Here is a 56,991-nt window from a genome sequence, read left to right as displayed (position 1 = left end):
AACTAAGTATAGCCCATCCCAGCATAAATCGCAACCGTAGGATAGTGGCAGTCCAATCTAACGTGACGCTGTCACTTTGACATGATACCGCGGCATGTTGAACTGTACAGCTTTCTGAGCCTTTGCTTCAAGCGCCTGAATTTGCTTATTCGTAAGTTTCGAGTCCGCTGTTATGTGTACATTGAGGTTCTCTCCATTAAAGGAAACCCGGCTGTCTTTAATACCACCGATTGGCTGCAGTACTTGGCCTATAAACTTCCTGTCCGAATCATAATTGAGGAAAGTAAGATTATTAGGCAGGTTAGGATTGCTGTTGGAGTAGCCCATATATCCATCATGGCCATAAGTCTCAACCTTCTGGTTATTTGAGCGATGACCATTGTTTACGCCATCAGCAGCACAGCCCGATAAGCTTACAACTATTAAAGCAGGTACTGCGAAGCCCATAAACAATACTCGCAGCTTGCGTCTTAGCATTCTTTTGGTAAGCAATCAAAAAACCTCCCTTTAACCATAGGATGGCTAAGGGAGGTTTTCTTATTCTGCCAAATTAAGCCGAGGCAGATAATATTACATGCCGTATTTCTTTTTGAAACGATCGACGCGACCGCCTGCATCCAAGAACTTTTGCTTACCCGTGAAGAATGGGTGGCACACGGAACAAACCTCTACGCGAAGATTCGATTTGATCGAACCAGTCTCGAATGAGTTACCGCAAGCGCAAGTGATGTTGGATACGTGGTATGTCGGATGAATACCTTGTTTCATCTCGTTCACCTCTTTCTGCCCTGAACCACATGCGGATCCAGAGTTAAAATCTCACATCTCGGATTATAGCACGACCATATCACTCATGCAATGCCGATGTTTTCCCAGCTACTTGCGCATGGCCGCAGGAGGGAGATGTGTATAGGAGCCAATCACTACATCTGGCAGCTCCTCACGGAATATTTCGAGCATTTGTTTCATACCGTAGATCTCGCCTTTTGCAGGTGGGATCAAGTTCAAATAGCTCTCCGGGTCAATGTTCAGATTACGCATTTGGATCAGCTTTAAGCCTGTCCGCTTCGCAAATCCGATCATCGCCTCAATCTCTTCCTCACGGTCCGTGACACCAGGGAATATGAGATAGTTAATGGAAGTGTATACACCTTTATCAGTTGCATACTTTAACGATTTCTCCACATTAGCTAAAGTGTAAGCACGCGGCTTGTAGTAGGCGTTATAATGCTCGTCAAGTGCACTAATTGTGCTGACCCGCATAAGATCAAGTCCTGCGTCTACGATCGCGCGCATGAAATCAGTCAGACCTGCATTTGTATTGATATTGATGTAGCCGAGCTTCGTCTGACTTCTGACGATCTTCATCGCTTCCACAATAATTTTGGCTTGCGTAGAAGGCTCGCCTTCGCAGCCTTGGCCAAAGCTGATAATGGATTCCGGCGTTTTCAGATGCTCCAGCATAATCTCCACGATCTCATTCACCGTAGGCTTAAAGTTCATACGCGTCTGCGGTGCAACAAAACCACTGTCGTCCGGCTGCTCGGAAATACAGCCGAAACATCCAGCATTACAGGAATAGGAGACAGGAACGCCACCCTCCCAACGCTGCAGGAACGTATTCGACGAAGTTAAGCATTCATAACCAAGCGCGCAGTTAGACAAATGCTTGTACAAACGATTCTCCGGATATTTCGAAGTTAATCGCTCCACCTGTCTGCGAACTTCACCACGGTCGCAGTTCAGCGGATCCCACTTGTACGGATCATCGCTTTGCTCCGCGGCTACATAAAATTCGCCGTCTTTCCAAACGACTGAAGTATAGCCGAATAACGGAAACTTCTCGTTCTTATCCGTCTTCACGTAGCCTGGCAGAGCCAGCCGGGTAAACCCTTGCGGCAGTAAAGCACCAACCGCCTGATAATTGCCGGAGAGCATCTTCATCTCACCTGTGTCAGGCTCAATAAAGACCGGCCGCGTATGCGGCAGTCCTACCAGGGTAGCCCCCCGCGGCAACGGAATCAGCTCTTCCTCCATCAGTTCGACGATCATATCGCCACTGCGCCCAAGCGCAATATAGTCAGGATGATCAAACACATTGCCTTGCTCATCCGCATATACGAGATTCATCTTGATGTCCTCCTTCCAGCAGCGCTAAGAGCCGTGCGTTGTGCGCGGCGCTGGCCGCCTTCCAGTTGTTGCGCTGCTTTTGATTCCCGTACCTGTTCCCGCGCTTGTCCTCGACTGCTGAGGTTTCGGCGTTGACTTTTCCTCTATTGTATCAAGCGACATCAAGAACTCACTGTTGGTCTTAGAGTCAGCAAGCTTCTTCAGGAACCCGTCAACAAAGTCAGGTGTATCGGTCATATTACGGCGCACAACCCATAATTTATCCAGTTCTTCTTTCGTTAAAAGCATCTCTTCACGTCTTGTACCCGATCTGCGGATATCAAGCGCAGGGAAAATACGACGTTCTGCAAGCTTCCGGTCAAGATGCAGCTCCATATTGCCGGTACCTTTAAATTCTTCATAAATGATATCATCCATACGCGAGCCTGTTTCGATCAAGGCCGTCGCGAGGATTGTCAAGCTGCCGCCCTCTTCCACATTGCGGGCTGCACCAAAGAAACGCTTCGGACGATGGAAAGCTGCAGGATCAATACCGCCGCTAAGCGTACGGCCAGATGGAGGAACAACAAGGTTATATGCACGTGCAAGTCGTGTAATACTGTCGAGCAATATAACAACATCTTTCTTATGTTCCACTAAACGCAGTGCTCTCTCAAGAACAAGCTCGGCCACTTTGATATGATTTTCAGGCACTTCATCAAACGTAGAGGCAATAACTTCGCCCTTCACAGAACGCTGCATATCCGTTACTTCCTCTGGACGTTCATCAATAAGCAATACAAACAACTCGATATCCGGATGATTAGTCGAAATACTGTTCGCAATTTCTTTAAGCAGCAGGGTTTTGCCCGCTTTCGGCGGCGCTACAATTAGTCCACGTTGGCCAAGACCAACAGGTGCAAGCAAATCCATAATTCGTGTAGAAAGTTTGGAAGATGCCGTCTCCAGCACGAGTTTTTTCTGTGGATAAAGAGGGGTCAGAGCGGGAAAATGAAGTCTTTCGGCCGCTTGTACAGGATCTGTGCCATTTACTGCATTTACCTGAAGCAGGCCAAAGTATTTCTCCGAATCTTTCGGCAGCCGGCATTTGCCAGATACAAGATCTCCGGTACGTAAATCAAACTTTCGAATCTGCGAAGCAGAGATATAAATATCTTCTTTGCTAGGCAAATAGTTGATCGGCCGAAGGAAGCCAAAGCCTTCTGGTAAGGTTTCAAGTACACCCTGCATAAACATGAGGCCGCTTTTTTCCGCTTGTGCACGTAATATTGCAAAAATCAATTCCTTCTTCTTCAGCTGGCCATAGTACGGAATTTGATACTGCTTTGCTAATTTGTATAATTCGGTCAGCTTCAATTCTTCGAGATCAGCGATCTGAAGATCTGTCATATTCTCACCACTTTGTATTCAGTTTTAGCTATCATTATATACCCGAAATGGCGCCTTCTATTCGTCTTGATCCATAGAAGGCGCATAAATACTGGAATTAAGCTTCCTCTGTCTCACGCCAAACATCTGCACCTAAACGGCGCAGGTTATCAACAAGATTGTCGTAACCGCGGTCAATGTATTCTACACCGGTGATTTCTGTAATGCCTTCCTTCACAGTAAGGCCAGCAATAACGAGCGCGGCGCCAGCCCGCAGATCAGCAGCTTTCACTTTTGCAGCAAACAACTCTCCGCCTTCGATAATAGCTGAACGCCCTTCAACACGAATATCCGCGCCCATCCGGTTCAGCTCAGGTACATGCTTGAAACGGTTGCTGTATACATAGTCACTCAGGATACTTACGCCTTTTGCCTGCGTCAGAAGCGTCGTCATCGGCGATTGTAAATCCGTTGCAAAGCCCGGGTATACAAGTGCCTTCACATCAATAGCTGAATATTCTGGAGCGCCAATAATTCTGATCGATTCATCCATCTCATGAACCGTTACGCCCATCTCTTCCAGCTTTGCTGTCATGGCTTCCATGTGCTTCGGAATCACGTTATCGATAGTTACGTCACCACGTGTTGCAGCAGCGGCAATCATGTACGTACCCGCTTGAATGCGGTCAGGAATAATGGAATGACGGCAGCCATGCATGCTATCGACCCCTTCAATACGGATCGTTTCCGTGCCAGCCCCTTTGATGCGAGCTCCCATTGAATTAAGAAGTGTTGCTACATCTATAATTTCAGGCTCTTTTGCCGCGTTTTCGATAATTGTAGAGCCTTTGGCCCGCGAGGCCGCAAGCATAATATTAATAGTTGCCCCAACACTAACAACGTCAAGATAAATCTTCGCTCCGCGCAGCTCTTTTGCGTGAATACGCATGGAGCCGTGCTCATTTGTTACGGTTGCTCCTAGTGCCTCAAAGCCTTTGATATGCTGATCAATTGGTCTTGGCTCGAAGTTACAGCCGCCTGGTAATCCAATAATCGCTTCCCCAAAACGCCCCAGCATGGCGCCCATCAAATAATAAGAGGCCCGAAGGAGCTTCACTTTACCGTTAGGCATCGGCTTTGACTCAAGGCGGGAAGGATCAATTCTCATAATATCGCCTTGCCAGCTTACTACTGCGCCCAGGTCCTCCAGGATTTCACTATATACGACAACATCGCTTAAATGGGGCAAATTATCCAATACCACTTCTGATTCTGCCAATATAGCAGCCGGAACCAGAGCGACGGCACTGTTCTTTGCTCCGCTTATTTGGACGGTGCCCCGCAGTGGACGTCCACCACGTATCATCAATTTCTCCATCAAATGTAGTCCTCCCGTGACTAGGAAGAAACATAGGAAAACCGCCTAGCGTGCGAGGTTTATACTAACACACTCGCCGTGATGAAGCGGTTCGTCATCCTATGCTCCTATTTAGTACGCTTCGTAAAGTACAGAAGCGAATTTGTATTGATTACAAAGCTATTATCAGGTCTATTAGACTTTATATTCTGAGCTATTATACCATAACGGGACAGGGAATGGTATTTCCCTTACAGAAGCAGGGATACCACGTGAAGGTCTTCCATATGGGCAGAAAAAAAGGGTCCCTTAGGACCCTACCGCAAAGCGGTTGTTGGAATTGCCGCCGTGAAGCTGCATATTAACCGCGATTCGCATTTCATCGATATCAAACGGTTTCGTGAAATGCATCACAGCACCCAGATCAGTTGCTTCCTTGATCATATCGAGCTCGCCGTATGCGGTCATCATAATGACTTTAATTTCACGATTAATAGCTTTCACATGCTTTAAAATTTCAAGTCCGTCCATCCCCGGAATCTTCATGTCGAGCAGAACGAGGTCAGGATTCTCAGCTTTCACAATTTCCAGTGCCAGCCTACCGTTTGAAGCTTGGAAAGTATTGTAGCCTTCACTGCTGAATACTTCCATTAGAAGCACTCGGATGCCATTCTGATCATCAACGATCAATAGCTTCTTCTTCTCCAAGATATTACCTCCCGCGACTCGAGCGACAACTGGTCAACTCTTCCATAATCGTTAATATATTCGCGCGGAGAGGCACATTATCCTGCTTTTCCAATAAAAAAATTGAAACATTCCTTATTAGAACGGGTGTTCTTATTGTCCGGAGTACTTCAAAGCAGCACGCACAAATCCGCGGAAGAGCGGTTGTGGACGATTCGGACGGGATGTGAATTCCGGATGGAATTGAACAGCAAGGAACCATGGGTGCTCAGGCAGCTCCACCATTTCGACCAAACGGCCGTCAGGGGAAGTACCAGAAATGCGAAGTCCTGCCGATTCAATACGCTCACGATATTCATTGTTAAACTCATACCGGTGACGATGACGTTCGTATACCAGTTCATCATTATATTCTACAGAAGCAAGTGAACCTGGCTTCAATTTACAAGGATAGAGGCCAAGACGCATCGTTCCGCCCATATCTTCAATATCTTTTTGATCAGGAAGCAGGTCAATAACTGCATATGGCGTTGAAGGATTGATCTCTGCACTGTTTGCGTTGTACAAGCCTGCTACATTACGTGCGTATTCGATAACAGCAACCTGCATACCAAGGCAAATACCGAAGAATGGAATTTGTTGTTCACGTGCATAACGAATTGCAGTCACTTTACCTTCAATACCACGATCACCAAAGCCGCCCGGTACAAGAATACCATGTACGCCATTAAGAGCTTCTCCGACATTCTCGTCGTCGATCTCTTCCGCGTTTACCCAACGAAGCTTCACTTCGGAATCTGCGTCGATACCAGCATGTCCAAGAGCCTCTACAATGGAAAGGTATGCATCATGCAGAGCAACGTATTTGCCGACAATGGCGATTTCAGTCGTTTTATGCAGCGACTTCACGCGCTCGACCATTTCTTCCCACTGCGTCATATCCGGTTGGTTCGTCGTCAGCTTGAGGTGGTTAACGACAATATCATCGAGACCTTGCTCACGAAGCATAAGAGGTACTTCATACAATGTCGATGCATCGAGACATTCGACAACGGCATTAGCGTCGATGTCGCAGAACAGACCGATTTTGCGCTTCAGATCTTCCGACAGCGCATGTTCAGTACGGCATACGATAACGTTCGGTTGAATACCAATGCTGCGTAGTTCTTTTACACTATGCTGTGTCGGCTTTGTTTTCACTTCGCCCGCTGCTTTGATGTATGGAATCAGTGTTACGTGAATGTACATCACGTTATCACGTCCAATATCACTCTTAATCTGACGGATAGCTTCAAGGAAAGGCAAGCTTTCGATATCGCCTACTGTTCCGCCGATTTCAGTAATAACAACGTCCGAGCCAGCTTCTTTACCAGCGCGGTATACGCGCTCTTTGATCTCGTTCGTAATATGCGGGATAACCTGCACCGTTCCGCCCAAGTATTCACCGCGGCGTTCTTTGGAAATAACGTTCGAGTAAATTTTACCCGTTGTTACGCTGCTGTACTTCGTCAGGTTAATATCGATAAACCGTTCATAATGCCCAAGGTCAAGGTCTGTCTCCGCGCCGTCATCCGTTACGAATACTTCACCATGCTGGTACGGGCTCATCGTTCCCGGGTCAACGTTAATATAGGGATCGAATTTCTGGATCGTTACTTTAAGACCTCTGTTCTTAAGCAGACGACCGAGTGATGCAGCCGTTATCCCTTTGCCGAGCGAAGAAACGACACCACCGGTTACAAAAATATATTTTGTCACTTTGCTAATACCCTCCAAGCTCCTATGGTTATGTTTAGGTTTTCCCATTTGTACAATAAACATGGATTAGCAGGCACTGTACCCCTCTATCCAGTTTATGGATTCCTAAATCTGGTTACTGAAATTTACTTCTACAAACAAAAAAAGTGACACCCGTCTTCACGGGGCACTTTTCATTTGGCATATTATTAAACGTTAGCTAACCGCAAGAGAGCGGCGAAAGCTATATTCCGCTTAGGCATTCATCCTTCAAAAAATGAAAGGTAACCCATTGCTGCTTGTGCGGTACGTTAACCGAATCTTAAAGCCCATGCAATAGTTTACTCTGCCCGTCTATCGACTGTCAAGCGTAAAGAAGACCCAGCTTAAGACGATTATTTCTCTTCTTCTTCGTCTTCGTCGTCTTCAAAATCTTCGTCATCAGCATCCTCACCGTCAAGTTCAGCGTCAGCGTCGATTTCTTCATCAACCGCGTCTTCCTCAATCTCTTCGTCTTCGATGCTAACCTCTTCATCAACTTCTTCTTCTGTCTCAGCTTCGCCGAATTCACGATCTTCATCAAATACATCGTAATCTTCTTCGTCACCTGCGTACGTTTCTTCTTCTTCGTCCGCGAACAGATCATCATCATCATCTTCGTCATTAATGATACGAGGACGCTTAGCGTTTGTGATCGGATCCTCATTTTTCTCAACGGGGTACCAGCGTTTCAATCCCCACATATTGCTTCCTACGCAAGCGAACCTGCCGTCAATATTAATCTCCGTATATACTTGAGCGATTACTTGGTTAACTCCGTCCGCAGACAGTTTGCGAACCTTCGCAATTTCCATCATCAGGTCACGGTAGTAATATGGCGTATTGGCCGATTTCAACAATTCAAACGCCAAGTCGACCATAGGCATTTCTTTAATCCGCTCAGGATCGAGCTTCAATGTAATATTGCCGCTGCTCATATGGACACATCCCTTCTTGCTATCTTCACTTTCATAATCTTAACCATTATCAAAGTATAGTAAAACCTATTTTATTCAAAAAAGCAAGCCGTCCCTCGGCTGTATGAAGTCCCCGTATCCTGCCTCGAAACAGAAAAAAGCGAAGGGCTGTCCCTTCGCTTTGACTGTATCCATCCGGACAGCGCATGAGTAATGCGGACCGGAGCGATAAGAGTCCCTAAGAACTCTTACTTCATCCTATGTTTGCCATTCGATTTTGACACGGCTCAAAGCCTAATTATCTGAAAAAAGGCAAGTTGCTCATGCGGCCGAACTCCTTGTTTCATACAATAGTTCAGCATCGTCCGTCGGGAGGGGACGCGTAATTGGACATCACCGCTTTTCTCCATTGGTTGAAGGACACGATGGCTTGCACGGGCCAAACGACAAAAAATCGGATTATCCGATTTCAACAGCAAGGGGATTATCGACGCTTTCTGCAAGAGTGGTCTGAAGCATCGACAACTGCCCCTGAGCTCAAATCGGTTAAGCAAATGCGTATCATTCGTGCAATTTCTTGTCAGCTCCCTGTCGAAGCAACATTATCTGGTTTCTCCGGCGGCGTATGGATTGAGAACGACCGCCGTATTACTGTTCACACAGCAGTCAAAACCATTCCTTTGGAAAAAGGCATACCCTGGGGCGTCCAGCAAATTAAAGCTCCACTAGCATGGAGCACAACGACAGGACATCGCATTAAAATCGGCGTCATCGATACCGGCGTAGACTTCAGTCATCCCGATCTTCGACAGTCGCTATCACGCGGCATTAACCTGCTCAACCGCAGCATGCTGCCTCATGATGATAATGGACACGGCACACATATCGCCGGAACCATCGCTGCAGCCAACCAAGTACAGGGCATGATCGGCATTGCTCCTCGAGCACAAATCCTCCCTGTTAAAGCATTCGACCATAACGGAAGCGCCTTTGTCTCCGACATTATTCTTGGCATCGATTGGTGCGTGCGCAACCGGGTCCATATTATTAATATGAGTTTTGGCATGAAAACACGCAGTAAAGCTCTCCTTAACGCAATAAACAACGCTTATAATGCTGGCGTTATTGTCGTTGCCTCCTCAGGTAATGATGGCAAAAGACGCTCGGTCGATTATCCAGCGAGATATCCGCAGACGATATCCGTCGGGGCTACAAATAGGCTTCGGCGCATTGCCCCGTTCAGCAACAGGGGAACGTTCATCGATATTTACGCGCCTGGCGATAAAATTTTCTCTGCCTGGCTTCGCGGCAAATATCACGAAATGAGCGGAACTTCGATGGCTACCTCGCATGTCAGTGGAGCCATTGCTTTGCTGCTCGCATATAGGCCGGGATTAACTCCCGCAGAGATTAAGGCGATCCTGAAGAAGTCGTACCTGCCGCTTCGAAGTACAAAGGCTCCCAAGTATACGGGGGAGCTTGATGTGATGAAGATGTTGGGGGCGGCGGACCGATGATGCTTGTGCGATGAGTATGTTGGCGCTTGGCTTGGCTCAGCTGGGGCATGTATCTCCTTCCGACTGCTGTTGTGTACACTTTGCCTTGAACAATTCTCATAGGTAGCAAAGTGTACACAAAGGCAGACGCTCCGCTTCTCCAGGAGATACATTGCCTTTGCCTTGCCTAACCATTCTCCTCTCTCATCGATCCTTTTGGGAGAAAAAGAAAGAAACCGTTCCTCGGCGAGGGGGTATCCCCCTTTCCCTTGGAACGGTTTCTCTTTGTTTGCAGCGGCAGGCTTATTGCTACGCTGTATTGCTCTTGTGCTTGCAGGATAGTGGGGTTGTAATAGCCGTTCTTATGCCTTACCAGAGCTGCTATACTGCAGAAAATGCAATATAACCGGCTAAGTGAAGCTAAAAGGACCGATTATACTGCATTAAATACATCATAGGCAGACCAGGCAGTAATAGAGAAGCACGTAGCCACATAAATGCGGTCAGCAAACTAAGCGGTCATAATTGGCGATTCGGCAATGCCCGAGCCGCCGTGTGAGCGGAACGATTACATACGCTCTGGAGCCGATACGCCGATAAGGCGGAGCGTATTGGCGATAACTGTGCGCACAGCGCCGAGCAAGGCGATACGCGCTTGTGTTTGAGCCGCGTCTTCAGTGATGACGCGCTCTGCTTTGTAGTAGCTGTGGAACTGCGAAGCTAGTTCATACACATAGCGTACAAGGCGATGCGGCGCGTATTGAGCCGCAGCTTCCGACACTTCCTGCGGCAGCTCGCCGAGTTTGCGCATCAGGTCGAATTCAGCTTCGGAGTTCAGCTTGCTGAAGTCGATGTCGCTAATAGGCAAGAGAGCAATGCTTTGCTCATCCGCCTGACGGAAGATACTGCAAATACGTGCATGCGCATATTGTACATAGAAGACCGGATTCTCGTTGGAAGTCGAGATCGCAAGGTCCATATCGAAATCAAGATGTGAGTCCATGCTGCGCATCGTGAAGAAGTAACGAATCGCGTCAACGCCTACTTCGTCCATCAGATCCTGCATCGTAACGGCTTTGCCGGTACGTTTGGACATTTTCACTTTCTCACCGTCTTGGAACAGACTTACCATTTGCGCAATCAGCACAACCAGCTTGTCTGGGTCATTGCCGAGGGCAGCCATAGCAGCTTTCACACGAGGGATGTAACCATGGTGGTCAGCGCCCCAGATGTTGATCATCCGGTCATAGCCGCGGCTGAATTTGTCGCGGTGGTATGCGATGTCCGGCGTCAAATACGTGTACGAGCCGTCATTTTTCACAAGGACGCGGTTCTTGTCGTCGCCATAAGGCATTGTTGCAAGCCATGTCGCGCCTTCTTCTTCATACACTTGGCCTTTCTCCTTCAGCGTGTCGAGCGCCTGTTCAACCTGACCGCTTTCATACAGCGATGTCTCGCTGTACCAAATATCGAAACCAACGCGGAAACGGCCGAGGTCACGCTTGATTTTATCTAATTCTTTCTCCAGACCAAATTGGCGGAAGAAGGCGAAGCGCTCTTCATCGGAAAGCGAAAGCAGACGGTCACCCTCCTGCTCCGCAAGCAGCTTACCGAAGCCTACGATATCTTCGCCGTGATAGCCGTCTTCCGGCATCTCAGCTTCTTGACCCAGTGCTTGACGGTAACGTGCTTCAATCGAGCGAGCCAAGTTGTTCACTTGGTTGCCGGCGTCATTGATATAGTACTCGCGAGTCACTTCATAACCTGAAAAATCCAGCACGTTGCAAAGGGCATCACCAACTGCTGCACCACGCGCATGACCAAGATGAAGGCTGCCTGTCGGATTCGCGCTGACGAATTCGACTTCTACACGTTGACCTGCCCCTTCCTTCGTACGGCCATAATTATCTCCTGCAGCTGTAATTTCACCGATAACGGAATATAAATAGCTTTTGTCCATGCGGAAGTTAATAAAACCAGGTCCTGCAATCTCAGCGGATTGGATCCCGAACTTCTCACCGTTCAGGTTCGCGATAATCGTCTCTGCGATTTGACGAGGGTTTTTCTTCGCCAGCTTAGTCAGCTGCATTGCTGCGTTAGTCGCCAGATCGCCATGCGCTTTGTCTTTAGGAACTTCCAGCACGAATGCCGGCAGCTCCTCGCGTGCAGCCAGGCCACCTGCTACTGCTGCATCAGCAATCGCTTCCTTCACCTTCTCATACATCTGTTCCAACACGTTCGTACTCATTGCTCCTACTCCTCCTGTATATGGAGCCGATTATGGAACCGGCCCGACAAATGTTCATTCATCCATAGTTCATATTGCCATTCAATCGTAAAAGGCGGCACTGCTGATGGCTGCTCCAAGCCATCATCACCCTTCACCGCAACAAACGCTGTAGCCGTCTCCATCTGAAACGAAGTATACGGGGAGCGGTAATAGCCGCTTCGTCTGACTTCTCCCGGGACGAACAACTGATCCGACTCCACAACGCCGCGGCGTGTGATCGACAGCTCGTCCGTGCGGAAGCGCACCAGCGTCCGAATAGGATCAGCGCTGCCTTCCACCGGTTCTTCGTAACGGATATACACCGATCTTTCCTTACGGAACCATTCCCCTTTGTACGTTTGTACGACGGACTCTCCGTCCTGGGTACTTGTCAGCGTGATCTTAACTGCCATTCTATCTTGCATAACAAAAACTCCTATATCTCCAGTCTTCTCGTATGTTACTACTATATACAGGAAGGCCCGTAATTTCAACGATTGTAAGCTATTCCGATAAATCCAGGTAAGGGAGAATGGCATGCCATGCCTCGATCCGGTCCTCTAGGTTTCGCATCTTTTGCGTGGGAATCGGACTAGTAGAAGGCATTTTCAGAAGGGTAATATCCCGAAACGCCGGATGATCGCGGAAATATTTGCGGAATGTATCATAGGCCTTGCTTCCATTAAATGCAAAACACTTCAGACCCGGGTACTTCGCCAGCAAGGCAGGCAGATCATTCGGCTGCTCGTTCTTAATGTTCACATCAAGGCTCCCTGGCCGCTCACAAGATTCAATTACATCAAACACCGCCATTTGATGCTCCTGCAGAAAAGCGAGACGCCTCTCGTAATTCTCATCCGGCGCTCCGGCACCAAAAATTCCGTATACCATCCCCCAGAAGTAATTACGCGGGTGACCGTAAAACTGCTGATGCTCCAGTGACTTTACACTTGGGGCAGTCCCCAGCACCAATACACGGGCACGCTCGTCAATTACCGGCGGAAAAGAATAAATGCGCTCTGCTTCTTCCACTCGAATCCTCTCCTTAACCACAAAAATTACGTACTACGTATTCTACACCAGCCGCGCCGGAAATAAAAAAGACGCCTCACATCACCTCGGCTTTACAGAAAGCTTCGGTGACACAAAGACGCCTCTTCCATCGGCAATTCGCATCTGCGAGTATGCCGCTTATTTTATTACTTCACGAGGTCTTCTACAAATTTAGGCAGAACAAATGCCGCTTTGTGAAGGCGTGGTGTGTAGTATTTTGTTTCGATCTCAGTAATCGAAGCTTCATCCACTTGAAGCGGATCATACTTCTTGCTGCCCATTGTGAATGTCCAAAGACCACTTGGGTAAGTCGGGATGTTAGCGCCGTATACGCGAACGATCGGGAATACTTCCTTCACGTCTTTGTTAACGCTTTGAATCAGGTCAGCCTTGAACCAAGGGTTGTCGGTTTGAGCGACGAAGATACCGTCTTCTTTCAACGACTCGTAGATACCTTGGTAGAAGCCGCGTGTGAACAGGTTCGCCGCAGGGCCAACAGGTTCAGTCGAGTCAACCATAATAACGTCATACGTATTTTTATGATCATGAATATGCATGAAGCCGTCGTTCACTTGAACTTCAACACGAGGGTTGTCCAATTCGCCTGCAATCGTCGGCAGGTACTTCTTGGAATATTCGATAACCTTGCCGTCAATATCAACGAGCACAGCTTTTTTCACTTTTGGATGCTTCATAATTTCACGGATAACGCCGCCGTCTCCGCCGCCTACTACAAGCACATGCTCCGGATTCGGATGCGTGAAGAGTACCGGATGGGCTACCATTTCGTGATACACGAACTCATCCTTAACTGTAGTCATGACCATACCGTCGAGAACCAGCATTGTGCCGAACTCTTCCGTTTCGATCATATCGAGCTTTTGAAAATCAGTTTGTTCGTCTACATAAGTCTTAGTAATCTTCGCTGTAATGCCGAAGTTTTCGGTTTGTTTTTCTGTATACCACAATTCCATATCGATAAATCCCTTCTTTCCGTCAATGGTTCTCCATGTATTATAGTAGTTCGGAGCGAAAAATCAACCTTTTCTAGCTTCCTCACATGAATATCGTTCCCCACCTTTTTCCATACTAAGGAAAAGGTCGTTCTTGCGAAGGGAGCACCATCATGAAAAAACAGCAGATCAGGCCGGGCAAGCCGCGCCGCAAATATGCTTTTCCTATTATAACCGAACGTTTTCTTCCTCATGTTATGAGGTTCAAAAAAAGCTTACGATGGACCGCCGCCATTGCTGCCATACTGGTGCTAGGTGCTGTGTCCATGTTTCTTTATTTGCGCTTCCAGTCGCTGCCGGTAACGTCAATCAGTCAGACCTCCCGCATGCTCGACCTGCAGGGACAGGTGATTGATACGTTCCATACAGGCGAGAACCGCAGCTCAGTACCACTTAATGAAATCTCACCTTATCTTGTGGATGCGACACTGGCGATTGAAGATCACCGTTTCTATGAACATAATGGGTTCGATATGAAAGGCATGGCCCGTGCCGTATTGGTCAACGTGGAGACCATGTCCGCCAAACAAGGTGCCAGTACATTAACCCAGCAGCTCGCTCGCAACCTGTATCTCACCCATGAGAAAACATGGCAACGTAAGCTGAAGGAGGCTATGTATACCGTTCAGCTCGAGATGAATTACTCGAAGGACGAGATTCTCAGTCTCTACCTTAATCAGATCTATTACGGGCATGGCGCCTATGGCATTGAAGCGGCCGCACAGCTGTACTTCCATAAACATGCTTCCGAATTAACGCTAGCCGAAAGTGCTATGCTTGCAGGCATCCCGAAGGGGCCAAAATATTACTCCCCTTTTATGGATATGAAAAATGCAAAAGACCGCCAGCTGACCATATTAAGCGCAATGACGGAAGCCGGCGATATTACACCGGATGAGGCCGACGCCGCCTACAAGGAAGTATTAACATTCCAGCCACTGGGCTCCGGGGAGCAGGCGGGCTTTGCCCCCTATTTCCGCGATTATATTCGCTACATTGCCGTTGATAAGCTTGGTATTAATGAACAGCTATTAAATGAAGGCGGAGTAACGATCTATACAACACTTGATCCTACTGCGCAGCGTGCTGCGGAGGACGCGGTCAAGAATGGGCTTGCCGGAAGTGAAGAGCAGCAGGCGGCACTTGTTTCAATTGATCCCCGCAACGGGTACATTAAAGCGATGGTCGGCGGCCGGGATTATAAAACAAATCAGTTCAATCGAGCGCTCGCCGAAACCAGGCAGCCGGGCTCTTCCTTTAAGCCAGTCCTATATTTGACAGCTCTGCACAGCGGATTTATGACGCCGGTCACCCGGTTCAAGAGCGAACCAACCTCCTTCTCTTATGATGAAGGACGCAAAACCTATGAGCCGCGCAATTACAATGACAAGTATTTCAACGATTTCATTGATATGCGTACAGCTATAGCAAGCTCGGATAATATCTATGCTGTAAACACCATTATGACAGTGGGCGCCGACCGCGTGATTGAAACGGCCAGGAAGCTTGGTATCACAAGTCCAATGAATCCGGTTCCTTCCTTGGCTCTTGGTACTTTCCCAGTCAGTCCACTCCAGATGGCCTCCGCATTTGCGGTCATTGCTAATAATGGCGTCCGAATCGAGCCTGTTGCGATCTTACGCATCACAGACCGAAACGGACATATTATATATGAAGCGGAGCGGCAAGAAGAGCAAGTCATCAATCCATCCGAAGCCTACGTGATGACCAGTCTGATGGAGAGTGTGTTCGAAGGAGGCGGTACAGCAAACCGAGTGTCTTCCTTCATTAAAAGACCCGTAGCCGGTAAAACCGGCACGACATCTACAGATGCTTGGCTTGTTGGCTACACACCGGAGCTGGCAACAGCCGTATGGGTAGGCTATGACAAGAATCGCAAGCTGACCATAACCGAGGCGCATCGCGCGGCTCCAATTTTCGCCCAATACACGGAGAAGGCGTTATCCGCCATCCCACCTAAGATCTTCCCGATCCCAGATGGTGTCGTGAACGTATACATCGATCCGACGAGCGGCAAGCTAGCAGCAGCTACTTGTGCGAACAAACGGCTGGAGTCCTTCGTATCAGGAACGGAACCAACCGAAGTATGCGGCGGGCCGGCGGGCCAAGATACCGAAGCGGACAACAAGCTCAAAGAAGAGGGCGGCACCTGGTGGAATGACTTGAAGCGTTGGTGGAAGAACTAATTGGAAAAACAAACCACATGAATTCAGATGAATTTGTCTAAATTTTGATCAAAAAGTGAAAATTCTTTGAACATTAGCCGTAAACTGTGGTATAGTAGGATCAGGAAGTAAGCACTTACAAACTTTATGGGAGTGTTTAAGATGGCTACAAAAACAGCAACGGTAAGCAATGTAAAGTCGGATGCGGAAGCAACAGCAGCAAACGTGAAGCGACTTGTTACTTTAATGACGATTTTTGCCTGGACGGCTTTGACAGTGGGTGTGTTGTTATGTCTCATCAATATCAGCCACTTTAGTGATAAGAACACCACTTTAATGGTTGGTATCGGATGCCTTGTCGGCAGCGTGTTCATTTATGTAATTGGTACAGCGATCAGCCTCGTACATGCAAGAATCCATCAGGCGATGGAAGACCAGCAGAACGACGATCAATCCAACCATATTTTGTAATCCAAAATTGCTTTTAACGAACCGCTTTTTCGTCAATATTGACGAGGAGCGGTTTTTTGTGTGTTAATTTCCAAGGAAAATAACCACAGTTGTCAATATGGTGAAAATTCTATTACAGAAAAAAGACGAATTGTTGACGTAATTGTTAAGCCAGCAGTTATTCTGAGCGACTTCTGCTAATCTTAATAACAAGAAGCAATCTTGAGGAGTTGAAACAAAAATGAGAAAGTCTATCCGCTATCTGGTTCCGTTGATGCTTATGCTAATGGCCGTCATGCTATCGGGCTGCGGCGATCAATATCTCGTCCTTGATCCAAAAGGACCGGTGGGCGAATCACAAAAGGATCTCATTTGGATTACGGTGTGGCTGTGTGCGATCATTCTGGTTCCTGTATTGATCCTGACTGCCTATATTGTCTGGCGTTACCGTGACAAGAAAGGCAACAAAGCCGAATACCAGCCAAACTGGGAGCACAGCACAAAGCTGGAGACGATTTGGTGGGCTATTCCGATCATCATCATCGCGATCCTGGCGACGGTTACTATTAAATACACGTATGATCTGGAGCCAAGCAAACCGCTTGAATCGGCTAAAGAGCCGATTACAATTGAAGCAACTTCGCTTGACTGGAAATGGCTCTTCACTTATCCGGATGAAGGTATTTCGACCGTTAACTACGTTCAGATTCCGGAAGATACGCCAATTCGCTTCCGCGTTACGGCAGATCAAGCAATGAACTCCTTCTGGATTCCGCAGCTTGGCGGCCAAATCTACGCGATGTCCGGCATGGCGATGACCTTGTATCTTCAAGCCGATGAACTTGGCACATACTTCGGTTCGGGTGCAAACTTTACAGGTGAGCAATTTGCGAAGATGACCTTTGATGTGAAGGCTACTTCTGATGCTGACTACAAATCCTGGGTTGAAAGTGTCAAATCATCTGCACCTGCACTAACAGAAGAAGGTTTTGAGCAGTTGAAACAGCCTGGATCTTCGGATCAGCAGTTCTTCTCGGCTTTCCCTAAAGGTTTGTTCGATCAAGTTGTTATGCAATATGTTGGTGAAAACGGAGCTATTGCTCCTCATCATGGTGCAAAATCCGGTCCTGTTAAAGATGAGGAAGGTGGAGGCCATGACACTTCCAGCATGAATCATGATATGGATGGCATGGAAGCTATGAACCACTCTTCCCAAACGGATCAAGAATAATAATGTAAGGAAAGGAGATGCACTATGTTTAAGGATTTTATGGACTTCATGCTGAATGACTTCTTCATAACCGGCGACCCGCTTATCTTGGGCGCGCAGGTATCGATTGGTCTTTCCATGGTAGCGATTGTAATCGCACTTACCTACTTTAAGAAATGGCGCTGGTTGTGGACCGAATGGCTGACAACTGTCGATCACAAAAAAATCGGTATCATGTATGTTATCGCAGCGCTTCTCATGCTGTTCCGCGGGGGCGTCGATGCCCTGCTGATTCGAACACAGCTTGCTTTACCAAATCTAGAGTTCCTGCATGCAGGACACTATAATGCTATCTTTACGACTCACGGTGTTATCATGATCTTATTCATGGCGATGCCACTTATGTTTGGTCTCTTCAATATCGTCGTACCGCTCCAGATTGGTGCGCGCGACGTTGCTTATCCTTATTTGAACTCCCTCAGCTTCTGGCTCTTCTTCTTCGGAGCAATGCTGTTCAACGTATCATTCGTAATCGGGGGTTCACCCGATGCAGGCTGGCTGGCATATCCGCCGCTGTCTGAGCTGTCCGGCAGTCCTGGTCTTGGCCAAGACTTCTATATCTGGGGTATTCAAATCTCCGGTATCGGTTCCCTCGCGTCCGGTATTAACTTTGTTGTTACAATTCTGAAGATGCGTGCGCCAGGTATGAAGCTGATGCAAATGCCGATGTTCACTTGGTCTGTACTATCATCTTCGATTACCATTATGTTCGCTTTCCCGATTCTGACGGTCACGCTGTTCTTACTATTCATTGACCGTTACCTGGGAGCACACTTCTTCACGCTTGACGGCGGAGGCAACCCGATGATGTATATCAATCTCATCTGGATGTGGGGTCACCCGGAAGTATATATTGTTATATTACCGGCTTTCGGGGTGTTCTCGGATGTCGTATCAACCTTCTCGAAGAAAAAACTATTCGGCTACAAGTCGATGGTATTCGCGCTTATGTCGATCAGCTTCTTCTCATTCTTTACATGGGCCCATCACTTCTTCACAATGGGCTCCGGTGCCGATGTTAATGCGTTCTTCGCCATCACAACGATGCTGATTGCGATACCAACCGGTGTAAAAGTGTTCAACTGGCTGTTTACCATGTTCCGCGGGCGGATTACCTTCACCCAGCCGATGTTATGGACGCTAGCATTCATTCCATGTTTTGTCGTCGGCGGTATGACCGGGGTTATGCTCTCTGTTGCACCTGCTGACTTCCAGTTCCACAACAGTTACTTCCTGATCGCCCACTTCCACCAAGTACTGATCGGTGGCGTTGTATTTGGTTACTTCGCTGGCCTCTACTACTGGTGGCCAAAAATGTTCGGCTTCAAGCTGCATGATGGTCTTGGCAAATGGGCATTCTGGCTTTGGAATATCGGCTTCTACGTGTGCTTCATGCCGCAATATGCACTTGGTCTGATGGGTATGACACGTCGTTTCAACGAATACAACTTTGACATGGGCTGGCAGCCGCTTAACGTCGTATCGACAATTGGTGCCTTCATCATGGGTCTAGCCTTTATCTTCCAAGTGTGGCAAATTGCACACAGCATTAAGTTCTTGAAGAAAGAAAAAAGCGGCGACGCATGGGGAGATGGCCGTACGCTCGAATGGTCGATTCCATCGCCTGCACCAATGTACAACTTCGCACGTCTACCTGAGGTTTCGAGCTCAGATGCATGGTGGGAAGAAAAGCAGCGTCTTGCAAATGGCGGCGAACCAAAACCATTGGCACCGCTTGAACCAATTCATATGCCGAGAAACTCGGGAATTCCGTTCATCATGTCAGTATTCTTCTTCATTGCCGGCTTCGGCTTTGTATGGCACTGGACTTGGATGCTCGTTCCGGGCCTGATCGGTGTAGGATGCTGCTTGCTCGCTCGTTCCTTCGATTACGACACGGACTACTACATTCCGGTTGATGAGATCGAACGTACCGAAGCAGCATTAAAGGGGGTACGTTAAATGGCACACACAGCAGCGCCACATGGCGGCCATGGTCCTAATGACCACGGCCACCATGACGATCACCATGATCATGAATCGATCAAGGTGCTTGGCTTCTGGATGTTTCTTATAACCGACGTTATTTTGTTCGGTACTTTGTTTGCAACATTCTCCGTGCTTCATAACAGCACAAACGGTGGTCCTACGCCGCATGAGATGTTCGAGATGCCTGGCGTTATCGCCGAGACATTTATCTTGTTAACATCCAGCTTTACAAGCGGTCTCGCTGTTCTCTTCATGCATAAGGGGAACAAAAAAGGCCTGATTGGCTGGTTGATTGTTACTGCTTTGCTTGGCGCATCGTTTATTTTCCTTGAAGTATCCGAGTTTCTGAAAATGGTTGATGAAGGCGTCAAGATTAGCACCAGCGGCTACTGGTCGTCGTTCTTCACTCTTGTTGGTACTCACGGATTGCACGTTTCCGTCGGTCTGGTCTGGATGATTGCTTTGATGATCCAAATCGGCAAACGTGGTATTAATCCGGTTACGAAACGTAAAGTTACAATTATCAGCTTGTACTGGCATTTCCTCGACGTTGTGTGGATTTTCGTTCTCACAGTCGTTTACTTGATGGGGGTGATGTAGGATGGCCAACCATAATTCGCATGCACATGACGAACATGAGTCCCACGGCTCTTTGAAATCCTACGTCATTGGTTTTGTACTCTCGATTGTGCTTACTATTCTGCCGATCGTTGTTGTAATGAACGACATGATGGACAAAACGCCTACGATCATCTTCATTCTGATCATGGCCGTTCTGCAATTCGTTATCCAGCTCTTCTTCTTCATGCATCTGCGCGAAGATAAGAAACCTCGCTACAATGTAATGGCTTTGATCTTTGGTCTTGTTATTCTGGTCACCATTATTGCAGGGTCGATCTGGATTATGACTTACAACGCAGTAGGCTGATTGTCGTAAAAAGCCCCGGCCTTCTCCTTTACGAGAAGTGCCTGGGCTTTTTTTCATTTTGACCGCTATGTTATGATATTCTTTAGGACGACTACCCTTGAGGAGGCATTCTTACGATGTTGAAACGAAATATGCGCCTGCCGCTGCTCGTGCTGCTCACTGCAGCAGTACTTGTTGTTATTGCCGGCTGCGGCGGCGGCAGCAAAACAAGCACAAATACGAACAACACCAGCGGCTCCAACGCATCTAATGCGACAGCTACACCAACCCCTGAATCAACGAAAGCCCCTAAGCCGGACAAGCTGCTAGGCTCCGAGAAGCATCCGGTCGTAACAGTTGAGATGGATAACGGCAAAACGTTCAAAGTCGAGCTATATCCAGAAATCGCTCCTAACACGGTCAACAACTTTGTTTCGCTCGTGCAAAAGGGCTTTTATGACGGCACAATCTTCCACCGCGTTATCCCTGGCTTCATGATTCAGGGCGGTGATCCGGAAGGCACAGGCATGGGCGGCCCTGGCTATGCCATTAAAGGCGAGTTCACTAGCAATGACTTCCAAAACGATCTGCTGCACACACGTGGTGTCATTTCGATGGCCCGTTCAGGAGATCCTGATTCCGGTGGCTCCCAATTCTTTGTTATGGTTGCTGATGCGCCATCGCTGGACGGCGAATACGCTTCATTTGGCGAAGTAATTGAAGGCATGGAAACGGTTGATGAAATCGTGAATCAAGAAACTTTGAAAACAGGAGAAGGTTCCACTCCTGTTAAACCGATGGCAATCAAGAAGGCAACCGTAGATTTGAAAGGCCTGACATTCGCAGAGCCTGAAAAGGTGAAGTGAGAAAACCACTATCGAAGCATCTCTAAGGTGGGCGTAAGAGGTAGTTTTATCGCCAAATAGAATTTCAGTTTTCAGTTTCTCGAAACTTATAAATTCTATTGTGGAAATTCAAAAAAGGCAGTTCCCTCAAGTTGAGTGAACTGCCTTTTCTATATTAGAAGCCCCGCTTCTCGATTTCAATCTCCTGCGGGAGAACAAGGGTCAACTCCTGATTAATATTCTCCGAACCAATCGCCCCATCCTTATGCTCAAAGCCATTAATAAGCACATACATCGTGCTGCCCACCATATTCGTTGCAACCATCTGTTCCGGCTGCTTCAACGGCTTTGGTGACCAGTACTGCACCTGTCCAAGCAGCTGAACAGCGCGGCCTTCTCCTTGGTCCAGCTGAATTGGACGAAGCGACTGTACCACGATCTTCTTCACGCCTGCCGGCACGGTTACGGGCTCCGACTGCACAATTGCTGTACGCTCCGTCATTTGCAGCTGATCACGCACTTCATCGAGCAGTCCCGTTGAAGAAAAGGCCGCCATCATTAAACTGCCTCCCCCAATTACCGCCACATAGAACATACTCATCCAATCATACCGCATAACCGGCTGCTTCTTCCCTGCAAGCTTCAAGTGAATCAAGAGCTCCGCTCCTAGTAAAATGAAGACGACGGGCGTCACCCACAGCAGCATACGAAGGGCATCCGTTCCACTCCAGATCGATATTGCAATGGATATTCCGATCAGAAGCAGGGTGATTCCCATCGATAAAGAGCCTACGCGCCATTCTCTCATCGGTCCCCCTCCTTCTCTGTAAACTCCGAGGGATGAGGAGGAAGAGGCTCAGGAGCAGTATAAGACCTGCTGCCGCTGCCGCCGCCAAATACGAGCCGGAAGCCAAGGGCGATCATCAGGAAAGCTACAATTGCCGTTGGCAGGTTGTACTTAAGCTTTACATATTCCGCATAGATGTCTGGCCAGGTTTGTGAGATATAGTTACCCATCACCCGATCACCCAAATAATAAATGCCAAGTACGAGCAGGCCAATGCCAATCCACTTCTGATACGGAGCAAGCTGCGCCACAACCGCTTGATCATTAAGCTCACCACGTTCATAACGCGACATTTGCTGCATCGAATCGAAGAATGCATAGAACCAGAGCAGCGGCATCAGGAATAGGAAGATCGACAACCGCAGCGAATCCATTAAATAAATAGCAATCAGGAAGCCGCCCATTAGCTGCAGACCACGTTTTTGCAATCCGAGATACAGATGACCCGCTCCTGGGAACAACGACAGAATAGCGGCAAGCACCTTGTTTTTCTTCCCAGTGCCCATATGGTTCTCGATTTCCTCGAACAATGGACGATCGTTAAGCTCTTCGCCGCGCTGCTTCCGGTGAAGCTGTTGAATCGCGTCAAAGATGCTGTAGATCCATATAACTGGCAGTCCTAATAAGAAGATGAGGAATGCACTGGTGTTGGTAACGACGCCAATAAAGATAACGATCGCGAACAGCCCTAGAAAAGCGACTAGGAATGTGATGCCACGCTGCATCAGACCAAGTGACATATGACCAAGTCCCGGAATGAGGGACAGCAGTACTGTACTTGTCTTCTCCCGCTGCTGCTCGAATGCGATATATCCAGGGTCAAACGGGATATCTCCCCGTTCGGTGTACGGTCCAGCGGGCGGCTTAGATGACAGCAGCGTCACGACCATATCAACCATATTAATAAGCCAGCTGAGAGCGGCAGTAAAGAGGAAGAATATGCCTATGCCCCCCCCATCTCCGGATTGTACAGCTAGGAATAAAAACATTAAGGAACCAAAGAAAGCCCCTCCATATAGCAGACAGCGGAATGGCCGCCCCAAGTAGGCATGCCCGACGCCCGGAATAAAAGACAACAATAAAGCGACAACCGGATTTTTTGACATTTCGTCTTTCCTCTCTTTCATTATATATACCTACTTATTTGAAGCGGTCCTTCTCAAGCTTATCGAACCACGAAGATGTACGATTGACCATCTGGTCTGACCAGGTTGGTCCTTGCGGCTGCTCCTTCTCAATCGTCTGCTCGACAGGAACAGAATGGGAGTCAAGCTCACCAAGCTTCGCAGAAATACCGCTGAACGTCCCTGTACCCAGCAGTAGCAGCGTAATGGCTGCGGCAGCCGTAAAGTGAATCGCCGGACGCTGCAGCAGCGACTGGCGGCGAGCAGGCTCTGCACGCATAATAGGCTTCTTCCTCGCCGCTTCTGCAAACAGAATATCGATGACCCGCTTCCCAAGCTTCTTCATATCGGGGACATCTACTGTTGTTTTCGATGTATCCCCTGCCTCTGCGGCTACAGGCCCTTCGGCTTCTTCCGCCTCTACCGCTGACATTAACAGCATGAGGCATGGCTCACATGCCGCGATGTGCAGCTCGACCCCATCCCGCTCCTGCTCAGTCAGTTCATTGCGGACATAAGCTTCCAGATCCGCTGCCCTAAGATGTAATCCGAACGACTGTTCCATGCTCATTCGAAATCCTCCTTTCGCCAGTGCCGCTTAATCCAGTTACGCGCCCGGTAAAGCCTCGACTCTACGCTTTTTTTCTCCAGGCCGGTCTGTGCAGCAATCTCTTCATACGATTTGTTCTCCATATAATAAGCGGTTACGACTTCACGATAGTTATCAGGCAGCTGCTCCACCTGCTCTCGCACATGGCGCTGCTCTTCACGTTCCATAACAGAAGCTTCAACAGGTAGTCCACGTTCCGTCATTATGCCCTCTGCTTCCAGCCCAGTTATACTTTCCATTAGCTCTTCAGGCTTTCGCATTCGGCTTCTCTTCCAATCAATCGCCTTATTGACGGCTATCCGGGTAATCCACGTCTTGAGGCCGTCCATTCGGAACTCCGGGAGGGAGCGATAGATTTGCAACAGCGCTTCTTGCGTCACGTCCTCCGCATCATGCGGCGAACGGATGACCGCATACACGGTTCGATACAGATATGGCCCATATTCGTCGACAAATGATTGAAACGCCTCAGGACCGCCGTTCTTGATGGCCGTGATCCATTGTTCGTCTTGAATCTCGCTCTCCTCCCTTCCCGATAGAATAGACGACGGTCTAACCGCCCTCCCCTGCACTTCTGCAAAAATATTATTTTTCCCCATAAAAAAACCGGAGATTCGCTTGGCATCCAGCCTTACGATCCCCGGTTTTATGACGTTCCTTCTAAGCCAGTGCTTCCTTAAGCGATTCCGGCGAGTTGTTCCACCATTCTTCGTTATGCTCGATCAGGAGCTTACGGAAAGCCGCTTTCTCTTCTGCATCAAGCTCCTCAAGCTTGTACTTACGCTTAATTGCCGCATCAAGCTTGTTCACGTGGTCAGCGAGAATTTTCCACCCGCGGCGTGCTTCTGTATCGACCCGCATCTCACAAGCTGTTGCCCCTGCATAATAAACAGCGCCTGCTTCATTACGCTCTACAGCTGTCCATACGATCCAGCACTTCCGGCCGTTCGGGCAGTCTTCTTTGTTCGGAGTGAACTTGATGCCCCGCTCCACCTTACTCTTCGCATGCATCGCGCCGTCATCAATATAAGCAACGCCTCCATCAATGATGACACAAGATACTGCACTTAAATCTATCGTTCCGGCTCCAAAGCCTTTATGTTGTTTGTTGCTCACTACGTTAAGCGCGAGCGACTTCTTTTCCTTCTTTTCCGGTTGTTCCGGCTGTCCTTGCTGCTCTGTCATAGCTCTTCCACCTTCCCCGTACAATAATTCCATTTTAGCTAATAATCCGCGAAAAGCAAACATATACATGCTGTAGATGCTTGTCAACGGGAGGGAAATGTATCATGTCTCCACGCTACGTCAAACGTTTGCTCTTGTTTACGCTTACCGCCGTCCTGCTCGGCCTCTCTATCCAGCAGGGCTTCGGCCGCGCTTGGCAATCTCAATATACTTATGCATTTGCCCCCGCCGCCAAAGCAGCGACCGATTCTGCACCAAAATCGGCCAAGCCACCTGCCTCGTCCCAACCTGACCAGGTAGCGCCTAAGCCGCAGGCTCTTAGCAAAAGGGTCACCGAGTACCATATCAACGTTGCGCTTCGCGATGATATTCGGTACTTAGACGGGCAGCAGACCGTTACCTGGACCAACCCAGGCAAAAAAACGGTGTCCGAGCTATACTTCCATCTCTATCCGAATGCCTTCATGTCGGACAAAACCACGTTTATGCAGGAGTCTGGCGGCAAGCTGCGCTCGGACAAGGCAACAGAAGCCAGTCAGGGCTATATGAAGCTGCAGACACTGGAAACGACGGAAGGGGAAAGCCTGCTTCCACGGCTTCATTATGTACAACCAGATGACAACAATCCAAACGACTTCACGCTGGCCAAGCTTAAACTTCCCGCACCGGTAGCGCCAGGCAAGTCCGTCACCTTACAGATGAGCTTTGAAGTGAAGCTCCCAGAAGTATTTGCCCGTATGGGCTACTCCGGCAACTATGTGATGGCAGGACAATGGTTCCCTAAGCTGGCCGTTTATGAGACAGCGGGTACAAGAGGCCGGACATCGGAAGGTTGGAACATTCACCAGTATCATGGCAACTCCGAGTTTTACAGCGACTTCGGTATTTACTCCGTTCGTATTCAAGTACCGGAATCCTACATTGTTGCGGCTACTGGCTTCCAGACCAAAGCCGTGGAGAAAAAGGACAGCAAAGCGATCTATCAGTTCTACGCCGATGATGTACATGACTTTGCCTGGTCTGCCTCTCCGGATTTTGTCTACTATGAAGATACCTTATCAGGGCCGGGTATACCGGGTGTCCGGATCAAGCTGTATCTCGATCCCGCCCACGCAGAGCTGAAGGATCGTTATATGCATGCGGCCAAATCCGCGCTTTCTAAGTATGGACAATGGTATGGTGAGTATCCGTATTCTACTCTATCCGTTGTTGTCCCGCCTAAAGGGGCGAATGGCTCCGGAGGGATGGAATATCCAACCTTGGTGACTGCTTTCGCGGCAGAGACGAGTAATCCTGGCTACAGCCTTGAGAGAACGGTCATCCACGAGGTTGGTCATCAGTATTGGTACGGTATGGTTGCTTCGAATGAATTTGAAGAAGCTTGGCTCGATGAAGGCTTTACCTCTTATGCTGAGGATAAAGTGATGGCTAGTGAATATGGCGTTGAGGCGAATCTCCCTCTGGAAGCCAGCTATATGACTGCTCCCGCACCTCTGAAGCAGCCTTCCTGGGCTTATCCAAGCAATAACGTCTATGCGGAGAATGTGTACATGCGGGCGAAGCTCGTACTGATCGGCATTGAGAAACAGGTTGGCGATAAAATGATGCAGAAGATCATGCGCACTTATTTCCAAAAGTTTAAGTTCAAGCATCCTTCAAGCGCTGACTTCCAGCGGGTTGTCGAATCGGTCACGAAGCAGAAATGGACCAATTACTTCGACCAATATGTCTACAACAATCAGATGGCAGACATTTCAGTAGAATCCATCAATGTACGACCCGTTGAACAGGATGGAGCGTCCATGTACGAATCAGTGGTGCTTATCCAGCGTAATGGCGGCTACAACGGGCCGATTCCGGTAGTTCTGAAGTTCAAGGATGGCACAACCATTCCGAAGACCTGGGATCCGGAAGACTCTCAAATCCAATACAAAGTGGTCCATAGCTCCCCGCTTGAATGGGTGGCGATTGATCCACAGCATACTAACGTGCTCGACAACAAACATATTAACGATTATTTGAAGGCGGACTTATCGGAAGTTACACGTACGCGCTGGAGTCTTGGCGCCTCTAACGTTATCCAGGGACTGCTCGGATTACTGGGCTGGTAGGCATGCTTACGAAGTAGAATTGCTTCGCAATTCTTAAGTCCATGCTTACGAAGTAGAATTGCTTCGCAATTCTTTTAGTCCATGCTTTCGAAGTAAGAATTGCTTCGCAATTCTTTTAGGAGGTTTGCAATGAAAAATCATATGATGCAAGGCTGGCGGCTCGCGATCAAGCACTTCTATATCGTCATACTGCTATTCCTATACCAGCTGCTGTGGGGGTTCTTCCTATACCGGTTTATCGATTCGGTTGTCTCGCCGCTGCTGCAGCGATTCCCTGATCACTCCCCTGCGAATTCAGCGATCCAGCTATTTATGAGTGAAGCTCAATTCCAGATCATGAAGACGGATTTGCTTACCCCATACTTATGGCTGCTTGGCGGCTTATTCGCAGCAAGGATGCTCCTCTCCCCTTTGTTTAACGCAGGACTGTTATACTCTCTGCAGCATGCCTCAGAACCCGGAGGTACACAGTTCCTTCAGGGCATTCGAAAAGCATGGAAGCCTGTAACGCTGCTTTACTGGATCGAGACGTTACTCGCCCTTGCTCCTGCATGGTGGCTGGCACCTAGGGGACTGGATGCATTACTTCACAGTCGTTCAATTGGAGATCTCCTGCAGCAGCTGCTTCCCGCTGCGGGAGGCTGGTTGATTTGGGGTATCCTGCTCCATCTCCTCTTCCTCGCCATGCAGTTTGGCGCTACAAGTGAGAAAGGCGGCGGTATTTTCCAATCGCTTGGTGTTGCGATCAAGCATCTGCTGCCTTTCGCCGGCTTATCACTCTTAATGTGGGCTATTGGTTCGGGAATTGGATTGTTTGTCACAAGCTTTTCTCTCGTATGGGCCGGATTCATCGCCCTGATTGTCCATCAGGGTTACCATCTTGTCCGTACCTTGATGAAAGTGTGGACTCTAGCCTCCCAATACGACATTTTGAGATCGAAGGAAGTTTAAAATTTTCTCATAATTATAGAGGCGACCCGCCCTGCGACCTAGTCGTAGCGCGGGTTTTTCGCGTTTTTTCGGGAAGGCTTGTCTTTCATTCTCCAAATAAATCAACATATTAGCTAGAAAAAACACATAGTAAAGAGTTAGTAAATCGGAATAGTGCTAATCTGCTAGTCTATGCGTCCTATAAAAATGCGGCCAACCGCAAGATATCCATTTTTCCGCTTGGATTAGCCAAAAGGTTCCATGAGAATTATTAGAATTTGCCAGATTGGGGAGGAGATAAGCGAAAATTACCGAATAGTTACCAAGTACATAATTTACACTGCCAAATTCCTTGTACTGGAAACGGGGGAACCACCTCTGGGTGAATTGACTTCGACGTCCGATTATATAAGATCGGCGCCTGAGAAGTCATAGGGATCCTTCAACCGAACCCCACAGCTAACCTCGTCGGCATTGGAAGGAGTTTCACCGTTTTGAAAAAGGTTACTGCACTTATTCTTGGGCTTGCGTTAATGCTGGCTTTCCAAGCTGGAAGCGTTTTCGCAGACTCCAAAATGGACGGCATTGTCAGTGATTTAATTGGCACGCCGTACGTTGCAGGCGGAACATCATCGAAAGGATTCGACTGCTCTGGTTTTTCTTCGTATGTATTCGAGAAAATGGGCGTTGATCTTCCTCGTACATCCGCTTCGCAAGCACAAACAGGTAAGAAGATCGCCAAGAGTGATCTGATCGCCGGAGATCTCGTGTTCTTCAACACGAACGGTCGTGGTGTATCTCATGTCGGCATTTATGTAGGAGATGGCAAGTTTGCTCACGCTTCGTCCAGCAAGGGCGTTACGATCAGCAATCTCAGCGATTCATATTATGTAAATCGGTATGTGACTGCTCGACGTGTCATGGACCCTACTACTTTCACCAAATATGCCGACGAACAATAGAATTGAGCGGGCCCGCTTCAGTTGAAGCGGCAGGCAAAATTCCTACAATAAAGCCGCATGCTGCTTGTCCAACTGGACAAACCGCTTGCGGCTTTATTGTTTTTGTTGCTATTCGGATTAGGTTGCCTAAGACACTGCCGCCGCCTGCCGCCTGCCTAACGCCAGCATCGCAAGCAAGACGACAAACATCGCTATAATAAACGCTCCGAGAATCCAGACCGTACGGTCTGCACCATAGCTGTCCATCATCCATCCCGTCAATTTCGGAAAGATCGCTCCGCCTATCCCGCCGCAAGCGACAAGCAGACTGGTCGTCCGCTCTGTCATACCTGGAATAAGTCCATTCGCAAATACGAGTGCAATGCCGAATACACCAGAGAAGAACAATCCGCTTAATCCTACAAGGACCAGCATGCCGCTTAACTGGCCAACCGCTCCCATCGCAAGAATGATAATACAGGCTCCTGCAATGGCGACAAACAGGTAGCGGAAGTAACCGACACGATCCGCAAGACGTCCAGCGAATAGCCGGCCAAGAATCATGGTGCCCCAGAACAGACTTAACGTGGAAGGTGCGCTCGCCTCCGTCATGCCGGACCGCTCAATCATAATAGACGGCAGGTAGTTGGAAAAGCTCATCTCCACCCCAACATAGATGACGAAGAATAACGCTGACAGCAGCAAGAACGGAAGGGCTGCTCTCTTATAACCAAACCATCCTTTTGTTCGTGGTGCACTGGTCTCCCGCTCCACATGTTCCTTGTTCGCTCTGCCATGATAACCAATCCTGTCATCTATCGATCCAAATGATAGCGTCATCCATAAGATAAAGGTTATGCCGGCAAGAGCAGATAAAATAGGGAAGGATACCTGCCAAATATCATATTTGATCAATATACTAGCCATGGTCGGCATTAAGAAGGCCCCGATGCCAAAGAACGTTTCCAGTTGGGTCATCGCATTAGCCTTCCCGTTCTCCTCTGCCAATTCAATGATCATTGCTCCGATAACGGATTCTGTCATCCCAAATCCAAAGCCTGCGAACAAGGCGATGAACAGCATCAGCCCCCAGGAATCCGGAGTTAGACTGTAGGCTGCTTCACCAAGGGTTAGAAGGCCTAATGAGAGAAGCACTCCCCCTCTTTTTCCAACCTTTGACGTAATAAATGGAGAGATCAAGACACCCACCAAAAAACCAAGAAACTGATTCATCATCCATTGCCCGCCGTCATCATAAGACAAGTCGTACTTATCGAGCATCTGCTCCATGACCGAGCCGCCCACGACATGAGCTAATCCAATGACGAGATAAGACAAACAGCCCAGTGCTATTAATTTGCGCATCGTAAAAGTTCTCCTTAGATATCCTTCAGCCAAATCCGAATGAAGTCGATAAGTGAATGTTATAATGGTAAAAAAACTTATTGATTCATGTTGAGGGTATACAAATGACTAATTTTTCCGATGAGCTTTATTATAAACGATCCTTGGTGGACATGACTATCCAGCCAATGGAAATGGAGCATGCCAAACAGATCTGTGAATGGCAATACGAATCACCGTATGACCTATACCACTGGCCTCCCTGGGACATTATGCAGCAGGACGAGATCGAATTCGGTGATCCAGTCCTGCGGCGTATGCAATATGCGTCTGTCTTAAATCGCGGACAGGAGCTCATTGGTTTTGCACAATTTTTCCCCATTGTTGGTGTAACACGCCTCGGGCTTGGATTGCATCCTGCCCTATGCGGCAGAGGTATAGGAACGGACTTCACCCGATTAATTACCCGTGAAGCCATTCATAGAGCTCCCAAGAATAGTATCGATCTTGAGGTGCTAACCTGGAATGTTCGAGCGATTAGAACCTATGAACGAGCAGGTTTCATTGTTGACGATACTTATGTAAGACAGACGCCGGAAGGACCAGCAGAGTTCCATTGTATGGTGTACCACTCCTCCCCTTAATATCCCTATAAGCGATAATAGTCAGGCTCAGGATCTTTCATATCCACGAATAAAATAATGCCGGGTTTAGCCAATACCGATACGGTTCTGATCCATGCTCTCGAATCGAGGTCGGTATAGGCTCGCGATACTATAGAACGACGTTTCTCGCTAAGCTGTACCACATTGGGAACAAAATACGGGCGCCAGCTCCAATTCGCTCCGCAATATTCATCCTCCCGCCGCCAGCTTCCATCAACTGGCCTTCTGGAATAGTTGGACGAAATTTGAATACCGTCATCTCGGCACAGGTAGACACGGATACAGTTACTGTCCAACTCCTGCAGTAGTCTGACGATCCATTCGTTATCTTCTTCTTCCAGCTCCTCCAGATGACCAATCCGGTCAACCCTGCCTGCCAGCCTGTCCGACAAATACCGCCAATAATTCTCCGAATAGAGCTGCAGCTGCCGATGTGCCTCCAGCTCTTCTTCTAATAAAGAAGAAAACCGAAACGGCTGCTCGAAATCCGGCTCTGCCTTTGCAAATAAAAAGCCCTGCACATACCGGACACCTGCCTGCATCGCTCTCGCCAGATCCTGCCTAGTCTCGACACCTTCCGCAAGCAGCGATGCGCCAAGCTGATCAGCGAGCGCCGAGAAGGAGCGCAATGTACCAAGATAACCGTCGTGGTTCGCACTCCGTTTCAGCATATGCATGTCGATTTTCAGGATATTCGGTTGAATGAGCGCAATCCGATCTATGCCGCTAAAGCCGCTGCCTACATCATCAATTGCGATGAGGCAGCCTTTGGCACGGTACATATCAATAACCTCGCGCAGCTCATCCACCTCGCCATTAAAGCTTTCTTCAGTGATCTCAATGACAACTCTGCTCGGGTCGATCTGGTATTTGTCGAGCAGAGAGAGCGTATAGAGCTCCCCGGATTGCATACCGTGATGCATCCAGTTTGGCTTTAAATTAATAAACAGCATTGGAGGCTGGTCCGTTGCTGCGATTTTCTGGAAAGCCTGCTCGCGTAAAATGCGGTCCACTGCAATATGGTCCTCTAACGGAACCGTTGGATCACAAAAGAACGGACCCAAGCTGCGGACAGCATCATCCTTGCAGGCTCTTCCAAGCACCTCATAGCCAACTACTTTTCTCGTATCAAGCGCGATGATCGGCTGATAGAAGGCAGACAGCTGCTCGCCCTCGAGCTCTAATGTCTGCGGTATCGTCGTATTTGATAAGCAGTCGTTCGTCACGCTCACGCTCTCCCTTTACTACCTTTATGTCAAACGAATCATGCGCGTCACGTTATCTCCATGGGACACTTCAATGACATGATGCTTCGGATGGTACGTAATTGATCCTTTGCCAACCTCGATCATCGGCTGTTCGCCAAGACCAAAGAACACATCGTCCGCAAGCGCCTCCATTACTTCATGACGGTCATCATCACCAAGTGCGGCCCACTCTTCTTCTTCCATTTCAAAAAAAGTATAGCTGCCTTCCACTTCGCCGACGGCTTCCGTCAGCTCTTTCAATATATCTGCATATTCCCTTGCGTGCCTAACGCCCATTGCTGTTAACCACCTTTACCAAATTTATCTGCTATACATTCATTTTACCGCATTTTAATGAAAATTAACGCCCTCTCTCTTAAATCATTTCTGAAAGTCTAATTTCCATACGTTAACTTGTCGATATAAGAACTAGAGATTTGTCGAAAACGTACTGGACGGGGTGCATGATGAAGAATTCTACAATTATCGGTATAGTATTAGGACTTGTTGCGGTACTGGTCGGCATGACGCTGAAGGGTGCCGCTCTAAGCAATCTGTTAAATCCCGCCGCTTATATGATTATCGTCCTCGGGACCATTGCCGCTATTATGATTGCCTTCCCGATGTCGGAGCTGTCCAAGGTTGGAAAACTATTCAAAATTGTTATTAAAGAGCAGCAGCTAATGCCGCGCGAGCAGCTCATCGAGAACTTTATGGAATGGGCATCCATCACACGCCGTGAAGGTCTTCTTGCTTTGGAAGCAAGGGTCGACGATATTGAGGATACTTTCCTCCGTAACGGCATGCGTATGATTATTGACGGCAACGATCAGGACTTTGTCCGCGATGTTCTGCTTGAAGATATCTCCGCGACGGAAGACCGCCATAAAGCTGGCGCGTTGATCTTCACGCAAGCTGGTACGTATGCTCCTACACTTGGTGTACTAGGTGCCGTAGTTGGTCTGATTGGTGCACTTGGACATATGGATGACATGGAGACTCTCGCTCATTCCATTGCAGGTGCCTTTATCGCAACTCTGCTTGGTATCTTCACCGGTTATGTGCTCTGGCATCCAATCGCGAACAAATTGAAACGTCTATCCAAGAAAGAAGTTCAGCTTCGCTTGATGATGGTTGAAGGTCTGCTGTCCATCCAATCCGGCGTATCTACAATTGCGATTAATCAGAAGCTGTCTGTATTCCTCACCCCGACGGAACGGGCGGCAATGAGGGAGAAGGAGGCTGGCGCTGGTGAAAAAGCGTAAGCACGACGACCACGAAGAACATATCGACGAATCATGGCTTATCCCATATGCCGATTTACTAACACTACTCCTTGCACTATTTATTGTATTGTATGCGGCCAGCTCCACGGACGCCAGAAAATTCGAGCAAATGAGCGAGGCCTTCAGCGCGGCCTTTAATTCAGGAGCCGGCATTCTGGACAACCCGGCCATTATTAAGTCGGGAGAGCAGCCCCAGCAGAAAATTGATGACGCGAAGAAGACCAATACAGAAAATAAAGAAAATGACAGCGAATCTACTCTGCAAGAACTGATGAAGAAAGAGCAGGAAGATCTGGAGAAGCTGAAGAAGCAGCTCGATCAATATATAAAGAAAAACGGCCTTTCCTCCGATTTAGAAACAAAGCTGAATCAGTCACAACTGATGATTACCATCAGTGATAATGCGTTGTTTGCATCCGGCAGCGATGCCCTCAGATCGGATTCGATTGAGCTCGCAGCAGCCATCTCCAAGATGCTTGAGCCTTATACCGGCTATGAAATTATTGTATCCGGCCACACTGATAATCAGCCGATTCGGACGCAGTCCTTCAAGTCCAACTGGGATCTCAGCTCCTCACGAGCGATCCGGTTCATGGATGTACTGCTCAAGAATAATAAGCTGAAGCCGGAGCGGTTCAGCGCCATTGGATATGGCGAGTACCGGCCGGTGGCATCCAACGATACAACCGCTGGACGCGCCAAAAACCGCCGTGTTGAAGTATCGATTATCCGGAAATATGTCGATGCCACGAATACTCAGCAAGTCCCTGCTACACCTAAACAATGATGAGAAAAATCCCCTGATCGATTTCGATCAGGGGATTTCTCATTTGGATATGCAGCCTAAGAAGGCTTGTAATCCAGCGTATGGAACAGCTCTGCTTTCTCTACTTCCGTTAGATCACGCCATTTGCCGATTGGCAGCTGGCCCAGTTGAATATTCATAACCCGAACTCGCTGCAGCTTCCGTACATGATAACCAAATGCTTCACACATCCGGCGAATTTGCCGGTTGCGGCCTTCGGTCAGAATAATCCGGAAGACGCGGTCCGTTACTCTCGTTACCTGACAAGGTAGAGTCATGCTTCCAAGTATTCGAACACCACTCGACATTCCATTCACGAACTCTGCTGTAATCGATCGGTCAACCGTTACGATATACTCCTTCTCATGCTTGCCTTCTGAACGAAGAATCGGGTTCACAATGTCTCCATCATTCGTAAGCAGAATGAGCCCATCCGAATCCTTGTCCAGCCGGCCGATCGGGAAGATCCGTTCTTGATGACCAACAAAGTCGACAATGTTGCCGCGAATATGCAGCTCTGTCGTACTGGTGATGCCAATGGGCTTGTTAAGCGCAATATACACATGATGCTTATGCTCGCCGATTCGTTTTCCGTCAATCCGCACATCATCGCCAAGCTCAGCCTGACTTCCTAGTTCTGCTTTCTCACCGTTAATCGTGACACGTCCGCTATCAACCAGCTTATCCGCTTCACGCCGCGAGCAATATCCTGTCTCACTAATAAACTTATTAATACGCACAAATGTTCACCCCGTAGTCTGTGCTGCCATTTCCGCTATGCGATTAGAGGAATACGTGTAAACAGCAGGCTGTCCTTTCGTATTCTGCTCCTTGGCTTGCTCTATCATAGCTTGCTTCGCTGCTGTCCGCATGGCCTTCGCCACGTGTTCTCCTGCAATTGGACGGTACTGCCGAAGCGAGCCTACCATTCCCCATTGTACTGCCTTCGACACGGCTGCGCCAATTCTTTCTCCCAGGCGGAACGACGGTCTTGCGCCTAACAATAAAGAAGGCCGAAATATACGAACCGAGTCCAGCGGAATCTGCACCAGCTGCTCCTCGAGTTCACCCTTTACCCTATTATAGAAAAAGGACGACGAGGATGAAGCACCCATCGACGTAATAACCAAGTAATGCTTCGCACCTGAATGATTCGCCCATTCAGCCAAGGCAAGCGGATAGTCATAATCCACCTTGCGGAAGGCTTCCTGTGAGCCTGCCGTCCTCATCGTCGTTCCAAGTGTACAAAACACGACATCCACCGACACATCGTCAAGCGCTTCCCACATCCGGTCGAAATCCGCAATAATGACTCGCAGCTTAGCTCTAAAAGCCGGCTCCATCTGAGCCTGGCCAAGCGGGCGTCTGGCTAATACCGTAATGGAATGGCATGCTGGATCATTCAGCAGCTGCTCCAGCAGTGCTGATCCAACAAGTCCCGTTGCCCCTGCAATTAAGCTGCTGTATGTGCCCATGCCTTCATTATTGTCCATTGACGGATAAGCCCCCTCAGCCGACGTTCGTGTTCTGACCCAGTAATCCTTCAACTAGTATACCGCTGCCATTGTCTTCTTTCAAAGCGGGAAGCGTGATAATAATGGTCGTCCCTACGTTAACCTGACTTTTAATCTCCATCAACCCTTGATGGCTATGTATAATCCGCTGGCTGATCATCATTCCAAGCCCTGTACCGCTCTCCTTGCCAGTGAAGAAAGGATTGCCGATCTTCGGAATCATGTCTTCTGGAATCCCAATTCCTTCGTCCGTTATCGAGATTGTAATCTGATCATTTTTCGAAGCGATATGAGTGTGTATTCTTCCTCCCGATGGCATCGCCTCGATCCCATTCTTGAGCAGATTAATAAATACTTGTTTAAGCTGATTCTCTTCACACGAGACAAGGCAGGCTGCTTCTGTAAAAGAAGTCTTGAATGTTACATTATGCAAATGACCTTCACTGTCGATCAGCGATAAGACGCTGCGGAAGACGTCTCTGACATCCTTTGTCGCAAACCTTGTCGCCTGCGGCTTCGCCAAAATAAGAAACTCCCCGACAATTAAGTTAATCCGGTCAAGTTCCGACAGCATGAGCCCTGTATGCTCCTGATTCATCTTTCCGGTATGCTGCTGGATCTGTAGGAATCCGCGCAGTGTCGTAAGCGGGTTACGGATTTCATGGGCAACACCTGCCGCAAGCTGACCAACGGTCGTCAGCTTCTCTGAACGGCGCAGAAGCTCCTCCATCCGGTTACGGCTTCTCATATCCCTGGTAATACTTGCGAAAGCCTGAATGACGCCTTCCGTGTCCCTTATTGGTGATATTGTAACACTGACTGGGATGACCTCACCGCTTTTGGTCATTCGGAAAGTCTCTTGAGCTGGAAGCACCTTGCCCTCCTGTAAAGAGCTAAGGACAAGCCTCATTTCTCCCCTGTGGGTATCGGGTATAAGTTCGATTTCTTCCCCAAAGACTTCTTCCGACGTAAACCCAAACAGCTGCTCGAAAGCCTTATTCACTTGAATCGTCTTGCCTTGCAGATCTACCACGTGGATGGCGTCGCTGGTATGGTCTATAAAAGACTGCAAATACTCCTTCATCTGCCGGTTATCTTCAAATGCCTGCCGCAGCTTATCCATATAGATGCTAAGATTCTGAGACATCGCATTAATCTTCAGCGCAAGCAGTCCAAATTCGTCTTTGCCTCTTACCTTGATTGCGGTCTGGAAGCGGCCAAGCGATACTTCATTGACCTTCCACAAGATCGCATTCAGCGGACGCAGCATAAATCCAGCTAACAAATAACTGTTCACTAGCACGAAAAGAAGGATGATCCCTGCATAGGTAATCGCATCCCAGCGTTTCATGCTCATGATCTGTTTATATTCCTCACAATCATAGACCATGCCAATGACGAATGGGGCAATGCTCTCGTCGCTGTAATAGCTTTTCACATACTCCTTGCCGTCCAGCTTAATTTCCCGCACCTCAAAGCCGGACTTCACCGCCTGCGAGGCATAAGACTTATCACTTGCTTCACGGATGCTATAGGTACCATAGATAACCTGCTGATCAGACAAATCACCTGTGGCATCAGGCCGGAAGACGGTTACTTCCTCTAAATCCGGGTAAAGCTTTTTTAATAGCAGCTGCATAACATTTGGCTCAAAATCCGGGTCAGAACGAAGTTCTGCCGACTCCGACCAGTCCGGATACTGTTCAAATGACGCGGATAATTGGCTAGAAGCCTGTTGCATGAGACGCTCCATATCTCGATTCATATTGCGAAGAGCGGCATATTGGTCCAAAATAACGATAAGGATGAACATCGCCAGAACAATCATAATTATGTAGATGGAGAACTTGAATTTGAATGACATGGCTCAACACATCCTTTATGTATGGCAGATGTTATCCACAAGTTATTAACATTATCAACAACTTATCCACATACCCCTAGAATAGTTTGTGTGTATTTTTGTGGACATTTGTTAAGTTATCCACAACTTTATCCACTACATGTTAACAACCGAATATCTGTTCGATGAATAAATGCGAAAATGTTCGATTTTTATCGTTAATTGGAGGAAAATATGATTCGTGAACAAGAAGATCAAGCCTGGATGCAGCTCGCCATTGAGGAAGCCAAAAAAGCAGAGCAAATAGGCGAAGTACCGATCGGCGCAATCCTTGTGAAAGATGGGGAAGTTGTCGGAAAGGGTTATAACTTACGGGAGATTAACCATGATCCGACTGCACATGCCGAAATGGTCGCTATTCGAGAGGCTTGCGAGCGCCTTGGCGCTTGGCGGCTCTTGGATTGTACACTGTATGTCACACTGGAGCCTTGTCCAATGTGCGCAGGCGCCATTGTCCAGTCCAGGGTAAAACGGGTTGTATACGGAACGGGGGATCCTAAAGCAGGCTGTGCAGGTACACTAATGAACTTGCTTCAGGAACCCCGATTTAATCATGAGACTGAAGTAACCAGCGGCATTCTACAAGCTGAATGTGCAGCACTGCTGACGAACTTCTTCAGAAATTTGAGAAATAAACGCAAATAATTACTCGCTTCTCCTTACGGAAGAACAAGCAACTTCGTTACGCTGCATATATTGCAAAGCAACGATTAATTGATCAGCCTCTTCGCTGATTGCCAGAACATCAGGATCGGTCAAGCTACCGCGTGCCTCTGCTACTTCATGAAGCTTCAGCCGCAGCGATTGCAATTGTATAAGCAGGTCTGTTTTGTCCATAATCGCTTTGGGGCACGCTCCTTATATTCGTAGATGTGGTATTAAAATTATTATACGCTTTCTTCATTTGACTGTTTGTAAAAACCTGTCGACAAGAAAACACAATTTTTAGGCATGTTTCGACATGAAATAGACCAACAGTACTAAATTACCATCTTTTGTGTGAGTCGTCTAGATGTTTCATGCTCGTTCATATATTTGTTGATAAGTTTTCTGACATAAAAATAGACGAAATGACGGCGTTGCATGTTCCAAGCCTCCCATGCTAAAATAAACCATACTGTGCGCCCGTAGCTCAGCAGGATAGAGCGATAGTTTCCTAAACTATGCGTCGCGGGTTCGAATCCCGCCGTGGCGCGCCATAAGATGACCTTCCAGAACCACATGATGTTATGTGGTTCTTTTTATTTTCATTAAATCAAATTAGAAAAAGACGGCCAGTTGGCCGCCTTTTAACACCATTATTTCTTTAACCAAAATGACTTTGCCTGCAGTTTCACAAATAAGGACGCGCAAACAGCCCTACGAGGCTATTTGCGCGTGTTTTATTTAACGTTCTATACCCGCTCCGTCAACGCTGCTATATGCTTATTTCCATCGCCTTGTAGCAGTCCACCATGATAGCAAATAATGTTCTCGATATCGTAGTCTCTAAACTTCTTCAGCGATTGAAGCGCCAACGCCATATCCGGCGTAACCGCCTCTCTAGGGCCTTTCAGTTCCCCGTTCTCGACAACCATCGCATCCGCGGCAATCAGTGTCTTGCTCGGCTTATGATAGAGGCTTACGTGCCCCGGTGTATGGCCAGGTGTGTGAATAACCGTTAGACCGCCGCCAAAAGGCAGCTCCTCACCGTCTGCCAGCGTACGATCCACATTTTCACTAGTCGGCTTCAGGAACATCGTTTCGAATTGGCTGCGTGCCAACTCTGGAAGAGCCTGAAGCAAACCAGCTATGCGTTCCGGTGTTGCCTTCAGCATCGGCTGTTTGCCGTTGATTACCGCTTTATCACCTTCATGGGCGTAGACTACAGGTGCTGGTTTGCCTGCCGCAAACGCCGGAAGGCCCCCGATATGATCAATATCCTGATGTGTCAGAATAATGGTACTAAGCGGCACTTCCCCAATACCTGCTTGCTTAGCAAGTTCTATAATTACCGGTGCCGTTCCAGGCATCCCCGTATCGATTAACACCCACTCATCCTTGTCCCAAAGGATCGTTGGACAGATTGTCATCGGCCCAAAATTAAGCTCCAGCATTTCAATTCCATCTGCAATTCGCATATTAACTACCTCCCACTCAAATCGATCATAAACATACGAGTAGAGTATAGATCTCTTTTTGTATTCGAGTCAATTCGGCACGTTGACGCACCTATTTCCCCGTGTAACAATATGGAATAAAAGTAAGTATTGAGGGGAGTGATCTTATTAAGCTACTCTTTGTATGCAGCAGGAACAAGTGGCGCAGCCTTACTGCGGAGAAAGTATTCGAACAATACAGCCAATACGAAGTCAGGTCTGCTGGAACAGAAGAGAATGCCCGTATTAAGATTACCGCAGGACATATTGGTTGGGCAGATACTATCTTTGTTATGGAGAAAAAGCATTTGAGAAGACTTCAATCGAAATTCGCTTCCCTGCTGAGTGGAAAACAAGTGATTTGCCTCGGTATCCCCGATGAATATGTATTTATGGACGAGGAGCTAATTGAACTGCTTAAGAACAGCGTATCAGAGTATATTGAAGTGCCGAATTAGCTGAAGAAAAGCCATCCAATATAAATGTTACAAATAACGGGGTGACATAATGGTTGTGTTCGTAATTATTGGCGTATGTTTAGTAGGCGCTTTCTTATTGTGGATCCTGTACGAAGTCATTCAAAGCGCCATCGATAACTCAGCCCTGGCTAAGAATGTACAGGACATTCGGAATCATCTAATTGGCAAAGGTACGGAACAGGAGACTGCGGCAAGCGAAGAAGATCTCGAGCCATGTCCAGGCTGCAACCATATGGTGCGGAAGACGGACCGCGTCTGTGGCGTTTGCGGATCAGCATTAAGGGATTGGGATTAAGCCATGAACAAAAAATAATTTTGCCGCATGCATAGCAACTCCTAAAACCGACCATAATACTTGTGACGGTGTGAAGTGAGGTGTGGTTCCATTGTCCCATTTGGAGCAAGAACTGCTGGGGGATCTTAACTAGCCACTTAATGCGATGGAAGCGAGGGGTTGTGCCGCAGAGTACTTCTAACGCGAGCTTAACACGTTTCGCCCTAACGGATCGTGAGCAGCTCCGCCCGAGTGATCAATACGTTGAAGTGTGATATGTAAAGTCTCAAACAATCAACACACCGTCAGAGGAGGGGCCCCTAACAGGGCTCCTTCTTTTAGTTGAAAAGAAACAACACAGGCGGTATACTCCAATTAATTCTAGGAGGTGCCATCCATGTTTGAACGTCCACAAGCAAGCGAATATAACGAGTTTTTCTCCCGTTACATCAGCCTTGTTCCAGAAGGAAACCTGATTACGCTATTAGAAGAGCAACAGGCAGAAACGAACCGGATTTTCTCCGCGGTATCTGCAGAAAGTGCCGACTATCGCTATGCCGAAGGCAAGTGGTCCCTTAAGGAAGTGCTTGGGCATGTGACCGATACGGAGCGTATTATAAGCTACCGTCTGCTCCGCATTGCAAGGGGCGATTCAACCCCGCTCCCTGGCTTTGACCAGGACGCTTATATGGAAGGCGATCCATTCCGCGGCCTCACGGTTTCCGATCTTCTCGAAAATTATAATGCGGTCCGCCAAGCGACCATTCTTCTGCTTAAGCAGCTGCCTGCAGAGGCCTTTACCCGGTCTGGCATTGCGAATCAATCACCGCTTACCGTACGTGCTGTAGCTTGTATTATCTATGGCCACGAGCGGAATCATTTGTCCATTATTGAGGAGCGTTACTTGAACGCTTAACTATTTGCGCTTATCTAATCGGGCAGCAGCAAAGCTGCCTGCCCATTGGACAAGCTGAACCATAACAACCAGAATAACAATACAGGCAACCATAACCTCCGTATCGAATCGTTGATAGCCATAACGAATGGCCAAATCCCCGATCCCCCCGCCTCCTACCGTTCCCGCAGCAGCTGAGTATGAGATAAAGCTGATAATCGTTACCGTTAGTCCAGATACCAATCCCGGGCGGGCTTCCGATAACAGTACTCCAAAGACAATATGCCTAAGCGATGCCCCTGAGGCTACCGCCGCCTCAATAATGCCCTTCGGTATATCCCGTAAACTCTGCTCGACCAACCTCGCATAGAACGGAATAGCCGCAACCGACAACGATACCGAAGCCGCCAAAGGACCAATCGCTGTCCCTACAATCATTCTCGAGAATGGAATTAACGCGACTAGCAGAATAAGAAAAGGAAAAGAACGAACGAGATTCACCAAATAGCCCACAACGCTGTATAAGGGACGATTGCCCTTCAGATTACCGGGTGCGGTTAGGAACAGTAATATTCCGATTGGCATGCCAATGATAATTGCTGCTGCGACCGAGATGGATACCATGGTTAGCGTCTGCTCGATTGCTTTTTCAATCTCTGATTGTAAAGCTAAAATACTATTCATGCTGCTCTCCCCTTCTATACCAGACAGAGGATGAGTTTGTTGTATCGAATAAAAACTTTCCAAACGGCGTTACCGGCTCGATGTCCGGACGACTCCGATCAAGCTGCTCCGTAATCACTCCGCCTTCCATTACCGCAATCTGACTACATAACCGCTTCGCTACCTGTATCTCATGTGTCACCAGCATAATGGTTACTTGGAACTCCCGATTAATCTTCTCCAGGAACTCCAGAATCGACAGCGTCGTTACCGGATCAAGCGCAGAGGTTGGCTCATCACACAACAGCACCTTCGGATTATTCGCAAGCGCCCTTGCAATCGCTACACGCTGCTTCTGACCGCCGCTAAGCTGTGCCGGATACTGCCGCGCTTTATCTGCAAGCCCAACAATCTCAAGGCATTCCTCTACCCTTCTCTTACGCTGCTTGGACGGTACATTCGCTGCTTTCAGCACAAACTCGACATTGGCCGCACAAGTCTCATTGCTCAACAAATTATAATGCTGAAAGATCATGCCGATCGACCGCCGAGCCTCTCGTAGCTCCCCGGCATTAAGCCCCGTAAGCTCTTGTCCATCAATATAAACCTCGCCTGCCGTTGGTAGCTCGAGCAGATTGGCCATTCGAAGCAAGGTAGATTTCCCCGCTCCGCTAAAGCCTATAATCCCTTGAATCTGCCCTTTCTCAACGTGAAGCGAGGTTGGTTTAACCGCATCCACCCAATCGCGGCCGACTTTATATTGCTTGCTGACTTCTCTAAGCGTGATCATGTTCGTTCTCCTATTTCCCGTGAACAATTTGCCCTAATGGTAGCAAACATCGGGAGGGACGACAAGTGATCCCCTGCTCGGGAAAGCTTTGCGCGTACTAGCTGATAGTACTGGGACGTCGAAGTCCAAGAGCACGAAGCTGCTGCATCGAGCGGTGTACATGCTTCCGGTAGTAGGAAGTACGTGTAATGACGGCATTCCTTGACCTCAGCAGCTGATTATCGGTGATCTTCCATGTATGAGAACTACGGTCCGCCCGGCGAAGGGCAGTGAAATTATAAGGTGAGGTCGTATAGACCCGAAATTTCTGCTCCAGTGCCCCTTTGATAAACCGGACATCCGAGCCTTGTCGCACCTCGGTATTAAAGGAGACTTTCTCGAGCACTCTCTTATGGAACATAATCGTTGCTCCTGCTACTTTTCTGCATGTCGAATAATAAGCCGTATTTTTTTTCCGAAGCATTAACGTGGAACGATGAGGGAAAAAGTAGTAAATCTCCAGCTTCCCGACAATATCCGCTTTACTTGTCTGGAACATGGCCATCGCCTCGGGAATATAGTTCGGCCCATAATAATCATCGTCATCAAACTTGGCTATATAATCGTACTTCGCCAAGGAGGCAGCATAATTGAGACATGCGCCAAGCTTCGCGCTCTCCGGCATCCGGAACACTCTGACATTCGGAATGGACTTGGCTTTATTCAAGTATTGCCCAATCCCTGCCTTATCTTTGTTCAAAATAATAATAAGCTCTTTATTCTCCCAATCCTGCCGGGAATAATTCTGAAAGAGTTGATTAATCAATTGCGGCCGCATGGTAGCCGTGATAATTGTAACGCCTTTTGAGTCTGCAGCGCTCATTGCCTTCGCACCCTCCTATTATTCTCTTGAAAATGGACATGACATACAGGCTTATGTCGTGCTCATTCAAGCAGCTTTTTAATATTTTAGTAGAATAGGATCGCGGTTTTGCGAAAGGAGATAGATAGATCTATGGAGGATGACCACACGATACAGGCCCCGCTTAAGAAGGTTGCGATTATTGGTCTCGGATTTGTGGGGCTTCCGCTCTCGATGATGTTCGTACGCAAAGGATTTCAAGTGATCGGTATCGATTATGACACAATCAAAATAACAGCCTTACAGGATGGCAAAAGCTATATTCAGGACTTATCCGATGCCGATCTAACTGAAGCGCTCCAATCGGGACGCTGGCAGGTGTCGGCGGATTATGCCTCATTAGCCGGCGCCGATACTGTTATTATATGCGTACCTACCCCATTGTCGCCCGACAACAGCCCTGACTTATCATTCTTAACCGATACCTGCACCATGCTGGCCCCGCTATTACGTTCCGGACAGCTTGTCGTTATTGAAAGCTCTACGTATCCAGGCACTACCAGAGAAGTCGTACAGCCATTGCTTGAAAAAAGTGGCCTCGTAGTTGGGCAAGAGTTGTATATCGGCTATTCCCCAGAGCGAATTGATCCCGGGAATAAAAGTATGGCCTTCTCCGATATTCCCAAAATCATCAGCGGTATAACACCAGCCTGTGCACAGCAGCTGCTGGAGCTCTATTCCCTAGTGTTCGAACAAGTAGTCTCCGTATCAACTACAGAGGCTGCGGAGACAGCCAAGCTGCTCGAGAACAGCTATCGATTCATCAATATTTCGTTCATCAATGAATTCGCCCAGCTCTGCGACAGACTTAACATCAATGTATGGGAGGTTATTGCAGCCGCCTCTACCAAGCCATACGGCTTTAACGCTTTCTACCCTGGTCCAGGGATAGGAGGCCACTGTATTCCCGTAGATCCGCTATACCTGCAGTGGAAAGCTGCACAAACAGGTATAAACAGTCGATTCATTGAGCTTTCCCAGCAAGTAAATGAGGGAATCCCCTCTTACCTTGCCGACCGGATTGAGCAAGAGCTTCTTGATGGGAAAAAGCTTACAGGTGCCCATATTCTCGTCTATGGCGTAACTTATAAGCCTAATATTGCAGACGTCCGGGAGTCTGCTGCCATTCCATTAATTAGCCGCCTGCTTCATCGTGGGGCTGTCTTGCATTATCATGATCCATTCGTCTCTCAAATTAAGCTGGAGGATGGAACTCGGCTTCAAGGTGTGGAATTAACACAAGAACGGCTGGAGCAAGCCGACTGTGTTCTTATTTGTACAAATCACGATGTTATGCCTGTTGATCGCATAGCTAGCCACAGCAGATTTATTTTCGATACCCGTCATTCCTTTTCACTTAACGCTCCTGCAGACATGCAGGCTAAACTCGTCACCTTTGGGGACGGGACACAATGAAAATAACAAATAGGCCTTTGCAGCCACGATTGTCGTGGACTGCAAAGGCCTATTCCATTACTTCACTATAAACTCCACTCGAGTTCCATCTGGGAAGGTATCCAGTTGATTGCTTACCCAAGCACCCGCTCCGCGGTTATCAGATGGATGGATATATGCAATATCAGCGCCATCTCCGCCTTCTTTGCACATCGCCATTGGCCATTCGTCGCGGTCATAGCCGGACTTGGTTGGGATATCCTTCAATGATTCCTTCCGATTCTCATCGGCTTTGTCACGGTCAATTGTACAGATCTTTGATTCGCCTGCATCCATAGCTTTCTCAATATGTTTAGCTGTCTCCGGATATCGGTCAGCCGGAAACTCCAACGTATAATCACTTGTGGATGCTGGCGCTGCTTCATGCTGCTCTTGCCAGCTGTCTAATCGAGGTACGATATAGATGGCAATGGCCGCAAGCAAGATGACGAGTAATTTCTTCAAGCTGAGCGACCTCCTGCTGCACTTTACCTTAACTTAGGTTAGTTATTGGAATTAGGAGCGCACACACCGTCTGCGCACGCCTCATCCACAGCATTTGTCGAACCATCACCGCCAATAACGGTAAGCGGCTTGCTCTCATCCCATGCCTTTGTAACGGCCTGAAGGAATACCTCGCTTGGCTGCGCACCGGATACCGCATATTTACGGTCGATGACGAAGAATGGTACACCACGTACCCCAAGCTCTCCTGCTTCCTGTTCATCAGAGCGCACTTCCTGCTTGTAAGTTCCTTCTTCTAGAGCCTTCAACGCCTCCGCACGATCAAGGCCAAGCTCGGCCGCTAGATCAGCCAGAGTCTCTTTTTTTCCCAAATGCTTCGAATCCGTAAAATACGCTTTGAACAAACGTTCTGCCATCTCTTCGCGCTTCCCATATTTCGCAGCGAAATGCGTTAGTTGATGGGCATCGAAGGTGTTAGTCAGAATCATTGTATCGAAATGATAATCGAGACCAAGTGTCTTAGCCTGTTCCGTCAGCTGCACGTTATTGGAGATTGCCTGCTCCCGAGACATCCCGTATTTCGTCGACAAGTAGTCATACACATCAAAGCCGATATCGACCTTTGCATTCGGATCCAGTTCAAAGCTGCGGAATTCCACTTCGACCTTCTCGCCATGCTCAAACTGGCTTAGTGCTTCCTCTAAACGGCGTTTGCCGATATAACAGAACGGGCATGCAAAATCCGACCATACTTCTACTTTCATTTATAACACCATCCTTTAATTTTTATAGTCCCAAGGGAAGCTTCATTTGCTTCATGAGATCTTCAAACCTCATTGCATCTGTAGGAACATCATATAGGAACTTTGGATCCTTGTTCAAATCGCTGTATTTCATATCAAAATGAACATTAATCTTCGACACATTACCCGTTGCTTTATCGGTATATTCCACATTCACTTTTCCCGCTTCATAAGTGAGCTGCTTATCCTTATTAATCGCACCGGTAATCGAAAGCTCATTTACTTTCACATTTTCATTCAGGAAATCAATCATGGATGCTTTGTTCGCATCCAAATCGGTCTGCATCTTCTCTATATCTTCCTTAGACTTCTGGATCAGCTGCAGATAAGATTCATTCGAAGCCATAACCTTTAATAGTTCCGGAAGCATATCATTTACGATTGTTTCTACAGACTCTTTATAGTTGTTGTCATCAATGGCAAATCGAATGATTTGCTCCGCCTTTACATCGTCCGGCAGATTAGCATCCTTAGCTTTCACATTGCTGAAATATGTCTTCTCGTCAAAATGCTTAAGTACAATCGCTCCAAGCTCCTGTGCAAACTTCTGTGCGGAGGCAGTGTCCAGCGCAGCAGCAGTGCCCTGCTGTTCAGCAAGAGCCTTCAGATCCAGTTCAATAAATTTACCCGCTGCTGATTCCGGCAGCTCCAGCATAGGCAAGGCAGGCAGCTTCATATAAAGCTTCTCAGCCGTTAGAATCATTGGAATTGTAAGGGTTGTCCCAGATAATTGGAGATTCAGCTCCATATCTGTACGCTGAGGTTCTTTTGCGTAGACAGCCTTAATATTCAGCTTTGCGCCCTTCAGCATACCTAATACGACCGAGGTTACATCCATACCGTTTTGCGAAACTCCAGCCGGTAACTCAAGGTTATCAATACCAAGAGACATTTGCGAGGAGTAGCTGTTTATATTTTCCATATTTTTCATCGCATCTTGGAGTGCTTGCTTCGGCGGTGTGCTGCCTGAGCTGCAGCCTGCGACAACTAGTAGAACAGCAATGAGTGCAAGCATAGCTAATCGTTGTACGTTTTTCATAACAGGTTCGTCCCCCTTTTGAACAATATACTCATTCTATAACATCACCCGCCCATTTAGAAGATAATTGCAACAAAATCCCGTTCCAGCAAGCTGAAACGGGATTTCATGGTTATATCATTAACCTTCAGGATTATTATGTGATACATGATTTCTTTGCTTTACCTTTTTGGAGCCAGACAATGGCTCCTGCTGCTGACCGCGGCTTCGACGCTGTCTGCCTCCATTTTCTTGTGCTTCAGGGACAGGATAGGAATCCGGTTTACTCATAGCTGTATGCCTCCTTTAACAAAGGTTAGCTGCTGCTGCGTTGATGCGTCAAATCTGTCGGCTGATCATGATTTAACGCATCCTGGTGGCGTCTGTCATTAACATCCTGCTGTAATTGCTGCGCTTGATGGCTGTTGACTGGCGTTTGTGCCAAGTCATCAATCACATTGGATAAATTTTTATCGAGTGATCCTTTTGCTTTCGTCATCAATCGTTCCTCCTATGCATGTGTCAGCTGCTGAAGTGCTTGTGCACATTCATGCAGGTGACGGGTGTAATCCTGAATAAGCTGCTGCATCGGATCTGTTCGCTCATCAATTGATACATTATTTTTATCCACATCAATAATTTCTACCTTCATTTCACGGCTATCCACATAACAAACCTTAAAATCAAAGGAGTAAGTTTGGCGCCCTGCTGCACTAATCGTTATGCGCAGAGCCTTTGGATCAGCCTCATCGGGGAATACTTCGCAATTATCCGCATCTTTAATCCATTCAGGCAAGGTACGCTGCCATGCAGCTACAAGCTGATTTTGATCAATTTGAAGCTCTTCATTAGCCATTTATAAAAGCACCTCCACAACTTATAAGATGCGAAATTGTGAATCGAATTATGCGATAACTTTCTATCCAACTTATCCACAGACTTATCCACATATTACCCACTTTATTCACAATATTGTGTATAAGGAGTTTGATTAGTTTGTACACAGGTATACAACTAGAGACAAATTCTTTATCCCCAGGACAACAAAAAACGCCCGAGACCAAGTCTCGGACGTAAGTATGTATGCTTATTATAAAACTGGCGGAGAGGGTGGGACTCGAACCCACGTGGGCTTGCACCCTAACAGTTTTCAAGACTGCCCCGTTATGACCGCTTCGGTACCTCTCCGTATTAAGAACTGACAAAGCTTATTGTACCACAGGCCAAAAACGAGAAGCAACCTAATTTTTGACCTGTAGCAAATTTATTTAATTACGCGGACTGATTTTGTCCAATCCACCCATGTAAGGACGAAGCACTTCCGGAACAATAATGGTTCCATCCTCTTGCTGGTAGTTCTCGAGGATCGCAGCAAAGGTACGGCCTACTGCCAAACCCGAGCCATTGAGTGTATGCACAAACTCAGGCTTGCTTTTCGCTTCACGGCGGAAGCGGATGCCTGCGCGGCGAGCTTGGAAGTCCTCTACGTTAGAGCAAGACGAGATCTCACGGTATGTACCTGCGCTTGGCAGCCACACTTCCAGGTCGTACGTTTTAGCCGCTGTAAAGCCCATGTCGCCTGTACAGAGCGCTAATACACGATAAGGCAGGCCAAGCAGCTGCAACACTTTCTCTGCATTAGCTGTCATTTTCTCCAGCTCATCATACGACTCTTCTGGCTTCGCCAGTTTAATCAGCTCGACCTTGTTGAACTGATGCTGACGGATAAGACCGCGTGTATCACGGCCAGCAGCACCTGCCTCTGAACGGAAACACGAGCTGTAAGCTACGAAATATTTCGGCAGCTCATCCACAGACAGAATTTCTTCACGATAAAGGTTGGTTACCGGAACTTCTGCTGTTGGAATCAAGAAATAATCAGAGTCGCTGATTTTGAACAGGTCCTCTTCAAATTTCGGCAGCTGACCTGTACCAATCAAGCTGTCACGATTGACGAGATAAGGCGGCAGCACTTCTTCATAGCCGTGCTGGTCACTGTGCAAGTCCATCATGAAGCTGATCAGAGCACGCTCCAGACGCGCACCAAGGCCACGGTAGAACGTAAAGCGTGATCCTGTTACTTTACCCGCACGCTCAAAGTCGAGGATCCCAAGCTCTTGTGCGAGGTCCCAGTGTGCTTTTGGCTCAAAGCCAAGCACTGTCTGTTCACCATGACGGCGAATCTCGACATTATCTTCTTCTGAAGCACCTACCGGAACCGTTTCATGAGGCAGGTTGGGAACCGACAGCATAAGCTCTTCCACTTGTGCTTCAACAATACGGATTTCCTCATCAAGCTCTTTGATCCGATCACCGACTTCACGCATCTCTACGATCAGTGCTTCAGCATCTCCGCCTGATTTTTTCAGCTTCGCAACTTCCTGCGATACTGTATTACGGCGGTTTTTCAAAGTATCCGTCTCCACGAGCAAGTCACGACGTTTTACGTCAAGCTCTGGAAAAGCGGAAATAAGGTCGAGCGAGGCTCTGCGGTTGTTCAGCGCCTTCTCCACCTGCTCATATTCATTACGTAGCCATTTCACGTCCAACACGAAAGTAGACCCCTCTCTTATGCTTCCGAAGTACAATTACTTCGTAATTGATTCAGCAGCTTCTTTCACCATGTCGACAAAATACGCATGCAAGCGATAATCATCCGTCAGCTCTGGATGGAAGGAACAAGCGAGCAGATGCCCTTGTCTTGCTGCCACAATCTCATCGTTGTACACGGACAATACCTCTACATTACTGCCAACTTCTTTAATGAGGGGAGCACGGATGAACACTGCACGGATCGCTTCTTCAATTCCTTTGATCGGAAGATCCGTCTCGAAGCTTTCGCGCTGACGGCCAAACGCATTGCGGGCAACGACCATATCCATCAATTGCAAATGCGCATCATCTTGACCATCAATCTTATTCGCCAAAACAATAAGACCCGCACATGTTCCAAAGAGTGGCTTACCTTGCTTGGAGAACTCTTTGAGAGCTTCAAGGAAACCATATTTGCGAATCAGTTTGCCGATTGTTGTGCTTTCGCCGCCTGGAATAACGATACCGTCCAGCTCTTCAAGCTCTTCGATTCGTTTAACGGCGACCGCTTCCGCGCCCGCCGCTTCCAAACTGCGTATATGCTCTGCTACTGCGCCTTGAAGCGCGAGTACACCTATTTTCATCGCCTACACGCCTTTCTATATATGCCGCTTCTTACAGACCGCGGTCTTGCATCCGCTCGCTAGCATTCAACTTCGAGATTTCAATGCCTTTCATTGGCGTACCCAGGTTCTTGGATACTTCAGCAATCAGCTTGTAATCTTTGTAATGCGTTGTTGCTTCTACGATTGCACGAGCGAATTTCTCAGGGCTGTCCGATTTGAAGATACCGGAACCAACGAATACGCCGTCTGCACCTAGTTCCATCATCAGTGCTGCATCAGATGGAGTCGCAACGCCGCCTGCTGCAAAGTTAACAACTGGAAGTTTACCGTTCTCTGCAACTTGAAGAAGCAGCTCATAAGGAACGCCGAGTACTTTTGCTTCATGGTACAGCTCATCTTTCGACAAGTTTTGCACTTTGCGGATTTGGCCATTGATCAGACGAAGGTGACGAACAGCTTCAACGATATTGCCTGTTCCTGGCTCGCCTTTAGTACGAAGCATAGCTGCACCTTCTTGGATACGACGAAGAGCTTCGCCCAAGTCTTTAGCACCACAAACGAAAGGAACAGTGTAATCATTCTTGCTGATATGGAACACTTCATCAGCAGGAGTCAGTACTTCGCTCTCGTCAATGTAGTCAACACCCATTGATTCAAGAACACGTGCTTCTACAATATGACCAATACGAGCTTTCGCCATAACCGGAATGGAAACGACTTTCATAACTTGTTCTACAATTGTAGGGTCAGCCATACGGGCAACGCCGCCTGCTGCACGAATGTCGGAAGGTACACGTTCCAGTGCCATAACTGCCGTAGCACCTGCTGCTTCCGCAATTTTAGCTTGCTCGGCGTTCATAACGTCCATGATTACGCCGCCTTTTTGCATTTCTGCCATACCACGTTTTACGCGCGAAGTTCCTGTTTCCATGCTAGAAATCCTCCTCAAAATGGAGCGCAGCCCTCTATGGGGTATTTGCGCTTAATCGCTTATTTAGTTGAAGCATAGCCGCTTACTCTAACCATTAATTTTACAGGATGGGCCATTAATCGACAACCCTTGATTTACCGCCTGTTCCACAGATTAGAGTAAGTCTGATGCGAGTTTAGAACAAATCAACAATACCATTAAACAAACCAGAGAAGAAGCCACCGATTCCGCGGAACATCAGGCTGAACCAGCCTGCCTTCTTCACATCTTTGCTGGCGATCAGATTGACTGTTTTCTCGAGTGCTTTGCCTTGGTCATCGGTATATTTGTACGTTGCAGTACCTACAACTTGACCGGCTTTAATTGGAGCAACAAGCTCTTCCGGTTTCTTAAGTTCAAAGCCAGCAAGCTCGATCTTTGGCTCAGTTCCCTTTTTCACAATAAGCGAAATGTCGGATTCTGTAATAATCGGAACCGATTTTTTTACACCTTTTTTAATCTTAACCGATTCTGCTTTTTCTACCACAGATTTCGCTGCAATAATTGTTTTCTTCTCCAGAGAGTTGAAAGCGTAGTTGTACATCTTCGCCGTCTCGTTAAAACGTGCTTCCTTCGACTTTGTATTCATAACAACACTAATATAACGCTGGTCTCCACGTTTAACTGTTCCTGTAAACGTATAGCCGGCAGCTGAAATATAGCCTGTTTTCATACCATCAACACCGTCATAAGCAAAAGCCTTCAGATAAGTGTTGTTCTTGTTAGAAGCAAGCATCCAGTTTATATTAACGATTGGTTTGTCATCACGAGGACGGAACTGGTATTCTGTCGTAGAAGCATACTCCAGAAACTCAGGATCATCCTTGATAATCGTTTGAGCCAGCTTTGCCTGGTCTCTCGCCGAAATCAATGTTGTATCAGCCAAACCTGTTGCACTTGTATAATGAGCGGAAGTAAGTCCGAGTTTTTGAGCCATTTCATTCATTTTCTCTACAAAACCTTGCTCGCTGCCGCCAATTGCGGAAGCCAAGGCAATCGTAGCATCGTTCGCAGAACCTACAGCCATAGCCATATAAAGGTCTTTCACCTTATATTGCTCACCTTGCGCAAGATATACCTGTGAGCCGTCTTTTGGCGTACTTGCTGCTTCTTCACTAACAGTGATCATTTCATCCCACGAAAGTGATTTATTCTTAATTTGTTCCAGGACGATATACTCTGTCATCAGCTTTGTCATACTTGCAGGTGGACGAGGCTCGTCCGCATTAACTTCATATACAACCTGGCCAGTGTCTGCGTCGATCAAGATGCCTGAACTTAACTCAAGGCCAAGGGAGTTTTCCACCCATTCGCCGCCCGGCGTACCTGCTGCATTTACCGAGGACGTTCCTAACGATAATGCTACCAAAACTGCTCCAAAAGCTACTACTACCGACCGTAGTCTTACCGGCAATACTTTCAACGTTTTCTCCCCTTTTCATCCCTAAGTCGTTTGAATTTCATTGTAACACAGGGGGAGGTAGAGTTAAACCGATGGGGGGTGATTCTACATTCTGGTATAAATAGAGTCGGCTCTGCCATCCTCGGGCGACAGATCAACGTTTTATTGGAATGGATATGTACTATTAATAGTCGAAATTAGAAAATTCTTATCTATTTAGAAGACATCTATCGATGTCTTTCGATAAAAAAAGCAGGCAAGAGACTAAGTCTCTTGCCTGCCGTTTCCCGTTAATCGGGTCTTACAGCGAGTAGTTTGGAGCTTCTTTCGTAATTTGAACGTCATGCGGATGGCTCTCACGAAGACCGGAGCCTGTAATCCGGATAAATTGCGTATCGTTACGTAGTTCATCAAGATTTTTTGTACCGCAATAACCCATACCTGAGCGAAGACCACCAAGCAGTTGATGAACCGTATCAGCAAGAGGACCTTTGAAAGGAACACGTCCTTCGATACCTTCTGGAACAAGCTTGCTTTCGTTCTCTTGGAAGTAACGGTCTTTACTGCCTTCTTTCATTGCGCCAAGCGAGCCCATACCGCGGTATACTTTGAAGCTACGGCCTTGGAAGATTTCTGTTTCGCCTGGGCTTTCAGCTGTACCAGCGAACAAGCTGCCGATCATAATCGCACTTGCTCCTGCTGCGATTGCTTTCGTAATATCACCGGAATACTTAATGCCACCGTCTGCAATAACCGGTACATTGTACTCGCGTGCTACTGTAGCACAATCGTAGATAGCTGTAATTTGTGGTACACCAATACCAGCGATAACACGTGTCGTACAGATCGAACCAGGACCGATACCAACTTTAATAACGGATGCTCCTGCTTCAATTAGATCACGAGTTGCTTCACCTGTTGCCACGTTACCCGCGATGATTGTAAGATCCGGATACTTAGCACGCAGCTTACGAACCGCATCAAGAATATTAATATGATGACCATGCGCCGAGTCAACAACTAGTACGTCGATACCCGCTTGTACGAGTGCATCGGCACGATCAGCTGTGTCTTTGCCGATACCAACTGCAGCTCCACAAAGCAGACGACCATGCTTGTCTTTCGCCGCATTAGGGAATTGAATTGCTTTTTCAATATCTTTAATGGTAATGAGACCCTTAAGGATGTTGTTCTCATCAACGAGTGGAAGCTTCTCGATTTTGTGCTTTTGAAGAAGACCTTCTGCTTCTTGCAAAGTCGTTCCGACAGGTGCCGTTACAAGATCAGTACGTGTCATTACTTCGTGAATTTTTATCGAATAATCATGAACAAAGCGTAGGTCACGGTTTGTCAAAATACCAACCAGTTTTTGTTCGCTGTCAACGATCGGCACACCAGAGATACGGTATTTGCCCATCAGCTCTTCTGCATCATATACATGATGATCAGGCGTTAGCGAAAATGGATTAGTAATAACGCCGCTCTCCGAACGTTTAACACGATCAACTTCTTCTGCCTGCTGCGCTACCGACATATTTTTATGAATAATGCCGACACCGCCCTCACGAGCTATAGCAATCGCCAAAGCCGACTCCGTAACAGTGTCCATTCCTGCGCTTAGCAGCGGAATATTTAATTTGATGCCTTCGCTAAGTTTTGTAGATACGTCCGATTCACGAGGCAATACAACTGATTTCCGCGGTACGAGCAGTACATCATCGAATGTCAGGCCTTCTTTGGCGAATTTCGTTTCCCACACGAGTAAGTTCCTCCCTTAATTTTGATACCTCTCACGCATATTATTGCAATATTATCAGAGGGGGTAGGGGCTGTCAAGGATGTTAGGTTTATAGGTGGAACGGTTCCCTTAAGAAGGAAAGTAAGCCTTTTAATACCCAGCTATAGGTAATCCGACAATATATGCTCTAGAAAAAGTCAGGTAGAAACGTTGTACGAACCGGGATCCGTCTCTCCAATTGCTCTACAAAATGGCGATCGCCATGAATCTGTCCATAACGAAGCAGCTCTGTTGGGCGTTTATAACTTGTCAGCATGGCAGCTAATGCTCCAATTCCTGTCTGAATCGTTTCCTGGTTATTCTCTCCCGATAAACGCTGTACATTCGCCGTCCCATCTGAATCAATCGAAATCTGATAAATCCCTTCATTCCACGGTGCATGTTCATCTTGAATATCTAGCACAATGGAGGTTTCCTCTCCACTTGCTTCAAATGGATATTCTCTAAGGAAAGCTTCGGCATCCACGATCCGTGCCATAAAGTAAGGCATGATCTCCTGCTTAATTCTTGGATTAGCAAGCAAATAAGCTTGTCCATCATCTGCAGCTACCTTCATCTCCAATTGATCAATCATCGAATCATGCTGGGAGAGGAATGACCACAAAGCAAGGCGCGCTTCTTCCGTCAGATCAATAAACTCATGTACGAGAAGCCCCCTATTCTTCACCACATAAATGACATAGCCTTGTGGCTCACCTGCTGTATCGAAGTAAACAACAGTTTGTCCCTTTTTACTCGACTTGATCCGGTAATTCCACCATGCCTCAGACCGATCGAGGGCACCATTTATTCTTTTTGCATAAGCCTGATAGATCGGATTCAATAGTTCATAATCAATTGCAACTCTCTTGATCGTCCCGTTATAAGATGTTCTAGGAGGCATCAAGCTTGTATCTATTTTATAAGTCTTCAGATCTGTATAGAGCTCCCATCCAAACTTGCGATAAAAGCTTACCGAAAAAGGATGAAGAAAAGATAGCGTTTGCCCCTTCTCCTTCATCTGCACAAGAGAATGATGGAGAAGTTCTGCGACCAACCCCTGACGTCTGAACTCCGGCCATGTAGACACACCGGCCACACCGCTCATCGCAAAACGCTTACCTCCAATATAGGTATGGAACTCAAGCAGCCCAAGCTGCGCAGCTAGCTTACCCTCCAAGTAAATGCCCCATCGTTCTGCTTCCTCATGCTCAAAACGATTCCTTGCTTCTGCATAATTAGCAGGCGGAACCTCATACTGAAAAGCAAATTGACTAAGTTCCATCATATCCTCATACTGATCCAACGTTAGCAAGCGTATCTCTTTCGTCATCACCGTGCTCCTCTCGAATTAGCCTGTAAATATACACATTATGGCACAGCTATCTAAGACTGAGCAACGAAAGAAAAAAGAATAACAAAAAACCCGCCACATAAATGTGACAGGCTCTTTATTGCTTGGCGACGTCCTACTCTCCCAGGACCCTGCGGTCCAAGTACCATTGGCGCTGGAGGGCTTAACGGTCGTGTTCGGTATGGGAACGCGTGGTTCCCCTCCGCCATCGCCACCAAACGTAAGCGTTAGCTTATTCAAGGATT

The 56,991-nt window shown here is 47.7% G+C and carries 59 protein-coding genes, 2 tRNA genes, 1 rRNA gene and 1 riboswitch; of the genes, 20 read left to right on the top strand and 42 right to left on the bottom strand.

Annotation, left to right across the window (positions count from 1 at the left end):
- Window positions 1-57: 57 nt before the first annotated feature.
- The 8 genes from FHS17_RS29805 to rpoE all read right to left on the bottom strand — a co-directional run bounded on the left by FHS17_RS29805 (window position 58) and on the right by rpoE (window position 8,256).
- The gene (locus FHS17_RS29805; RefSeq protein WP_167283028.1) at window positions 58-492 is read right to left on the bottom strand and encodes a hypothetical protein; all 435 of its coding nucleotides are present in this window, start codon (window positions 490-492) and stop codon (window positions 58-60) included.
- A gap of 78 nt (window positions 493-570) precedes the next feature.
- Window positions 571-768, bottom strand: a complete 198-nt coding sequence (rpmE, locus tag FHS17_RS29800) for a 50S ribosomal protein L31 (protein WP_167283026.1) — start codon at window positions 766-768, stop codon at window positions 571-573.
- A 108-nt stretch (window positions 769-876) separates the two neighbouring features.
- Window positions 877-2,130 carry a radical SAM family protein gene (locus tag FHS17_RS29795; RefSeq protein WP_167283024.1) on the bottom strand — a complete coding sequence of 418 codons (1,254 nt, stop codon included), beginning with the start codon at window positions 2,128-2,130 and terminating at the stop codon, window positions 877-879.
- 24 nt (window positions 2,131-2,154) lie between these two features.
- Window positions 2,155-3,519, bottom strand: coding sequence for a transcription termination factor Rho (gene rho / locus FHS17_RS29790; protein WP_167283022.1), 1,365 nt, complete (start codon window positions 3,517-3,519; stop codon window positions 2,155-2,157).
- Window positions 3,520-3,616: 97 nt separating this feature from the next.
- Entirely contained in the window at window positions 3,617-4,876 is a 1,260-nt protein-coding gene (locus FHS17_RS29785; RefSeq protein ID WP_167283020.1) for a UDP-N-acetylglucosamine 1-carboxyvinyltransferase, read from the bottom strand.
- A gap of 288 nt (window positions 4,877-5,164) precedes the next feature.
- Window positions 5,165-5,563 (bottom strand): response regulator, encoded by a 399-nt coding sequence (locus tag FHS17_RS29780; RefSeq protein ID WP_132312442.1) that lies wholly within the window; start codon window positions 5,561-5,563, stop codon window positions 5,165-5,167.
- Window positions 5,564-5,695: 132 nt separating this feature from the next.
- Complete coding sequence (locus tag FHS17_RS29775) at window positions 5,696-7,300, bottom strand: CTP synthase (protein WP_167283018.1); 1,605 nt, start codon at window positions 7,298-7,300, stop codon at window positions 5,696-5,698.
- A gap of 374 nt (window positions 7,301-7,674) precedes the next feature.
- Complete coding sequence (gene rpoE, locus FHS17_RS29770; RefSeq protein WP_167283016.1) at window positions 7,675-8,256, bottom strand: DNA-directed RNA polymerase subunit delta; 582 nt, start codon at window positions 8,254-8,256, stop codon at window positions 7,675-7,677.
- A 365-nt stretch (window positions 8,257-8,621) separates the two neighbouring features.
- Here rpoE and FHS17_RS29765 point away from each other — a divergent pair, with 365 nt between their 5' ends.
- A complete protein-coding gene (locus FHS17_RS29765) occupies window positions 8,622-9,752 on the top strand; it encodes a S8 family peptidase (RefSeq protein ID WP_167283014.1) in 1,131 nt (376 codons plus the stop codon).
- Window positions 9,753-10,299: 547 nt separating this feature from the next.
- Here the strand turns inward: FHS17_RS29765 and argS are convergent.
- The 4 genes from argS to speE all read right to left on the bottom strand — a co-directional run bounded on the left by argS (window position 10,300) and on the right by speE (window position 14,027).
- The gene (gene argS, locus FHS17_RS29760) at window positions 10,300-11,979 is read right to left on the bottom strand and encodes an arginine--tRNA ligase (protein WP_167283012.1); all 1,680 of its coding nucleotides are present in this window, start codon (window positions 11,977-11,979) and stop codon (window positions 10,300-10,302) included.
- Window positions 11,980-11,984: 5 nt separating this feature from the next.
- Window positions 11,985-12,425, bottom strand: coding sequence for a YwiB family protein (locus FHS17_RS29755; protein WP_167283010.1), 441 nt, complete (start codon window positions 12,423-12,425; stop codon window positions 11,985-11,987).
- 79 nt (window positions 12,426-12,504) lie between these two features.
- A complete protein-coding gene (locus FHS17_RS29750; RefSeq protein ID WP_341805948.1) occupies window positions 12,505-13,032 on the bottom strand; it encodes a DNA-deoxyinosine glycosylase in 528 nt (175 codons plus the stop codon).
- A gap of 167 nt (window positions 13,033-13,199) precedes the next feature.
- Window positions 13,200-14,027, bottom strand: coding sequence for a polyamine aminopropyltransferase (gene speE, locus FHS17_RS29745; protein WP_167283008.1), 828 nt, complete (start codon window positions 14,025-14,027; stop codon window positions 13,200-13,202).
- 152 nt (window positions 14,028-14,179) lie between these two features.
- Between speE and FHS17_RS29740 the strand changes: the two genes are divergently transcribed.
- The 7 genes from FHS17_RS29740 (at window position 14,180) to FHS17_RS29710 (ending at window position 21,734) form a co-directional block, all read left to right on the top strand.
- On the top strand, window positions 14,180-16,273 hold the full coding sequence (locus FHS17_RS29740) for a transglycosylase domain-containing protein (protein ID WP_167283006.1): 2,094 nt from the start codon (window positions 14,180-14,182) through the stop codon (window positions 16,271-16,273).
- 141 nt (window positions 16,274-16,414) lie between these two features.
- Window positions 16,415-16,723 (top strand): hypothetical protein, encoded by a 309-nt coding sequence (locus tag FHS17_RS29735; RefSeq protein WP_167283004.1) that lies wholly within the window; start codon window positions 16,415-16,417, stop codon window positions 16,721-16,723.
- A gap of 220 nt (window positions 16,724-16,943) precedes the next feature.
- A complete protein-coding gene (cyoA, locus tag FHS17_RS29730) occupies window positions 16,944-17,933 on the top strand; it encodes a ubiquinol oxidase subunit II (RefSeq protein WP_167283002.1) in 990 nt (329 codons plus the stop codon).
- Between the two features lie 24 nt (window positions 17,934-17,957).
- Entirely contained in the window at window positions 17,958-19,934 is a 1,977-nt protein-coding gene (locus FHS17_RS29725; RefSeq protein ID WP_167283000.1) for a cbb3-type cytochrome c oxidase subunit I, read from the top strand.
- Window positions 19,935-20,561, top strand: coding sequence for a cytochrome o ubiquinol oxidase subunit III (cyoC, locus tag FHS17_RS29720; protein ID WP_167282998.1), 627 nt, complete (start codon window positions 19,935-19,937; stop codon window positions 20,559-20,561).
- 1 nt (window position 20,562) lies between these two features.
- A complete protein-coding gene (cyoD, locus tag FHS17_RS29715; RefSeq protein WP_167282996.1) occupies window positions 20,563-20,889 on the top strand; it encodes a cytochrome o ubiquinol oxidase subunit IV in 327 nt (108 codons plus the stop codon).
- Window positions 20,890-21,005: 116 nt separating this feature from the next.
- Window positions 21,006-21,734 (top strand): peptidylprolyl isomerase, encoded by a 729-nt coding sequence (locus FHS17_RS29710; RefSeq protein WP_167282994.1) that lies wholly within the window; start codon window positions 21,006-21,008, stop codon window positions 21,732-21,734.
- A 154-nt stretch (window positions 21,735-21,888) separates the two neighbouring features.
- Here FHS17_RS29710 and FHS17_RS29705 read toward each other — a convergent pair whose 3' ends face one another.
- The 5 genes from FHS17_RS29705 to FHS17_RS29685 form a co-directional block, all read right to left on the bottom strand.
- Window positions 21,889-22,521, bottom strand: a complete 633-nt coding sequence (locus FHS17_RS29705; protein WP_167282992.1) for a hypothetical protein — start codon at window positions 22,519-22,521, stop codon at window positions 21,889-21,891.
- Window positions 22,518-23,666: a hypothetical protein gene (locus FHS17_RS29700; RefSeq protein ID WP_167282990.1), complete on the bottom strand. Its 1,149-nt coding sequence runs from the start codon at window positions 23,664-23,666 to the stop codon at window positions 22,518-22,520. The genes FHS17_RS29705 and FHS17_RS29700 overlap by 4 nt, the downstream gene beginning before the upstream one ends.
- 34 nt (window positions 23,667-23,700) lie before the next feature.
- A complete protein-coding gene (locus FHS17_RS29695; protein ID WP_167282988.1) occupies window positions 23,701-24,255 on the bottom strand; it encodes a zf-HC2 domain-containing protein in 555 nt (184 codons plus the stop codon).
- Window positions 24,252-24,893, bottom strand: coding sequence for an RNA polymerase sigma factor (locus FHS17_RS29690; RefSeq protein WP_208420634.1), 642 nt, complete (start codon window positions 24,891-24,893; stop codon window positions 24,252-24,254). Before FHS17_RS29690 ends, FHS17_RS29695 begins: the two co-directional genes overlap by 4 nt.
- A 61-nt stretch (window positions 24,894-24,954) precedes the next feature.
- Window positions 24,955-25,479 carry a YwhD family protein gene (locus tag FHS17_RS29685; protein ID WP_167282986.1) on the bottom strand — a complete coding sequence of 175 codons (525 nt, stop codon included), beginning with the start codon at window positions 25,477-25,479 and terminating at the stop codon, window positions 24,955-24,957.
- A gap of 104 nt (window positions 25,480-25,583) precedes the next feature.
- On the opposite strand from FHS17_RS29685, the gene FHS17_RS29680 reads away from it, so the two are divergent.
- The 3 genes from FHS17_RS29680 to FHS17_RS29670 all read left to right on the top strand — a co-directional run bounded on the left by FHS17_RS29680 (window position 25,584) and on the right by FHS17_RS29670 (window position 29,482).
- Entirely contained in the window at window positions 25,584-27,590 is a 2,007-nt protein-coding gene (locus FHS17_RS29680) for a M1 family metallopeptidase (RefSeq protein ID WP_167282984.1), read from the top strand.
- Window positions 27,591-27,719: 129 nt separating this feature from the next.
- The gene (locus tag FHS17_RS29675; RefSeq protein ID WP_167282982.1) at window positions 27,720-28,541 is read left to right on the top strand and encodes a hypothetical protein; all 822 of its coding nucleotides are present in this window, start codon (window positions 27,720-27,722) and stop codon (window positions 28,539-28,541) included.
- 310 nt (window positions 28,542-28,851) lie between these two features.
- A riboswitch (cyclic di-AMP (ydaO/yuaA leader) is annotated at window positions 28,852-29,009 on the top strand.
- A gap of 5 nt (window positions 29,010-29,014) precedes the next feature.
- Window positions 29,015-29,482, top strand: a complete 468-nt coding sequence (locus tag FHS17_RS29670) for a C40 family peptidase (RefSeq protein ID WP_208420633.1) — start codon at window positions 29,015-29,017, stop codon at window positions 29,480-29,482.
- A 126-nt stretch (window positions 29,483-29,608) separates the two neighbouring features.
- On the opposite strand, the gene FHS17_RS29665 is transcribed toward FHS17_RS29670, so the two are convergent.
- On the bottom strand, window positions 29,609-30,826 hold the full coding sequence (locus tag FHS17_RS29665; protein ID WP_167282980.1) for an MFS transporter: 1,218 nt from the start codon (window positions 30,824-30,826) through the stop codon (window positions 29,609-29,611).
- A 104-nt stretch (window positions 30,827-30,930) separates the two neighbouring features.
- On the opposite strand from FHS17_RS29665, the gene FHS17_RS29660 reads away from it, so the two are divergent.
- Entirely contained in the window at window positions 30,931-31,449 is a 519-nt protein-coding gene (locus tag FHS17_RS29660; protein WP_167282978.1) for a GNAT family N-acetyltransferase, read from the top strand.
- A 5-nt stretch (window positions 31,450-31,454) separates the two neighbouring features.
- On the opposite strand, the gene FHS17_RS31165 is transcribed toward FHS17_RS29660, so the two are convergent.
- Both FHS17_RS31165 and FHS17_RS29650 read right to left on the bottom strand, forming a co-directional pair.
- Window positions 31,455-32,696, bottom strand: coding sequence for an EAL domain-containing protein (locus tag FHS17_RS31165; RefSeq protein WP_167282976.1), 1,242 nt, complete (start codon window positions 32,694-32,696; stop codon window positions 31,455-31,457).
- Window positions 32,697-32,720: 24 nt separating this feature from the next.
- Window positions 32,721-33,014, bottom strand: coding sequence for a hypothetical protein (locus FHS17_RS29650; RefSeq protein WP_167282974.1), 294 nt, complete (start codon window positions 33,012-33,014; stop codon window positions 32,721-32,723).
- A 170-nt stretch (window positions 33,015-33,184) separates the two neighbouring features.
- Here FHS17_RS29650 and motA point away from each other — a divergent pair, with 170 nt between their 5' ends.
- Window positions 33,185-33,982 (top strand): flagellar motor stator protein MotA, encoded by a 798-nt coding sequence (gene motA, locus FHS17_RS29645; RefSeq protein ID WP_167283042.1) that lies wholly within the window; start codon window positions 33,185-33,187, stop codon window positions 33,980-33,982.
- Window positions 33,966-34,790, top strand: a complete 825-nt coding sequence (gene motB / locus FHS17_RS29640) for a flagellar motor protein MotB (protein WP_167283044.1) — start codon at window positions 33,966-33,968, stop codon at window positions 34,788-34,790. Before motA ends, motB begins: the two co-directional genes overlap by 17 nt.
- Before the next feature lie 56 nt (window positions 34,791-34,846).
- Here motB and rluF read toward each other — a convergent pair whose 3' ends face one another.
- The 3 genes from rluF to FHS17_RS29625 are packed head-to-tail and all read right to left on the bottom strand — an operon-like array spanning window position 34,847 to window position 38,186.
- Window positions 34,847-35,548, bottom strand: coding sequence for a 23S rRNA pseudouridine(2604) synthase RluF (rluF, locus tag FHS17_RS29635; protein WP_167282972.1), 702 nt, complete (start codon window positions 35,546-35,548; stop codon window positions 34,847-34,849).
- A gap of 6 nt (window positions 35,549-35,554) precedes the next feature.
- Window positions 35,555-36,301 carry an NAD-dependent epimerase/dehydratase family protein gene (locus FHS17_RS29630; RefSeq protein WP_167282970.1) on the bottom strand — a complete coding sequence of 249 codons (747 nt, stop codon included), beginning with the start codon at window positions 36,299-36,301 and terminating at the stop codon, window positions 35,555-35,557.
- A 16-nt stretch (window positions 36,302-36,317) separates the two neighbouring features.
- Entirely contained in the window at window positions 36,318-38,186 is a 1,869-nt protein-coding gene (locus tag FHS17_RS29625; protein ID WP_167282968.1) for an ATP-binding protein, read from the bottom strand.
- Between the two features lie 213 nt (window positions 38,187-38,399).
- On the opposite strand from FHS17_RS29625, the gene tadA reads away from it, so the two are divergent.
- Window positions 38,400-38,870 carry a tRNA adenosine(34) deaminase TadA gene (gene tadA, locus FHS17_RS29620; RefSeq protein ID WP_167282966.1) on the top strand — a complete coding sequence of 157 codons (471 nt, stop codon included), beginning with the start codon at window positions 38,400-38,402 and terminating at the stop codon, window positions 38,868-38,870.
- Here tadA and FHS17_RS29615 read toward each other — a convergent pair whose 3' ends face one another.
- Window positions 38,871-39,062: an aspartyl-phosphate phosphatase Spo0E family protein gene (locus FHS17_RS29615; protein WP_167282964.1), complete on the bottom strand. Its 192-nt coding sequence runs from the start codon at window positions 39,060-39,062 to the stop codon at window positions 38,871-38,873.
- Between the two features lie 284 nt (window positions 39,063-39,346).
- Here FHS17_RS29615 and FHS17_RS29610 point away from each other — a divergent pair.
- Window positions 39,347-39,424 (top strand) — tRNA-Arg (locus FHS17_RS29610).
- Between the two features lie 195 nt (window positions 39,425-39,619).
- Here FHS17_RS29610 and FHS17_RS29605 read toward each other — a convergent pair.
- A complete protein-coding gene (locus FHS17_RS29605; RefSeq protein WP_167282962.1) occupies window positions 39,620-40,345 on the bottom strand; it encodes an MBL fold metallo-hydrolase in 726 nt (241 codons plus the stop codon).
- A 146-nt stretch (window positions 40,346-40,491) separates the two neighbouring features.
- Between FHS17_RS29605 and FHS17_RS29600 the strand changes: the two genes are divergently transcribed.
- The 3 genes from FHS17_RS29600 to FHS17_RS29590 all read left to right on the top strand — a co-directional run bounded on the left by FHS17_RS29600 (window position 40,492) and on the right by FHS17_RS29590 (window position 42,032).
- Window positions 40,492-40,821 (top strand): protein tyrosine phosphatase, encoded by a 330-nt coding sequence (locus FHS17_RS29600; RefSeq protein WP_167283041.1) that lies wholly within the window; start codon window positions 40,492-40,494, stop codon window positions 40,819-40,821.
- Between the two features lie 49 nt (window positions 40,822-40,870).
- Window positions 40,871-41,137 (top strand): hypothetical protein, encoded by a 267-nt coding sequence (locus tag FHS17_RS29595; protein WP_167282960.1) that lies wholly within the window; start codon window positions 40,871-40,873, stop codon window positions 41,135-41,137.
- 376 nt (window positions 41,138-41,513) lie between these two features.
- Window positions 41,514-42,032 (top strand): DinB family protein, encoded by a 519-nt coding sequence (locus FHS17_RS29590; RefSeq protein WP_167282958.1) that lies wholly within the window; start codon window positions 41,514-41,516, stop codon window positions 42,030-42,032.
- On the opposite strand, the gene FHS17_RS29585 is transcribed toward FHS17_RS29590, so the two are convergent.
- The 3 genes from FHS17_RS29585 to FHS17_RS29575 all read right to left on the bottom strand — a co-directional run bounded on the left by FHS17_RS29585 (window position 42,033) and on the right by FHS17_RS29575 (window position 44,326).
- Window positions 42,033-42,695, bottom strand: a complete 663-nt coding sequence (locus tag FHS17_RS29585; protein ID WP_167282957.1) for a methionine ABC transporter permease — start codon at window positions 42,693-42,695, stop codon at window positions 42,033-42,035.
- Window positions 42,688-43,464 carry a methionine ABC transporter ATP-binding protein gene (locus FHS17_RS29580; protein WP_167282955.1) on the bottom strand — a complete coding sequence of 259 codons (777 nt, stop codon included), beginning with the start codon at window positions 43,462-43,464 and terminating at the stop codon, window positions 42,688-42,690. Before FHS17_RS29580 ends, FHS17_RS29585 begins: the two co-directional genes overlap by 8 nt.
- A gap of 97 nt (window positions 43,465-43,561) precedes the next feature.
- Window positions 43,562-44,326, bottom strand: coding sequence for a glycosyltransferase family 2 protein (locus tag FHS17_RS29575; protein ID WP_167282953.1), 765 nt, complete (start codon window positions 44,324-44,326; stop codon window positions 43,562-43,564).
- Window positions 44,327-44,458: 132 nt separating this feature from the next.
- On the opposite strand from FHS17_RS29575, the gene FHS17_RS29570 reads away from it, so the two are divergent.
- Window positions 44,459-45,781, top strand: coding sequence for a nucleotide sugar dehydrogenase (locus tag FHS17_RS29570; RefSeq protein ID WP_167282951.1), 1,323 nt, complete (start codon window positions 44,459-44,461; stop codon window positions 45,779-45,781).
- Between the two features lie 57 nt (window positions 45,782-45,838).
- Here FHS17_RS29570 and FHS17_RS29565 read toward each other — a convergent pair whose 3' ends face one another.
- The 14 genes from FHS17_RS29565 to rrf all read right to left on the bottom strand — a co-directional run bounded on the left by FHS17_RS29565 (window position 45,839) and on the right by rrf (window position 56,965).
- Window positions 45,839-46,264: a NucA/NucB deoxyribonuclease domain-containing protein gene (locus FHS17_RS29565; protein WP_167282949.1), complete on the bottom strand. Its 426-nt coding sequence runs from the start codon at window positions 46,262-46,264 to the stop codon at window positions 45,839-45,841.
- Window positions 46,265-46,302: 38 nt separating this feature from the next.
- Window positions 46,303-47,028: a DsbA family oxidoreductase gene (locus tag FHS17_RS29560; protein ID WP_167282947.1), complete on the bottom strand. Its 726-nt coding sequence runs from the start codon at window positions 47,026-47,028 to the stop codon at window positions 46,303-46,305.
- A gap of 22 nt (window positions 47,029-47,050) precedes the next feature.
- Window positions 47,051-48,106, bottom strand: a complete 1,056-nt coding sequence (locus FHS17_RS29555) for a hypothetical protein (protein WP_167282945.1) — start codon at window positions 48,104-48,106, stop codon at window positions 47,051-47,053.
- A gap of 120 nt (window positions 48,107-48,226) precedes the next feature.
- A complete protein-coding gene (locus tag FHS17_RS29550; RefSeq protein ID WP_167282943.1) occupies window positions 48,227-48,376 on the bottom strand; it encodes a small acid-soluble spore protein P in 150 nt (49 codons plus the stop codon).
- Window positions 48,377-48,401: 25 nt separating this feature from the next.
- Window positions 48,402-48,584, bottom strand: coding sequence for a hypothetical protein (locus FHS17_RS29545; RefSeq protein WP_167282941.1), 183 nt, complete (start codon window positions 48,582-48,584; stop codon window positions 48,402-48,404).
- Window positions 48,585-48,596: 12 nt separating this feature from the next.
- Window positions 48,597-48,941, bottom strand: a complete 345-nt coding sequence (locus FHS17_RS29540) for a hypothetical protein (protein WP_167282939.1) — start codon at window positions 48,939-48,941, stop codon at window positions 48,597-48,599.
- A gap of 243 nt (window positions 48,942-49,184) precedes the next feature.
- Window positions 49,185-49,273, bottom strand: a tRNA-Ser gene (locus FHS17_RS29535).
- A gap of 80 nt (window positions 49,274-49,353) precedes the next feature.
- On the bottom strand, window positions 49,354-50,637 hold the full coding sequence (gene serS / locus FHS17_RS29530) for a serine--tRNA ligase (protein WP_167282937.1): 1,284 nt from the start codon (window positions 50,635-50,637) through the stop codon (window positions 49,354-49,356).
- Between the two features lie 36 nt (window positions 50,638-50,673).
- On the bottom strand, window positions 50,674-51,261 hold the full coding sequence (pdxT, locus tag FHS17_RS29525; RefSeq protein ID WP_167282935.1) for a pyridoxal 5'-phosphate synthase glutaminase subunit PdxT: 588 nt from the start codon (window positions 51,259-51,261) through the stop codon (window positions 50,674-50,676).
- A gap of 31 nt (window positions 51,262-51,292) precedes the next feature.
- Window positions 51,293-52,174: a pyridoxal 5'-phosphate synthase lyase subunit PdxS gene (gene pdxS / locus FHS17_RS29520; protein ID WP_167282933.1), complete on the bottom strand. Its 882-nt coding sequence runs from the start codon at window positions 52,172-52,174 to the stop codon at window positions 51,293-51,295.
- Window positions 52,175-52,349: 175 nt separating this feature from the next.
- A complete protein-coding gene (locus tag FHS17_RS29515) occupies window positions 52,350-53,636 on the bottom strand; it encodes a D-alanyl-D-alanine carboxypeptidase family protein (RefSeq protein ID WP_167282931.1) in 1,287 nt (428 codons plus the stop codon).
- 280 nt (window positions 53,637-53,916) lie between these two features.
- Window positions 53,917-55,374 carry an IMP dehydrogenase gene (guaB, locus tag FHS17_RS29510; RefSeq protein WP_167282930.1) on the bottom strand — a complete coding sequence of 486 codons (1,458 nt, stop codon included), beginning with the start codon at window positions 55,372-55,374 and terminating at the stop codon, window positions 53,917-53,919.
- Window positions 55,375-55,540: 166 nt separating this feature from the next.
- Window positions 55,541-56,725, bottom strand: a complete 1,185-nt coding sequence (locus FHS17_RS29505; RefSeq protein ID WP_167282928.1) for a GNAT family N-acetyltransferase — start codon at window positions 56,723-56,725, stop codon at window positions 55,541-55,543.
- A 123-nt stretch (window positions 56,726-56,848) separates the two neighbouring features.
- Window positions 56,849-56,965: ribosomal RNA gene (gene rrf / locus FHS17_RS29500) — 5S ribosomal RNA — on the bottom strand.
- Window positions 56,966-56,991: the final 26 nt, after the last annotated feature.

This window comes from Paenibacillus lupini (assembly GCF_011761355.1).
Taxonomy (GTDB): domain Bacteria; phylum Bacillota; class Bacilli; order Paenibacillales; family Paenibacillaceae; genus Pristimantibacillus; species Pristimantibacillus lupini.
This window is presented reverse-complemented; position numbering and strand designations above follow the sequence as displayed.

Excerpts from the sequence above, each read along its gene's own strand:
- argS (WP_167283012.1), bottom strand. The coding sequence starts at position 11,979 with ATGAGTACGAACGTGTTGGAACAGATGTATGAGAAGGTGAAGGAAGCG.
- FHS17_RS29705 (WP_167282992.1), bottom strand. The coding sequence starts at position 22,521 with ATGAGAGAATGGCGCGTAGGCTCTTTATCGATGGGAATCACCCTGCTT.
- FHS17_RS29795 (WP_167283024.1), bottom strand. The coding sequence starts at position 2,130 with ATGAATCTCGTATATGCGGATGAGCAAGGCAATGTGTTTGATCATCCT.
- motA (WP_167283042.1), top strand. The coding sequence starts at position 33,185 with ATGAAGAATTCTACAATTATCGGTATAGTATTAGGACTTGTTGCGGTA.
- FHS17_RS29605 (WP_167282962.1), bottom strand. The coding sequence starts at position 40,345 with ATGCGAATTGCAGATGGAATTGAAATGCTGGAGCTTAATTTTGGGCCG.
- rpoE (WP_167283016.1), bottom strand. The coding sequence starts at position 8,256 with ATGAGCAGCGGCAATATTACATTGAAGCTCGATCCTGAGCGGATTAAA.
- FHS17_RS29550 (WP_167282943.1), bottom strand. The coding sequence starts at position 48,376 with ATGAGTAAACCGGATTCCTATCCTGTCCCTGAAGCACAAGAAAATGGA.
- FHS17_RS29575 (WP_167282953.1), bottom strand. The coding sequence starts at position 44,326 with ATGAGCGCTGCAGACTCAAAAGGCGTTACAATTATCACGGCTACCATG.
- FHS17_RS29650 (WP_167282974.1), bottom strand. The coding sequence starts at position 33,014 with ATGGGCGTTAGGCACGCAAGGGAATATGCAGATATATTGAAAGAGCTG.
- cyoD (WP_167282996.1), top strand. The coding sequence starts at position 20,563 with ATGGCCAACCATAATTCGCATGCACATGACGAACATGAGTCCCACGGC.
- FHS17_RS29615 (WP_167282964.1), bottom strand. The coding sequence starts at position 39,062 with ATGGACAAAACAGACCTGCTTATACAATTGCAATCGCTGCGGCTGAAG.
- FHS17_RS29665 (WP_167282980.1), bottom strand. The coding sequence starts at position 30,826 with ATGCGCAAATTAATAGCACTGGGCTGTTTGTCTTATCTCGTCATTGGA.
- FHS17_RS29660 (WP_167282978.1), top strand. The coding sequence starts at position 30,931 with ATGACTAATTTTTCCGATGAGCTTTATTATAAACGATCCTTGGTGGAC.
- FHS17_RS29555 (WP_167282945.1), bottom strand. The coding sequence starts at position 48,106 with ATGAAAAACGTACAACGATTAGCTATGCTTGCACTCATTGCTGTTCTA.
- FHS17_RS29675 (WP_167282982.1), top strand. The coding sequence starts at position 27,720 with ATGAAAAATCATATGATGCAAGGCTGGCGGCTCGCGATCAAGCACTTC.
- rho (WP_167283022.1), bottom strand. The coding sequence starts at position 3,519 with ATGACAGATCTTCAGATCGCTGATCTCGAAGAATTGAAGCTGACCGAA.
- FHS17_RS29505 (WP_167282928.1), bottom strand. The coding sequence starts at position 56,725 with ATGACGAAAGAGATACGCTTGCTAACGTTGGATCAGTATGAGGATATG.
- FHS17_RS29580 (WP_167282955.1), bottom strand. The coding sequence starts at position 43,464 with ATGATCACGCTTAGAGAAGTCAGCAAGCAATATAAAGTCGGCCGCGAT.
- cyoC (WP_167282998.1), top strand. The coding sequence starts at position 19,935 with ATGGCACACACAGCAGCGCCACATGGCGGCCATGGTCCTAATGACCAC.
- FHS17_RS29695 (WP_167282988.1), bottom strand. The coding sequence starts at position 24,255 with ATGAGCATGGAACAGTCGTTCGGATTACATCTTAGGGCAGCGGATCTG.
- FHS17_RS29685 (WP_167282986.1), bottom strand. The coding sequence starts at position 25,479 with ATGACAGAGCAGCAAGGACAGCCGGAACAACCGGAAAAGAAGGAAAAG.
- FHS17_RS29785 (WP_167283020.1), bottom strand. The coding sequence starts at position 4,876 with ATGGAGAAATTGATGATACGTGGTGGACGTCCACTGCGGGGCACCGTC.
- FHS17_RS29680 (WP_167282984.1), top strand. The coding sequence starts at position 25,584 with ATGTCTCCACGCTACGTCAAACGTTTGCTCTTGTTTACGCTTACCGCC.
- FHS17_RS29740 (WP_167283006.1), top strand. The coding sequence starts at position 14,180 with ATGAAAAAACAGCAGATCAGGCCGGGCAAGCCGCGCCGCAAATATGCT.
- tadA (WP_167282966.1), top strand. The coding sequence starts at position 38,400 with ATGATTCGTGAACAAGAAGATCAAGCCTGGATGCAGCTCGCCATTGAG.
- cyoA (WP_167283002.1), top strand. The coding sequence starts at position 16,944 with ATGAGAAAGTCTATCCGCTATCTGGTTCCGTTGATGCTTATGCTAATG.
- FHS17_RS29590 (WP_167282958.1), top strand. The coding sequence starts at position 41,514 with ATGTTTGAACGTCCACAAGCAAGCGAATATAACGAGTTTTTCTCCCGT.
- FHS17_RS29595 (WP_167282960.1), top strand. The coding sequence starts at position 40,871 with ATGGTTGTGTTCGTAATTATTGGCGTATGTTTAGTAGGCGCTTTCTTA.
- pdxS (WP_167282933.1), bottom strand. The coding sequence starts at position 52,174 with ATGGAAACAGGAACTTCGCGCGTAAAACGTGGTATGGCAGAAATGCAA.
- FHS17_RS29755 (WP_167283010.1), bottom strand. The coding sequence starts at position 12,425 with ATGCAAGATAGAATGGCAGTTAAGATCACGCTGACAAGTACCCAGGAC.
- pdxT (WP_167282935.1), bottom strand. The coding sequence starts at position 51,261 with ATGAAAATAGGTGTACTCGCGCTTCAAGGCGCAGTAGCAGAGCATATA.
- FHS17_RS29545 (WP_167282941.1), bottom strand. The coding sequence starts at position 48,584 with ATGACGAAAGCAAAAGGATCACTCGATAAAAATTTATCCAATGTGATT.
- FHS17_RS29735 (WP_167283004.1), top strand. The coding sequence starts at position 16,415 with ATGGCTACAAAAACAGCAACGGTAAGCAATGTAAAGTCGGATGCGGAA.
- FHS17_RS29700 (WP_167282990.1), bottom strand. The coding sequence starts at position 23,666 with ATGTCAAAAAATCCGGTTGTCGCTTTATTGTTGTCTTTTATTCCGGGC.
- FHS17_RS29560 (WP_167282947.1), bottom strand. The coding sequence starts at position 47,028 with ATGAAAGTAGAAGTATGGTCGGATTTTGCATGCCCGTTCTGTTATATC.
- FHS17_RS29710 (WP_167282994.1), top strand. The coding sequence starts at position 21,006 with ATGTTGAAACGAAATATGCGCCTGCCGCTGCTCGTGCTGCTCACTGCA.
- speE (WP_167283008.1), bottom strand. The coding sequence starts at position 14,027 with ATGGAATTGTGGTATACAGAAAAACAAACCGAAAACTTCGGCATTACA.
- FHS17_RS29570 (WP_167282951.1), top strand. The coding sequence starts at position 44,459 with ATGGAGGATGACCACACGATACAGGCCCCGCTTAAGAAGGTTGCGATT.
- rpmE (WP_167283026.1), bottom strand. The coding sequence starts at position 768 with ATGAAACAAGGTATTCATCCGACATACCACGTATCCAACATCACTTGC.
- FHS17_RS29690 (WP_208420634.1), bottom strand. The coding sequence starts at position 24,893 with ATGGGGAAAAATAATATTTTTGCAGAAGTGCAGGGGAGGGCGGTTAGA.
- FHS17_RS29725 (WP_167283000.1), top strand. The coding sequence starts at position 17,958 with ATGTTTAAGGATTTTATGGACTTCATGCTGAATGACTTCTTCATAACC.
- FHS17_RS29630 (WP_167282970.1), bottom strand. The coding sequence starts at position 36,301 with ATGGACAATAATGAAGGCATGGGCACATACAGCAGCTTAATTGCAGGG.
- FHS17_RS29540 (WP_167282939.1), bottom strand. The coding sequence starts at position 48,941 with ATGGCTAATGAAGAGCTTCAAATTGATCAAAATCAGCTTGTAGCTGCA.
- FHS17_RS29585 (WP_167282957.1), bottom strand. The coding sequence starts at position 42,695 with ATGAATAGTATTTTAGCTTTACAATCAGAGATTGAAAAAGCAATCGAG.
- FHS17_RS29625 (WP_167282968.1), bottom strand. The coding sequence starts at position 38,186 with ATGTCATTCAAATTCAAGTTCTCCATCTACATAATTATGATTGTTCTG.